Here is a 56,019-nt window from a genome sequence, read left to right on the forward strand (position 1 = left end):
TTCTGGGTGTACAGCATGTTCCAGCTTTCCAGCTCACGGTTGCCGCTCTCAAAGGAGATGAATTCCTTCAGGGGGGTAGCGCCGGTGGAGTTGGGGGCAGCAGCGCCGCTGGCGGCAGCACCATTGCCGGTGTTGTTGGACTTTTCGCCGCAGGCTGCCAGCAGGCTGGCGGCACCCACAGCACCTGCACCCTTCAGGAAGGTGCGGCGATCAAAATTGAAGCTCATTGGATGATCCTCCCAGATCTTGCGCGGACAGAGCCGCGCGTTTTTCCTTTTCCTAAACGCAGTGAGGCTGTCTGCCTTTCCAAAAAGTGCACAGGAAAGACAAAAGCCGCACCACGGTATATATTAGCACTTTACTGGAAAGAAGTCAATCCGCCACAGCATAGAATTGGAAACAAAACGGTGACAAACACTTTCATGGGAAAAGAATGTGGAAAAAATTACTATAAAATGGAAAGAACTGTATATCTGTGAAGAACAGGAGAAAGAAAGGAACTGTTCACGCTGTGCGCACAAAACAGCTATCTTTTTTCACAAAAACATGATACAATAAAATGTATCTGTATCAATAAGGAGCGCACCATGAAGAAACTGACCTCGATGTACAAACGCTACATGTTCCACCCCATTTTATATAAGACCGTGACCCGCACCTCCATTGTGGCCGTGCTGATGCTGCTGTGGCAGCGCTATGTCAGCGATGGCACGTTTACCATCTGGGAGGCCCCGGGCTTTCTGTGCGGCGTGGTGCTGCTCATCTGGGCCTGGGTGGACTATCTGCGGCTGGATGGCGTGACCATCCACCATCTGCTGGAGGAATTCAAGGGGATGGGCAAGCGGCAGAAAAAGATCCACTCCACCCGCTCCATCATCGACTATGCGGATGAGAAGATCGTCTCCTTTGAGGAGCTGGAACCCGAGGAGCGCACCTATTGCAGCCTGCTCTCCAATCTGGTGCTGGGCCTGCCGCTGGTCGCTGCTGCGCTGATCGCCAGCACACTGTAAGGGGGCCGCGGCATGGAACAAGAGCACAAGCAGCTGGTCATCGGCATTCTGGCCCATGTGGACAGCGGCAAGACCACCCTTTCCGAAGCCCTGCTCTACGGCACCGGCACCATCCGCAAGCTGGGCCGGGTGGACCATAAGGATGCCTTTCTGGACACCGACGCGCTGGAAAAGGCGCGCGGCATTACCATTTTCTCCAAGCAGGCCCTCTTCACGGCGGGCAATACCGATTTTACCCTGCTGGACACCCCGGGCCATGTGGATTTTTCCACGGAGACCGAGCGGACACTGCAGGTGCTGGATTATGCGGTGCTGGTCATCAGCGGCACCGACGGCGTGCAGAGCCATACCGAGACGCTCTGGCGGCTGCTGCGGCGGTACCGCATTCCCACCTTTGTGTTCGTGAACAAGATGGACCTGCCCGGCCCGGGCAGGGAAGCGCTCCTGACCCAGCTGAACCGTCAGTTGGGGGATGGCTTTGTGGATTTCGGGGCAGAGCAGGCCGACCGGGACGAGGCGCTGGCTCTCTGCGATGAGCGGCTGATGGAGACGATGCTGGACCGGGGAATCCTGACCGATACCGATCTCATCCCTGCCATTGCCCGGCGGCATGTGTTTCCCTGCTGGTTTGGCTCAGCCCTGAAGCTGCAGGGTGTGGATGCGCTGGTGGAGGGCCTGGACCGCTATACCCGCCCGGCCCCTGCGCTGGAAGCCTTCGGGGCCAAGGTGTTCAAGGTGAGCCAGGATGAGCAGGGAAACCGCCTGACCTGGCTGCGGGTGACCGGCGGCGCGCTCAAAGTGAAAGCCCAGCTCACCGGAGAGGTCGATGGGGAGCCATGGGCCGAAAAGGCCAACCAGCTGCGGCTCTACTCCGGCGCAAAGTTTACGCTGGCGGAGTGCATCGGCCCCGGCCAGGTGTGCGCCGTTACCGGCCTGACCAAAGCCCGCCCGGGCGAGGGTCTGGGGGCGGAACGGGACAGCGACCTGCCGGTGCTGGAGCCGGTGCTGAGCTATCAGGTGCTGCTGCCCGAGGGCGCAGACGTGCACGCCGCGCTGGGAAAGCTCCATCGGCTGGAAGAGGAGGAGCCCCAGCTCCATGTGGTCTGGAACGAGACCTTGGGCGAGATCCATGTCCAGCTGATGGGCGAGATCCAGCTGGAGGTGCTGAAAAGCCTGCTGGCCGAGCGGTACGGGCTGGAGGTCAGCTTCGGCCCCGGCGGCATCCTGCATAAGGAGACCATCACCGAAGCCATGGAGGGCGTGGGCCACTACGAGCCCCTGCGCCACTATGCGGAAGTCCACCTTAAGCTGGAGCCGCTGCCCCGGGGCAGCGGGATGCAGTTTGCCGCCGACTGCCGGGAAGAGGTGCTGGACAAGAACTGGCAGCGGCTGGTGCTGACGCATCTTGAGGAAAAGCAGCATCTGGGCGTGCTCATCGGGGCACCCCTGACCGATGTGAAGATCACCCTCATTGCGGGCCGCGCCCACCTCAAGCACACCGAGGGCGGCGACTTCCGGCAGGCGACCTACCGCGCCGTCCGGCAGGGCCTGATGATGGCAGACCAGATCCACAAGACCCAGCTGCTGGAGCCGTGGTATGCCTTCCGGCTGGAGCTGCCCTCTGACAACGTGGGCCGCGCCATGAACGATATCCAGAACATGGGCGGCAGCTTTGACCCGCCCGAGACCGGCGCTGACGGGGATACCACCCTGCTCACCGGCACTGCACCGGCCTCCACCATGCGCAGCTACCCCATGGAGGTGGTGGGCTACACCCGGGGCAGGGGACACCTGACCCTGACGCTGGACGGTTACCGCCCCTGCCACAATGCAGCAGAGGTCATCGAGGCCGCAGGCTATGAGCCGGAACACGACCTCGACAACCCGGCGGATTCGGTGTTCTGCGCCCACGGGGCCGGATTTGTGGTGCCCTGGGAGCAGGTGCGCAGCCACATGCATGTGGACAGCGGCTGGGGCAGGACTGCAAAGACCGAGGAAACGGTGCAGGCCCGTCCCCGCCGGATGGCCGCCTACCGCGCTACCCTGGAAGAGGATGCTGAGCTGCTGAAGATCTTTGAACAGACCTATGGGCCCATCAAGCGGGACCCGCTGGCGGCGTTCCGTCCCACCCAGAAGCGGGAACGCCCCGATTTCAACGCCGAGCAGTGGGAGATCCAGCCCGAATACCTGCTGGTGGACGGCTACAACATCATCTTTGCATGGGACGAGCTGAACGCACTCTCCAAAGAGAGCCTGGAAGCGGCCCGCCACAGGCTGATGGACATCCTCTGCAACTATCAGGGCTTTAAGAAGTGCGTGCTCATCCTTGTGTTTGATGCCTACCGTGTGCCGGGCAGCCCCGGCAGCATAGAGCAGTACCACAATATCCATGTGGTCTACACCCGGGAAGCCGAGACCGCCGATATGTTCATCGAGCGTGTCACCCATGAGATCGGCAAGGGCCGCCGCGTCCGCGTGGCCACCTCCGATGGCATGGAGCAGGTCATCATCCTGGGCCATGGTGCCCTCCGTGTCTCTGCCCGCATGTTCCATGAAGAGGTGCAGGAGGCGGAGAAGGAGATCCGGAGGTATTTGCAGGGGGAAGGGTAACATCCTCGCCCTCTCCGTCAGCGCTTACGCGCTGCCACCTCTCCCAAAGGGAGAGGCAATGCTGCCTTTATCCAAGACCCGCAATAGGCTCCCCCTTTGGGGGAGCTGGCAAAGCCGTAAGGCTTTGACTGAGAGGGCGAAATCTCACCCGAAAGGAGCCGCCTATGTTTGAAACAACTTCTGATTTTGTCTGGCAGGCCATCCAGCCCCGCCCCCGGGACGCGCATAAAGGAACCTTTGGCTCCGTGCTGGCGGTGGCGGGCAGTGCGTCCTATCGGGGCGCGGCGGCGCTGGCCGTGGAAGGTGCCCTGCGCACCGGAGCCGGCATCGTTACGCTGGCAAGTGTGGAGCCGGTGCTGGCGGCGGTGGCCGCACGCCTGCCTGAGTGCTGCCTCTGCCCCTGCGAGGCGGGGGCAGGGGGCGGCATCTCGCCCCAAAATATTGAGCATATCCGGCGGCAGAAGGCTTCGGTCCTGCTGGTTGGCCCCGGGCTGGGTTATACGGCCCAGAGCGCGGCCCGTGCCGCCGAGACCCGGGCGCTGGTGAAAACGCTCCTGCCCGGCTTTTCCGGCAGTGCGGTGCTGGATGCGGACGGCCTGAACGCGGCCGCTGACCTGCTCCAAACGGAAAAAATGCCTCACCCTCAAGGAGAACTGATTTTAACGCCCCACCCCGGCGAGATGGCCCGGCTGACCGGACACTCTGCGGCAGAGATCAATGCGGACCGGGAAAGCACGGCGCTGCGCTATGCGAAAGCATGGAATGCTGTGGTGGTGCTGAAGGGGGCGCACACCGTCATTGCAGGGCCGGATGGCCGCTGCGCGGTCAATCCCACCGGCAACCCGGGGCTTTCCCGGGGCGGCAGCGGGGATGTGCTGGCGGGCATGACCAGTGCCCTGCTGGCCTGCGGCCTGCCTGCCTTTGAGGCCGCTGCCTGTGCCGTTTATCTCCACGGTGCAGCTGCCGACCGTGCCGCTGCCCTGCACGGGGAAACCGGGATGCTCCCGCATGATCTGCTGGATGCGCTGGGGACCCTGTTTGCCGAAAACGGGCGCTGAGCAAGGGGACGATCCCATCAAAAAAAGAAACGCTTCCCTTCCGCTGGATTTGTGTTATACTGGAGCTATCCAAAACACAACGATCTGCCGGAAAGGAAGCGTTTCTTTTATGGTTCCTGCACTGGAAAAAATCATTGCCGGGAGCGACCGCATCGTCTTTTTTGGCGGCGCGGGGGTCTCCACCGAAAGCGGCATCCCCGATTTCCGCAGCGTGGACGGCCTGTACCACCAGAAGTACGATTACCCGCCCGAGACCATCCTGAGCCACACCTTCTGGGAGGAGAACCCCGAGGAATTCTACCGGTTCTACCGGGATAAGCTCATTGTGAAGGGGGCAAAGCCCAACGCTGCCCACCTGCGGCTGGCAAAGCTGGAGCGGGAGGGCAGGCTGAAAGCCATCGTCACCCAGAACATCGACGGCCTGCATCAGGCTGCGGGGTCTAAGACCGTTTACGAGCTCCACGGCAGCACCCTGCGCAACTACTGCGTGAAGTGCGGCGCGTTCTACGATGTGGACTTCATTGCCAACAGTACCGGCGTGCCCCGCTGCCCCAAGTGCGGCGGCATCGTCAAGCCGGATGTCGTCCTGTACGAGGAAGGGCTGGACGAGGAGGTGCTCTCCGGGGCCGTGTCCGCCATCCGCAAGGCGGATACCCTCATCATCGGCGGCACCAGTCTGGTGGTCTACCCGGCGGCGGGGCTCATCCGGTACTTCCGGGGCCGCCATCTGGTGGTCATCAATATGCAGCCCACCGGGGCCGATGCGCAGGCCGACCTGTGCATTGCAAAGCCCATCGGTCAGGTGCTGAGCGAGGACGTTTTGTTGGAGGACTGAGATGAAAGCTGTCATTCTGGAAAGCTATGTCATGGAGGAAGGCGACCTCGACTGGTCGGGGGTAAAGGCGCTGGTGCCCGATACCACCAGCTACGTCCGCACGGCCTACGAGGAGATCGCCCCCCGCATTGGAGATGCGGACATCGTTCTGCTGAACAAGTGCCGCATGGATGAGGAGATCTTACAGCAGTGCCCGAACCTGAAATGGGTGGGCATCATTGCCACGGGCACCGACAACCTGGATCTGGAAGCCTGCCGCCGCCACGGCGTTGCAGTGGCCAATGTGCCGGGCTATTCCACTTACAGCGTGGCCCAGATGACCTTCAGCCTGCTGCTGGCCATCTGCCAGTGCGCGGAGCGCTACAACCGTGCCGTCAAGCAGGGGTGCTGGCAGCTGGATATCCCGGAGAGCATCGGCCTGCTGCCCCAGATGGAGCTCTACGGCAAGACCTATGGCGTTTACGGCTATGGCAGCATCGGGCGGCAGTCGGCCCGCATTGCCAGAGCCTTTGGCATGGAGGTGCTGGTCTGTACCCGCACCGTCCGGCCCGAATACGCCGCCGACGGTGTGGAGTTCGTGGATTATGATACCCTGCTGAGGCGGTGCGATATCCTCAGCCTGCACTGCCCGGCCACGCCCCAGACCCGGGGCCTTGTCAACGCGGAGGCGCTGGCGAAGATGAAGCCCGGGGCCATTCTGCTCAACACGGCCCGGGGCGCGCTGGTGGATGAGGAGGCCGTGGCAGCGGCTCTCCACAGCGGTCAGCTGGGCTTTTACGGGGCTGATGCCTTTGTCACCGAGCCTCTGCCTCAGGAAAGCCCCCTGCGGGCAGAACCCCACGCCATCCTCACACCGCACATTGCGTGGACGACCCGGGAGGCTTTGCAGAACCTGATGGACATTACCACCCGGAACCTGCGCACCTGGCTGGAAGGAAACGGCGAGCACATCGTCAACAGATAAAAAGGAGAGATGAATCATGCAGGCAACCATTCACAACGAATTTCTGACCCTGACCGTGGATACCCATGGTGCCGAAGCAGTCAGCCTGAAAAATGCCGCCGGGCAGGAGATGCTCTGGCAGGCCGACCCGGCTGTCTGGAAGCGCCATGCCCCCATCCTTTTCCCCTGGACGGGCAAGCTGACCGGCGGGGCCTTTACCCATAAGGGCAAGACCTACCCCGGCGGTCAGCACGGCTTTGCCCGGGACGTGGAGCACACCCTGCTCTGCGCCGAGGGTGACACCATCCGGCTGGAGCTGCGCTCGGATGAAAAGAGCAAGGCAGAGCGCTTCCCGTTTGATTTTATTCTGACCAGCACCTTCCAGCTGGAGGGCAGGACGGTGCACCACACCCTGACCGTCACCAACCCTGCCGATGCCGCCGAGGAGCTGCAGTTCGGCATCGGCTACCACCCGGCGTTCCGCATCCCCTTTGATGACAAGCACACCACCACCGATTACGAGTTCCGCTTCGACCAGCCGGAGAGCCCGATGATCCTGGACGCTTACCCCAACGGTCTGCTGACCGGCAAGTGCGGTTACCGGTGGAAGAACGAGCAGAGCATCCCCCTGACAGACGATCTGTTTGAGAACGACAGCTTCTGCATGGCCGGTCTGCGCAGCCGCACGCTGGGCATCTACGAAAAGGACACCGGCAAGGGGATCGTCTGCAATGTGGAGGGCTACCCCTACACCCTCATCTGGTCGGCTCCGGCAAAGCCAGTGCGCTTTGTCTGCATTGAGCCGTGGCACTCCCTGCCCGGTGCCCAGACCGATACCCAGGAGTGGAGCCAGCGCGCCGCTGCCGCTTGCCTTGCCCCCGGCCAGACCTGGGAGACCACCCTCAGCACAACGTTTGAGCGCTGAAGCAAAGTTTGGCAAAGAAATGCAGGAACCCCTTGACAGGGGGGACTGCATTCTGATTTAATAAGAGACGATAAAAGGGAGTAAAGGGCATTCCGCAGGGCCTGCGGGGTGCTGCATGGCAGCGTCATCACGGCAGAAATGCCCGATGTCATGTGTTGGCTTGAGACTTTTGTCACAGACAGAGTGCTGTGGCAGGGGTCTCTTTTTTCTTGCCCGGCACAGGAACACAAGGAGGAAAAATAAATATGGATCTTCTGAACACATTCGCCAGTCTCTTTTCCAATTTTGGGAATCTGACCTGGCAGATGGTGGTGATGTGGGGCATCGGTGCGCTGCTCATCTACCTTGCCATTGCCAAAAAGATGGAGCCGAGCCTGCTGCTGCCCATGGGCTTTGGTGCCATTCTGGTCAACCTGCCCCTCTCGGGTGCCATCACGCAGGGGGATACGGTCGGCCCCATCTCTGCATTGTTTGAAGCGGGCATGTCCAACGAGCTGTTCCCGCTGTTGCTCTTCATCGGCATCGGTGCCATGATCGATTTTGGCCCGCTGCTGGAAAAGCCGTGGCTGATGCTCTTTGGCGCGGCGGCCCAGTTCGGCATCTTTTTCACCCTGTTTCTGGCGGGCTTCTTCTTTGACCTGAAGGATGCTGCCTCCATCGCTGTCATCGGTGCGGCAGACGGCCCCACCGCCATTTTCGTGGCCAACACGCTCAACTCCCAGTACCTCGGTGCCATCATGGTGGCAGCCTACAGCTACATGGCGCTGGTGCCCATCGTGCAGCCGCCCGTGATCCGGCTGCTGACCACGCAGAAGGAGCGCCGCATCCGGATGTCCTATGAAAAGGGCAGTGTTTCCCAGCTGACCAAAATCCTGTTTCCCATCGTGGTCACGATCATTGCAGGCATGGTGGCTCCGGCCAGTGTGGCGCTGGTGGGCTTTTTGATGTTCGGCAACCTGCTGCGGGAGTGCGGGGTGCTGAATGCGCTGAGCGAAACCGCCCAGAATGTGCTGGCAAACCTTATCACCATCGTGCTGGGCCTGACCGTTGCCGGGCAGATGACCGCCGACAAGTTCGTGCGGCCCGACACCCTGCTCATCCTTGCACTGGGCCTGGTGGCCTTCGTCTTTGATACGGCAGGCGGCGTGCTGTTTGCAAAGCTGCTGAACCTTTTCCGGCCGGAGGGCAAAAAGCTGAATCCCATGATCGGCGCGGCCGGTATCTCGGCCTTCCCCATGAGCGGCCGTGTGGTCAACAAGATGGGCCTGGAAGAGGACAACCAGAATTTCCTGCTGATGTATTCCATCAGCGTCAATGTTTCGGGACAGATCGCGTCCGTCATTGCAGGCGGCCTGATCCTGACCCTGATGGCTTAACGGAGGTGATCGCATGCTTCATCTTACTTCGTGGATGACCACGCTGCCGATGATGCTGATCGGGATGGTCGGCATCATCCTTGTCATCGGCATCATTGTTCTGGCAGTGATGCTGCTCAACCGGCTGACGGGCCGGAAATAAAAGAAAAAGGCGATGCAGCTGTTCAAAACTGCATCGCCTTTTTGCTTGTTGTGTAAGTTTACAGGGCCTGGATGGCGGCCTTGATGCGCTGGGCGGCGACCTTGGTCTTTTCGGCATCGCCGAAGGCGGTCAGGCGGAAGTAGCCCTCGCCGCACTCACCAAATCCGACACCCGGGGTGCCGACCACGCCGCAGTTCTCCAGCAGCCAGTCGAAGAATTCCCAACTCTTCATGCCGCCGGGGCAGCGCAGCCAGATGTAGGGGCTGTTCTTGCCGCCGCAGTACCATACGCCGCAGGCATCCAGCGCGTCGGCAATGACCTTGGCGTTCTGGCGGTAGTAATCGAGGTTGGCCTGGATCTCAGCCATGCCGCTCTCGGTGAACACGGCGGCAGCAGCGCGCTGAACGACGTAGGGTACGCCGTTGAACTTGGTGGTCTGGCGGCGCAGCCACAGCTTGTTCAGGTTCATGCCCTCGCGCTCCAGCTCGTGGGGCACGATGGTGTAGCCGCAGCGGGTGCCGGTGAAGCCTGCGATCTTGGAGAAGGAGCAGATCTCAATGGCGCACTCGCGGGCACCCTCCACCTCAAAGATGCTGCGTGCCAGAGCGGAATCGGTGATGAAGCACTCGTAGGCGGCATCGTACAGGATAACGGCGTTGTTCTTTTTGGCGTAGTCCACCCAGGCCTTGAGCTGCTCGCGGGTGTAGGCGGCACCGGTGGGGTTGTTGGGGCTGCAGATGTAGATGATGTCAGCCTTCACGCTGTCATCGGGCATCCCCAGGAAGCCGTTCTCCTGGCTGGTGCGGCCGTAAATGATCTTGCGGCCGTCGGTCACGTTGTCGTCCACATAGGTGGGGTAAACGGGGTCCGGGACCAGAACGGTGTTGTCCACATCAAACAGGCCCAGCACATTGGCCAGGTCGCTCTTGGCACCGTCGGAGATAAAGATCTCGTCCTCAGCCAGCTGGGTGCCGCGGCCTGCGTAGTAGCCCTGAATGGCCTGCTTCAGGAACGGATAGCCCTGCTCAGGGCCGTAGCCGTGGAAGCCCTCCTTGGTGCCCATCTCAGCGGCGGCATCCTGCATGGCGGTGACCACGCACTTTGCCAGAGGCTGGGTCACATCGCCGATGCCCAGGCGGATGATCTCCTTTTCGGGGTGTGCTTCCTGATAGGCGGCCACCTTGTGGGCAATGTCCACGAACAGGTAGCTTGCCTTCAGCTCGCCGTAATGGTGATTCATTTTCATAAGTTGTTCCCTCACTTTATAAGATTGCCCGCCCTCTCAGGCCGCTTCGCGTCCAGCTCTCCCAAAGGGAGAGCCGATGCAGCGTCTACGCCAGCAGAAGCTGACCGTTGAGCCGCAATTGCCTCTCCCTTTGGGAGAGGTGGCATTGCAAAGCAATGACGGAGAGGGCGAGGATGTTAAAATTCCGCAACTCCCTCGTACACCGTGACAGCGCTGCCGGTCATCAGCAGCTGCCTGCCCGGCAGCACCCGGATGACCAGCTCACCGCCGCGCAGCTGCACATGGATATCCTGCCCGGCGGGGCAGATGCCCAGCTCGGTCAGAGCCGCCACGGTGGCGCAGGTGCCGGTGCCGCAGGCCCAGGTCTCGCCGCTGCCGCGTTCCCACACCCGCATCTTCAGGTGGGCGGCATCCACCACCTGCACGAACTCGGTGTTGATGCGCTCCGGGAAGTTGGCGTGATGCTCGAACGCCGGGCCGATGGCTTCCAGCTTCAGGCTGTCCACATCCTCCACCACGGTCACGCAGTGGGGATTGCCCACGCTGATGCAGGTCACCTTCCACACTTTTCCCTCTACGGTGAGCGGCTGATCCACCAGCGGGCCTTCGCCCATGTGGATGGCAGGCAGGTCAGCCGGCAGGGTGCTGTAAGCGCCCATCTCCACCTGCCACAGCTGTGCGCCCTGCCGGGTGATGCGCTTGACACCGCTGTTGGTGTCGATGGTCAGGACAGGCTTTTCCACCCCGTGGGTGTAGAGCCACTCGGCCACACAGCGCACGCCGTTGCCGCACATCTGGGCCTCGCTGCCGTCCGCGTTGAAAATGCGCATCCGGCCATCGGCCCCGGGGGTCACAGGGGCGCAGATGCAGATGATGCCGTCCGCACCCACGGAAAAATGCCGGGCAGAGAGCCGCTGTGCAAGCGCGGCAATGTCTGCGGGCACACCGGATGCACGGCAGTCCAGATAGATGTAATCATTGGCACAGCCCTGCATCTTGGTAAATGACAATTTCATGGAGCATTCTCCTTTACAGGCGGGACCTCTGCGGCCATGCTGATGCAGCATGGCTGAGAGGTTTGGTTCGTCACATATAATCATAAGAATCAAACGGGCTTCTGTCAAGCAAAAAAGAGGGCTTTGTGCAATTTTCATCGGTTTTTTCTGCCCGTAAAGGGCCGGAATGCAAAACAGGGCTTGACAAGATACGGCCCATGGGATATAAAAAGAGAGAGTGCTTTTGCGCGCCGGAGAGGGCGTGCAGGCAGAGAAGAAAGAATCATTGACAAAAGGAGACCGCGACGATGGATACTTTTGAAAAGATCCGTGCACTGCTGGCAGAGCAGCTGGATATTGACCCTGCTAAGATCACGATGGAGAGCGACATTATGAGTGATTTCGAGGCCGACAGCCTGGATATCGTGGACATGGTGATGACGCTGGAGGATGAGTTTGGCATTGAGGTGCCGGACGATGCCATCGAGAATCTGCGCACCGTGGGCGACGTGGTGGAATTTGTGGACAGCCACAAGGGCTGATAACAGTTTTGCAAAAAGGCCCCGCACCCGCAGCGCTGCACACGGCGGCACTGCAGCGGGGCTTTTAATATGAGCTCGTGCGGAACGGCTGGAACACAGGCGTTTGGCGCACGGCTTAGGAGGATATAACAAAATGGCAAAAGACAACAAGAAGCTTGTGCAGGCGATCACCAGCCAGGAAGAGAACTTTGCACAGTGGTACACCGACATCTGCGTCAAGGCAGAGCTGGTGGAGTACTCCAGTGTCAAGGGCTTCATCATCCTGCGCCCCTATGGTCAGGCCATCTGGGAGCTGATCCAGAAGGACATGGATGCCCGGTTCAAGGCAACCGGCCACGAGAACGTGGCCATGCCCGTGCTGATCCCCGAGAGCCTGCTGCAGAAGGAAGGCGAGCTGGTCAATGGCTTCGCGCCGGAGGTGGCGTGGGTCACGATGGGCGGCTCCGACAAGCTGGAAGAGCGCCTGGCGGTGCGTCCCACCAGCGAGACCATGTTCTGCGACCACTGGTCCCGCGTGCTGCACAGCTACCGTGAGCTGCCCATGAAGTACAACCAGTGGTGCAGCGTGGTGCGCTGGGAAAAGACCACCCGTCCCTTCCTGCGCAGCCGTGAGTTCTGGTGGCAGGAAGGCCACACCATCCACGAGACTGCCGCCGAGGCCGAGGCTGAGACCCAGCAGCAGCTGAACTGCTACGCGGATGTCTGCGAGCAGGATCTGGCCATCCCTGTTGTCAAGGGCCGCAAGACCGATAAGGAGAAGTTTGCCGGTGCCGAGGCCACCTATACCATCGAAGCCATGATGAAGGACGGCAAGGCCCTGCAGAGCGGCACCAGCCATTACTTCGGCGATAAGTTCAGCAAGGCTTACGACGTGACCTTTACCGGCCGCGACAACCAGCTGCATCACCCGTTCCAGACCAGCTGGGGCGTTTCCACCCGTCTGGTGGGTGCCATCATTATGACCCACGGCGATGACGACGGCCTGATCCTGCCCCCGGCAGTGGCCCCCATCCAGGTCGTGGTCGTGCCCATCGCCGCCCACAAGCCCGGCGTTTCCGAGAAGGCCGCCGAGCTGGCTGAGAAGATCAGCAAGTATGCCCGCGTCAAGTTGGACGACAGCGACAACGCCCCCGGCTGGAAGTTCTCCCAGTGGGAGATGAAGGGCGTTCCCCTGCGCCTGGAGATCGGCCCCAAGGATCTGGAAAAGAACCAGTGCGTGCTGGTCCGCCGCGACACCCGTGAAAAGATCTTCGTGAGCCTGGATGAGCTGGAGACCGCGATCCCGGCTCAGCTGGAGGCCCTGCGCAAGGACCTGTACCAGCGTGCCCTCGCCAACCGCGAGAAGCGCACCTGGGCAGCCACCACCATGGAGGAAGTCAAGGAGCTGGCCAAGGCCAACACCGGTTACATCAAGACCATGTGGTGCGGCGACCTGGCCTGCGAGATGAAGATGAAGGAAGAGGCTGGCCTGTCCAGCCGCTGCATGCCCTTCGAGCAGGAGCACATCAGCGATGTCTGCCCCTGCTGCGGCAAGCCCGCCAGCAAGATGGTCTACTGGGGCGTGGCCTACTAAGCCGCTCCACAGTCAGAGCCTGATCCGATGAAAAAAGCAGCTTTCCCGTCCAACGGGAGAGCTGTTTTTTTTGTGTCTGCCTATTGACAACTGTGTATCTACTGTATATACTGTAAATATACAGATGCAACGGAGGCGGCAGACATGAATCTCTTCATCGATAACAAGAGCGGTGCACCCATCTACGAGCAGCTCTACACCCAGATCAAGAACCAGATTTTGAGCGGGGAACTGCAGCCGGAGGAAGCTATGCCGTCCATCCGGGGGCTGGCGCGGGACCTGCGCATCAGTGTTATTACTACAAAGCGGGCCTACGATGAGCTGGAACAGGAGGGCTTTTTGTACGCCGTGCCCGCCAAGGGCTTTTTCGTGGCGGCGAAGAACACCGAGCTGCTCCGGGAAGAGAACCTGAAAAAAATCGAAGCACACCTGACGGAAGCCGTCCGGCTGGCGGCTCCCTGCGGGCTGACCAAACAGGAACTGACCGAAATGTTGGAATTGCTGTGGGAGGAATGAACCATGAACGCATTAGAACTGCACGGCCTTGAAAAGCACTACCCGGATTTTACGCTGGGGCCCATTGATCTGGAACTGCCCGGCGGCACAGTCTGCGGGCTGATCGGTGAGAACGGCGCGGGCAAGAGCACGACCATTAAGCTGATCCTGGACATGATCGACGGGGACGCTGGCACTGTGAAGCTGTTCGGGCAGGAGGGGATCACCCCGCTTGCCAAAGCCGATATCGGCGTGGTGCTGGGCGGCGAGTGCATCCCCACCTGCCTGACCGCGCCGCAGGTGGGGAAAGTGATGGCCGGCATCTATCCCAATTGGGATGCCGCCGCCTACGCCGACTGGTGCCGCCGCTTTGACCTGCCGGAGAAAAAGCGCTACGCCGATTACTCCACCGGCATGAAGATGAAGCAGTGCCTTGCCGTGGCGCTTTCTCATCACCCCAAGCTGCTGCTGTTGGACGAAGCCACCAGTGGCCTGGACCCTGTGGTGCGGGATGAGCTCATCGATCTGCTGCTGGACTTTGTGCGGGATGAGAACCATGCAATTTTGATCTCGTCCCACATCGTCAGCGACCTGGAAAAGCTCTGCGATACCATTGCGTTCCTGCACAAGGGCAGGCTCCTGCTCTGTGAGGATAAGGACACGCTGCGGGAGGAGTACGCCCTCTGGCACGGCACTGCCGGGCAATTGGAGGAGCTGGATAAGAACGCCATCGTCAGCCGTCGGGTGACAGCCTACGGGGCCGAGGCACTGGTGAAGAGGGAACTTGTCCCGGCGGGCAGCACCCTGACACCGGTGAGCATCGAAGAACTGTTCGTTTTGATGGTGAAAGGGGAGAATGTGCGATGAAAGGTTTGCTGTTGAAGGATTGGTATCAAGTCAAAACAAATATGCGGATGATGTACCTCACGGTGCTGGCCGTGCTGGCGATCTGGATCCTGAGTACTTCCGGGGATTCGAGCTTTGCGGTGAATTATTCAGCTGTTTTTCTGGGGATCATGCCCGCCTACCTGCTTTCCTACGACCACGCCAGCGGGTGGACGGAGTACAGCTTTGCCCTGCCGCTGAGCAAGGAACTTCAGGTAGCAGAAAAATATCTCGTGGGTCTGCTTTGCACGGCGGTCTCTGCGGCGCTGAACGGAATTTTCTGCGGCATCCGGTTCTGGATGGGAAAACCGCTTCCTGCGATGCCGATCGGCCTTTTGCTGGGGGCGGGCGCAGCTTCCATCCTGCTGATAAACGGGATCATGCTGCCGCTGTACTACCGTTTTGGCGCAGAAAAGGCGCGGATGCTCTACATGCTGATGTTTGCCGGAATGGGCGCTGCCCTGGGCGGCGGGATGGTCCTGATGGATGCCGTGCCGGAATCGGGCGCGGCCATTGCCATCGTCGGTGTGCTGGCAGCAGTGCTGGCCCTGTATGCCGTGTCCTGGCGGGTGTCGGTGGCATGGTATGGAAAGTATAAGAAGTAAGCTCTTCTTTGTGCAATATAGCAATAATCCGGTAAAAAAACTGTAAAAGGGGTTGAAAAATCCGGCCCGGCGTAGTATGATAACGGGGCTGAAAGAAAAATCTTACACCAAGGAGGAGTTTGTTTCCATGTCCAGTGACCATACGGATCACCCCAAACAACGCTTCTCCTGCGATGCGGGCCGTGCAAACGTGTTAGCCGCATCCTGAACTGCATGCCCTTTGTACACCGCAGGAGTTGTAACCAGACCGATGCGGTGTATTTTTTATGCCCGGAAACGGGAAACGGAGGGACCAAACCATGCAGAAGAAAAATTATGTGCAGGAGATTCTGGACATCATCCACAGCGGTCTGCCCCAGGCAGAGCTGGCTGAAAAGCTGTCCGATTACCATGAAAATGACCTGGCCGATGCCCTGACGGCCCTGACACCGGAGGAGCGCCAGAAGGTGTACACCGTACTGGGCGTGGATACGGTGGCAGAGATCTTCTCCTATCTGGACGATGCAGAGCCTTACCTGAAGGAGCTGGACCCCGAGCGGGCCGCCCGGGTCATCTCCCACATGGATTCGGATGATGCCGTGGATGCTCTGGATGACCTGGAAGAGGACGATAAGGTAAAGATCGTCCACCAGCTGGACAAGGATGCCGCCGATGATGTGAAGCTGCTGCTCTCCTATAACGAGGACGAGATCGGCAGCTGCATGACCACCAACTACATCTGCATCCGCAGAGATATGACCATCCGGCAGGCCATGAGTGAGCTGGTGAAGCAGGCAGGCGAGAACGATAACATCTCCACCCTGTATGTAGTGGATGAGAACGAGCACTTTTATGGTGCCATTGACCTGAAAGACCTCATCGTGGCCCGTGCGGAGGAGCGCCTGGAAAAGCTGATCGCACGCTCCTACCCCTACGTCACCGACCACGAGAAGATCAGCGACTGCATCGACCGCATCGTGGACTACGCCGAGCGCTCGCTCCCTGTCCTGAACGACAGCGGGAAGCTGCTGGGCATCATCACCTCGGCGGATGTGGTCGAGCTGGTGGACGACGAGATGGGCGATGATTACGCAAAACTCGGCGGCTTGACCAGTGAAGAGGATCTGAACGAGGGTGTGTTCCAGAGTGTGAAAAAGCGTCTGCCTTGGCTGATTGCCCTGCTGTTCCTCGGGATGCTGGTGTCCTCGGTGGTGGGGGCGTTTGAATCGGTGGTGGCGGTGCTGCCCATCGTCATCTGCTTCCAGTCCATGGTGCTGGATATGGCCGGCAATGTGGGCACCCAGTCGCTGGCTGTGACCATCCGTGTGCTGGTGGACGAGAACCTGACCACTGCCAAAAAGCTCCAGCTGCTCTGGAAGGAAATGCGGGTGGGCCTGACCAACGGTGCATTGCTGGCCGTGCTGGCGCTGGGCTTCCTGGGCTGCTACATCCACTTCTTCAAGGCCTACGCCTGGGGTGAAGCCTTCCTGCTCTCGGGCTGTGTGGGCGTATCTCTGGTCGTGGCCATGGTGATCTCCAGCCTGGTGGGCACGGTCATCCCCATGCTGTTCCATAAGATCCACATCGACCCCGCCGTGGCTTCCGGCCCGCTCATCACCACCATCAATGATCTGGTGGCTGTGGTGGTCTACTATGGCCTGGCCGCCGTGGTGCTGATCGATATGTTCCATCTGGGCTGAAATAGAGAAAGGCTGCTGCCGACAACTCCCTCAGTCACGGTTTCGCCGCGCCAGCTCCCTCTTGGAGGGAGCCTTGACGTAATGGCAATCTGTGAAAGCCTCCCTCATTGAGGGAGGTGGCATCGCGTGAGCGATGACGGAAGGAGTTTGGCAACAGCCTCTTTTCACTTATTCTGTATCCAATACCGCTGTGTCAGCGTTCCATCGGAGGAATCGAACTGCTCATCCTCCAGCACGCCGCCGTTGGCGCGGATGGTCTTTGCTGAGGCGACGTTGTAATGGTCGCAGCAGATGCGCACCTTTTCGATGTCTCGTTCTTTTGCCTTTTCCAGCGTCAGGCGAAGCATCTGGGTGGCGTAGCCGTTCTGCCGCTCCGAGGGGCGGACGCTGTACCCGATGTGCCCGCCGTAGGTCAGCAGGTAATCATTGAGCCGGTGGCGCAGGTTGGTCATGCCCACCAGATGCTCATGCTCATCCAGAGCCAGATACTCCGTGGCGGGCACGAGACCGGCGGGGGTTGTGGCCGGGTCTTTCAGCTTGCGGAGTTGGGCCAGCCAGGCATCGAAGTCGGCATATTTGTCCAGAGCCGAGGTGCCGTCCATCCGGGAGCCGATGGCCAAAAATTCTTCCCGGTAGGCCATGACCTGTTTCCGGTCGCCCTCATCCGGCTCCCGCAGGTGGATCTTCTGGGGCGAGGTGCGCCGGGTGGCGGTGCGGAAATCCGGAGCCTTCATCAGGCCGTGGCAGTTGCAGTAGAAGTAAAGCACACCCGCGCCCCGCAGGGAGAAGCGGGCAGAGGCATCCCCCTCAGGGTAGAGCTTGACCAGCTGCAGCTTATCGCCGGTGAGGTAGGCCAGAAACGAGATGTAATGGTTTTTCTCCATGGGGTGGTGCAGGGTGACGAAGAGCTCGTCCTCCACCCGCTCCACGGTCAGCTGATGATGCTCGTCGGCATCTTCGGCTTCGGCGATGTCCAGCGCAGGCAGGGCGATGCCGCAACAGCTCACCACAGCCTGTCCGGTGGCGTGGAGCACATTGCCGCAGAGGGGACAGACGTAGAGCTTGCTCCGCAGCAGGTTGGCTGCCCGGTTCCGGTTGATGATGGGCTCTCCCTGCATCAGCTCCAGCACACTGACTCCCAGAGCTGCAGCCAGAGGCTCCAGCAGGGAGATATCAGGCAGGCCCTTGGCGGTCTCCCACTTGGAAATGGTCTTGGCGCTGACAGAGAGCGTTCCGGCAAGCTCTGCCTGGGTCAGGCCCTTGGCTTCCCGCAGCTGTCGGATGGTACTGCCGGTGACGTATGTGTTCATGTGTTGTCCTCCTGAAGTAACCCCCAGTCATTGCGGTGGGGTTGTTGTTACAAAGTATAACCCAACAAAAAACTCCACGCAACCTACGCTGCGTGGAGTTCGTGCTTTCAGGAATTATTCGGCCTCGGTCTCGTCTTCCTCGTCCGGGTCCAGCTCCATGGTGAACACGGCTTTTTTCAGCTTGCCGCAGCCCTGGGCCTTCAAGCCGGATTTGTACGGCTCCCCGGCCAGATAGAGGGCAAAGCGGCCCTCGCAGAGCATTCCGGCAATGCTGGTGCCGGCGGTGCCCACGGTGGTATCAGCGGCTTCGTCAGCGGGCCGGGTGGGGCTGAACTCGCCCAGGGACACTTCAAACAGCTCGCTGCCCTCAAGGTCGGTCTCAAGGGTCAGGTGGTTGTCGTGCCGGACAAAGGGGGCCTTGTCGCTGGCCTGCGGGGTCACGGTGCTCACCATGACCACAGCCTTGTCACCATCGATGCGGGTGCGCCCGGCGGGCAGGTTGTTGATATCCCGCGCCATGATGAACTCGATGACGCTGTCCAGACTGCTGCACAGGCCCAGATAGTTGGGGAGATTGTTCAGGGTATCGTAGATCATGGATCAGTCCTCTTTCGGGTCGGTCAGAAGCTCCTTGATGCTGGGCACAACGCCGCCCAGATTTTGCAGCTCCGACGGGATGATGATCTTGGTGGCCTTGCCGTTGGCGACCTTGGCCAGTGCTTCCAGGCTGCGCAGAGCCAGCACCTTGTCGTTGGGCATGGCCTCGTTCAGCAGGCGGATGGCATCGGCGTTGGCCTTCTGCACGGCGAGAATGGCCTGCGCCTCGCCCTCAGCCTCGAGAATGCGCTGCTGCTTGACGGCATCGGCACGGAGGATGGCGGCTTCCTTTTCGCCCTCGGCAGCGGTGATGGCAGCCTGCTTCTCACCGTCGGCCTTCAGGATGACGGCGCGCTTTTCGCGCTCTGCCTTCATCTGCTTCTCCATGGCTTCCTGGATCTCGCGCGGCGGGATGATATTCTTGACCTCCACGCGGTTGACCTTGATGCCCCACTTGTCGGTGGCTTCATCGAGGATGGCCGTGATCTTGCCGTTGATGACATCGCGGCTGGTCAGGGTGTGATCCAGCTCCATCTCACCGATGATGTTGCGCAGGGTGGTGGCGGAAAGGCTCTCGATGGCTGCGATGGGCTGGTTGACACCGTAGGTGTAGAGCTTGGCATCCATGACCTGGAAGAACACCACGGTGTCGATCTGCATGGTAACGTTATCGCGGGTGATCACAGGCTGGGGAGGAAAGTCCGCGACCTGCTCCTTCAGGCTGACCTTTTTGGCGATCCGCTCAATGAACGGGATCTTGACATGCAGGCCGGCCGACCAGGTGTCGGAGTAGCTGCCCAGACGCTCCACAACGTACACCATGGACTGAGGCACGATGACGATGTTGGTGACGACGATGAGCAGGATGACAAAGATGAGCGCGAGGATTACGAACAGCATGATAGGCATAGAGACGCTCCTTTTTTAGTGGGTGATGGATTCGGTCAGAATGGGTTCCACGATGAGCAGGGTGCTGTGGATCTCGGTGACCCGGCAGGCCTGCCCGGGGGTTAGGGTATCGCCGGGGGTGGCGCAGCGGGCGCTCCAGTCCACGCCGTCCAGCCGCACCCGGCCCGTCTGCTGGGCGGAAACGGGGGTCAGCACCCGGGCTTCCCGGCCAAGGGCGCGGTCACCGTTGGTGGGGGTGGGCTGCTTGTGCAGCCGTTTGGCCAGCGGCTTGAATGCCAGCAGGCAGACCGCGCTGACCGCAATGAACACCACTGCCTGTACCCGGAACGAGTGGGTGAACAGGCAGCAGAGCAGGGCTGCCGCGCTGCCTGCCGCAAACCAGACGGATACCATGCTGAAGGTCATGCCCTCCAGCGCCAGGAAACCGACGGCGGCAAGGAGCCAGAAAATGGGGTCAATGGACATCGAACATCCCTCCTTATGATCCTATTATAGAGCATCCGGTTGGGGGAAGGTCAAGAGATTTTTGCTGAATTGTTGCGCAGAAAACAAAATGCGGTCATACATAATCATAGTAGCTGTGGTTCGGGTTATGCCCCACCTCTTCCACCACGATGGTAAAGCCCATGGGGTTCACCTCGGTGCTCTTGCCGCTGGCAAGGGTCTCCACGATGATATGTTCGGTGCGGTTGATGATGATCTCCGCGGTCTCCACCTTGCCCACCCGCTGGTAGTGCAGGATGCCGTCCTCGGCACGCAGGACCCGCAGCTGGCCGGTGCGGAAGGCCTCGCAGGTGTGGCGGAGCTGTGCCAGCTGTGCCAGCACGGGGCGCAGGCGCTGTTCGTGGGCATCCCACCGGAAGAAAGCCCGGTTGAAGGGGTCCCGGTAGCCCTGCATGGCGATCTCGTCGCCGTAGTACAGGCAGGGCACACCCGGCAGGGTGTAGATGATGGCGTAGGCCATCCGCAGGCGGAGCAGGCCTTCCTCGTAGGCATCGCCGGTCACACAGCGGCCGCTCTGCCACGCGCGGCCCCGGCCATTGGCGGGCTCGTCAGCGATCACGGTCAGGGCACGCTCGGTGTCGTGGGTGGAGAGGAAGTTCAGGGCGGTGTCCATGGCCGGGGCAGGGTAATGCTCACAGATGGTCAGGATCTCCGTCATGGCCTGTTCGGCGGGCTTGCCCTTGACGAAATCCAGCACGGCGTTCTTGAAGGGGTAGTTCATCACGCTGTCCAGACCCTTGCCCAGCAGGTAGGTGCGGCGCTTGTTGAAGCCGAACTTGGTGGTGGCATCCTCCCACACCTCGCCCAGCAGGAACTTTTCGGGACTGACCCGCTTGACGGCGGCGCGCACCTTCTCAATGAATTCGTCGGGCAGCTCATCGGCTACATCCAGCCGGAAGCCTGCCGCGCCGCGCCGCAGCCAGGTGTCGATGACACCGCCCGGGCCGGTGATGAACTCCACATAGGAGGGGGTCTCCTCGTTGACCTCGGGCAGGGTCTCAAAGCCCCACCAGCTGCGGTAGCCGCCCTTGTACTGGGGGCCGAAATCGTACCAGCAGCGGTAAGGGGAGTTGGGGTCCCGGTACGCGCCGCCCTCGCCATAGCGGCCCTCACGGTTGAAGTAGCGGCTGTCGGAGCCGGTGTGGCTGAACACGCCGTCCAGCACGATGCCGATGCCGTACTTCTGGGCGGCGGTGCACAGTGCCTCAAAATCCTCATTGGTGCCCAGCAGGGGGTCCACGTTCAGGTAGTCGGCGGTGTTGTAGCGGTGGTTGGAGTGGGCCTCAAAGATGGGGTTGAGGTAGATAAAATCCACCCCCATCTCGTGCAGGTAAGGGAGCTTTTGCTGGATGCCCTTGAGGTCGCCGCCGAAATAATCCTCATTCAGGTGGCCGCCCACCTCGTTGGGCTGCCAGAAGGGCTCGGCGTGCTTGTCGGCCTGATAGATGCGGTCGGCAAAGGGCATGGGCTTGTTCTCCACCCCTTCGCAGAAGCGGTCCGGGAAGATCTGATAGAACACCTTGCCCTTGATGCTTTCAGGGGTCTCAAAGTCCTGCTCATAGACCGTGATCTGCCAGCTTTCGCCATCCTGCCAGCTGATCACACCGCAGTTGTCGGGGCCGCGCACGATGCGGCGGAAGTCGGTGTAGAGGTCGAAGTAGTAGAAGTAGAGGCCCGGGTCATTCAGAGGCACTTCCACGGAAAAGTGGTTCTGCCTGGGGGTCTGGCCATCGAAGTTCATCCGGTAGTAGACGGGAACATCGAACTTGCCCTCTTTTTTCAGGACAAGGTGCGGGTCTACATAGCCCAGCTCTTCGGGGATGCAGAGCGACAGCCGGACAGTCTGCCCGGCGCGCACCGCACCAAAGGGCTGCTTGAAATAGGGGTCAAAACTGTTGAACAGACAAGACAAGTGGGGTCGTTCCTTTCTCAAAAAAAGCCCCGGTTCCGTAATGGCTCCGGGGCAGAGATATATTTGTGCTAAACCCTTCCGTTTACTTCACAGCAGAAGCGTGCCAGATATCGCGGGCGTAATCCAGCACAGAGCGGTCTGCGCTGAAGATGCCGCTGTTGGCGGTGTTCTTCAGGCTCATCTGTGCCCACTTCTCGCGGTCAGCATACAGGCGCTGCAGGTCGGCCTGAGCACGGCGGTAATCCTTGAAGTCGGCCATGACCATATAAGGATCGCTGGTGCGCAGGTTCTCGGTGACCTCGTGGAAGTCCTCGCCGTTCCAGCCGCGCTCCAGGAAGTTCAGAGCGGCATTTGCCACGTCATCGCCCATGATGAAGGCGCTGGGGTGGTAGCCCACCTGCTTGAGGTTGTTGACCTCGGGGGTCAGCATACCGAAGATCAGCTCGTTCTCCTTGCCGGCAGCATCGGCGATCTCAACGTTTGCGCCGTCCAGCGTACCCAGCGTGATGGCACCGTTCAGCATGAACTTCATGTTGCCGGTACCGGAAGCCTCGGTGCCAGCCAGAGAGATCTGCTCAGAGACCTCGGCGGCGGGCATCAGGTGCTCGCTCAGGGAGACGCAGTACTCTTCCAGATAGACCACGCGCAGCTTGTCGCGGACGGCGGGGTCATTGTTGATCAGGTCGCCCAGCTTGCAGATCATCCGGATCATCTGCTTGGCCATGTAGTAGCCGGGGGCAGCCTTTGCGCCGAAGATATAGGTCTTGGGGATGAAGTCGGCGTTGGGGTTCTCCTTCAGGTACAGGTACTGAGCGGCGATGTTCAGGGCGTTCAGGTGCTGACGCTTGTACTCGTGCATCCGCTTGACCTGACAGTCGAAGATGGAGTTGGGGTCGATGACCTGGCCGGTGCTCTTCTCCAGATAGGCGGCAAAGTTCTTCTTATTGTCCAGCTTGATCTCGTTGATGCGCTTCAGCACGGTCTTGTCGTCCGCATACTTGTTCAGCTTGGAGAGGTTGGAAGCATCGTGTTTGTACTCCTCGCCGATGGTCTCGTCCAGCAGTTTGCACAGCTCAGGGTTGGAGGCCAGCAGCCAGCGGCGGTAAGCAATGCCGTTGGTCACGTTCTTGAAGGCCTGTGGCTTGAACAGGTAGTAATCGTGGAACACGCTTTCCTTGATGATCTCGCTGTGCAGCTTGGACACGCCGTTGATGCTGTTGGCGGTGTAGGCGCAGATGTTTGCCATGCGGACCTGGTTGTCGCCGATCAGAGCCATGTAGTTGATCTTGCCCTCGTCGCCGGGGAATGCCTTCTCCAGCTCCTCGCGGGCACGGCGGTTCATCTCGACCACGATCTGGTAGATGCGGGGCAGGGTCATCTTGAAGATGTCCACGTTCCACTTCTCCAGAGCCTCGGCCATAACGGTGTGGTTGGTGTAGGCAAAGACCTTCTGGCAGATCTCAAAGGCCTTATCCCAGTCAAAGCCGCACTCGTCCAGCAGGATGCGCATCATCTCGGGGATGGCCAGCGTGGGATGGGTGTCGTTCAGCTGGATGGCGACCTTGTCGGCCAGATTCTCCAGCGTGCCGTAGGTGGACAGGTGGTTCTGTACGATATCGCCGATGGATGCGGCAGAGAGGAAGTACTGCTGGCGCAGGCGCAGGATCTTACCCTCAATGTGGTTGTCGTTGGGGTACAGCACCTTGGAGATCAGCTCGGCGCTGGCGTTCTTGCTCATGGCAGTGTTGTAGTTGCCCAGAGAGAAGCTGGACATATCAAAGTCAGGAGCCTTGGCCTGCCACAGGCGCAGCTTGGCAACGCCCTTGCCGTCGTAGCCCTGCACATACATGTCGGAGGGCACAGCCATAACGCTGTTGTAGTTGGTGTGCTGGATATAGTGGAAGCCGTGATCCCAGTTCTCGCGGATCTCGCCGTCAAAGCGGACCTCGATGGCCTGATCGGGGTGGCTCTTCAGCCAGACCTGACCGCCGGGCAGCCAGTTGTCAGCGCGCTCCTGCTGCCAGCCGTCCACGATCTTCTGCTTGAAAATGCCGTACTCGTACAGGATGGAGTAGCCGGTGCCGCAGATGCCGGTGGTGGCCATGCCGTCCAGATAGCAGGCAGCCAGACGGCCCAGACCGCCGTTGCCCAGGCCTGCATCGGGCTCTTCCTCAAAGATGCCCTCGATGTTGATGTCGGCATCAGCCAGCACCTTCTGGGCAACATCTTCCAGACCCAGGTTGAACAGGCTCACCTTCAGGCTGCGGCCCATCAGGAACTCCATGCAGAGGTAGTATACCTGCTTGGTACCGGTGCCAATGGCCTTGGACTGGAACTTCTTGTGGTTCTCACTCATCATCTGACGGCAGATCAGGGCAAGAGAGCGGTAAATCTGCTGCTTGGAAGCAACGCTCAGATCCACGCCGTACTCGCTGGTCAGCTTGTCCTGAAGAATTTTTGCAAATTCTTTTGTAGTCATAAGGAACTCCTATCCGCACACACACTTGTGCTGTTTTGAAATATCGTAACAGAGAATTTCTCCTCGTTCCCTCTCCCTGTTACCACAACAAGAACATTATAATCAGTTCTATTCGTAAAAGCAAGGAAAAACGCCGATTTTTGCCGTAACTGACATTTTTGTCACAATCTTTCTGGTAAATATGCAAAAAATTCAAAAATAACACTTTCTCTTGGAACGCATTTATATTATAATAAGAAGTGAACGGCTGTCCCGGCGGGGGCAAAAGCGTGCGCCGGGGCAGGAAACTCGGCCACAAACTCCGCTCAGAGTAATTATTAGTGAGGATACGATGGTTAATAAAGTGAGAGTGACCATTGCGGGCGCGCCCTATGCGATCGCAACGACGGATTCCGAAAAGTATATCGCCTCTCTGGCCAAACGGCTGGATGAGGATATCACCAAGCTGCTGGACACCAACGAAAACCTTTCGGTGACCAAGGCGGCGGTGTTCTGCGCCATGGATTATCTGGACGAATACAAAAAGAGCACCGGCAGCGCCGAGAATATGCGCAGCCAGATCCAGGATTATATTGCCGATGCCGCCAGGGCAAAGCTGGCTGAGGATAAGGTGAGAACGGAAAATGAAACGCTGCGGCGTGAAAACGATGCCCTGCGGGAGCAGCTGGCACGCCTGCAGGCCAAGCAGAAAGCCGACCGGGAAGCAAAGACGGAAGCGTGAATGGGGGCGCGGTGAGCGCGCCGGAACAAAGGGAGTATTATGCCAAAGATCGAGATCCTTGCCCCGGTGGGCAGTGAAGAGATGCTCCGCGCTGCGGTGTTCAGCGGTGCGGACGCGGTATATCTGGGCTTTTCGGGCTTCAATGCCCGCACAGGAGCCGGAAATTTTGATGCGGACAGCCTGAAGGAGGCAGTCCGGTTCTGCCATGCGCGGGGGGTCAAGGTGCACGTGGCACTGAACACCACCGTTTACGGCGGGGAGCTGGCCGCGCTGGCCGCTGCCGTGAAGGCTGTGGCCGAGAGCGGCGCGGATGCGGTCATCTGCCAGGATCTGGCGGTGGCGCAGCTCATCGGCCGGATCGCCCCCGACCTGCCCCGCCACGGCTCCACCCAGATGAGCGTCCACACCCTGCAGGGCGCGCTGGAGCTGAAGGCGCTGGGCTTTACCCGGGTGGTGCTGGCCCGTGAGCTGAGCCTGCCCGAGGTAGAGCACATCACAAAGCACTGCGGCATCGAGACCGAGTGCTTTGTCCACGGCGCGCTCTGCATGTGTGTCAGCGGCCAATGCTATATGTCTGCCTTCCTGGGCGGCCGCAGCGGCAACCGGGGCTCCTGCGCCGGGCCCTGCCGCCTGCCCTTTGAGGCAAACCCGTTGCCCGAGGGCAAGCCGGGCCGTCTGCACCACCTTTCCCTGAAGGACAACTCTGTCATCGACAAGCTGGATCGGATGCAGGCCGTTGGCGTGACATCGGCCAAAATCGAGGGCCGTCTGCGCACGCCGGAGTATGTGGCGGCGGCGGTCAGTGCCTGTCTGGCAGGCCGCGAGGGCCGCGCCTACGACCGTGACCTGCTGAAAAATGCGTTCAGCCGCTCCGGCTTCACCTCCGGCTATCTGGATGGAAAGATCGACGGCACCATGTTCGGCGTACGCAGCGAAGCCGATGCGGAGCTGACCAAAAAGACCCTGCCTGCCCTGCGCGAGCTTTACCGCCGCGAGCGCAGCCGGGTGCCGGTGCAGTTCAGGCTGGAGATCGAAGAGGGCGGCGAGAAGCTGACCGTGACCGACGCGGACGGCAACAAGGCCTTTGCCTACGGCGATGCGGAACCGCAGCCTGCCCGCACCGACCCCACCGAGAGCCTGCAGCGCAGCCTTTCCAAGACGGGCGGCACCCCCTTTGCAGTGGAAAAAATCGATGTGGAGATGGACGGCGGTCCCTGGTTCGTGCCGGGCAGTGCCGTGAACGAGCTGCGCCGGGATGCGCTGGAGGCCCTGCTGAAAAAGCGGGAGGTCCTGCGCCCCTGGCCGGTACACGAGGCGGAGCCGGATGCTCTGCCCCTGCGCACTCTGCCGCCCCGCCGCACCCTGCGCGCCCGCTTTGAAGCTTGGGAGCAGGTGCCGGAGCAGGCCCTGAGCGGGGTGGAGTATCTCATCCTGCCCATTGCCCAGGTCGACCGGGTGCCCCGGGAGTGGCGGGAAAAGACCCTTCTGGAGCTGCCGCGCGTGATGTTCGGCGCGCTGGAGGAGGACACCGCCCGCCGCATTGCCGCCACCCAGGATGCGGGTTTTGCGGGCTATGAGGTAAGCAACATCGCCCACCTGCGGCTCTGCCGTGGGCTGCCGATGACCGGCGGTTTCGGCCTGAACGTCACCAACCAGATGGCAGCACAGTTCTACGCTGACCATGGCCTGAACAGTGTGCTCATCCTGCCCGAAGTCAAGGACAGCGATATCAGCACCATTGCCCCCACCCGTAACGGCAAGCCTGTGCCCACCGGTGTGCTGGTCTATGGCCATATGCCGCTGATGGTCACCCGTGCCTGCCCGCTGCAGAACATCCATGACTGCGCCCACTGCAATAAAGCAGGGGAACTGACCGACCGCAAGGCCAAAAAGTTCCCGGTGCGCTGCGGCATGGGCGTGCGGACGATCTATAACCCCGTACCTATTTATATGGGTGATAAACCCGGTGCTCTGACTGTGGACTACGGCGTGGCCTACTTCACACTGGAATCCCGGGAAGAAGCAGCCGCCATTCTGGACAACATCCGTGTCCACGCACCCTTTGAGGGAGAGTTTACAAGAGGACTTTATTTCAAGGGAACCAACTAAAGATGCAGTTTCCCCGGGCGGGAGCCGAGAGTTTCTCCGAGGACCGTCCGCTGGGGTGGGACCCTGCTGCCGCAGGCAGTAGGGCGGGCGATGGAATGGCCCGTTTCGTGTCCGAGGAGAAAGCTCCCGGAACACGCCCGAATATAACTTTAACAAGAGGTATACTATGGAACCGATCACCGTAAACTATAAAGTATTGGACCCCCGGGCCAAGGTGCCCGCCTATGCAACGCCGGGGGCAGCGGCTGCCGACCTGTGCGCCGTGCTGGATGAGCCCCTGACGCTGGCCCCCATGCAGCGGGCACTGGTGCCCACCGGCCTTGCCATCGAGCTGCCCGGCCCCCACGCTGTGGCGCTGGTCTATGCCCGCAGCGGCCTTTCCATCAAGCACGGCCTGTGTATGGCAAACGGCGTGGGCGTGGTGGACAGTGACTACCGCGGGGAACTGAAGGTGCCCATGATCAATCTGGGCACCGAGGCCTATACCATCCAGCCCGGTGAGCGTGTGGCACAGCTCTGCATTGCACCGGTGTATACCGCTGCCTTTGCTCAGGCGGCTGAACTGGGGGATACCCAGCGCGGCGCGGGCGGCTTTGGCTCAACGGGGAAGTGAAGCGTATGAAAGATCTGATCCTGGCTTCCCAGAGCCCCCGCCGGAAAGAACTGTTGAGCCTGTACACGACTGATTTTACCGTTTGTGTCAGCGATTTTGACGAGGATGCCGTGACGGCGGATACCCCCGCCCGGCTGGTGGAACAGCTTGCCCGGGGCAAGTGCCTTGCTGTGGCCAAGGAACACCCCGGTGCCGTGGTGCTGGGCTGCGATACCGTGGTGGATGTGAACGGCGAGGTGTTCGGCAAGCCCCACAGCCCGGACGATGCCAGAAGGATGCTCCGCGCGCTGTCCGGCGCGACCCACTATGTGCACACCGGTGTCTGCATTTCCGATGGCACCCGCACCGAGAGCTTTGTGGATACCTGCAAGGTCACCTTTTTCCCGCTGAGCGAGGAGGAGATCGAGCGGTACGCCGCCACAGAGGAGCCCTACGATAAGGCCGGTGCCTACGCCATCCAGGGCCGCGCGGCGGTCTGGCTGGATGCCATTGAGGGTGATTATTACACCATTATGGGCCTGCCCGTCAGCCGGACGGTCCGCCTGCTTGAACAGTTCTGACAGTTTGTGCGGCGGAACGCACAGAAAAATGAAAAATACGGAAAAACTTAACAAAACGCTTGAGAAAACGTTGACTTGCGGCTATAATAGAAACGTGTTATTCTGCGATAGGCGGTCAAACCCTGTGGAGTTTGGGCTGCTGTGCGTTTTGGAATAGACCGGAAATACGAAGGAGAGCTTCATTATGAGTTTTTTGTCAAAGGACGTTGGCGTTGATCTGGGTACTGCCAATACCCTGGTTTACATGAAGGGCAAGGGCATCATCATGCGGGAACCCTCGGTCGTGGCTGTGGATACCAAGACCGATGAGGTGCGCTGCGTGGGTGCTGAGGCAAAGGCTGTCATCGGCCGTACCCCCGGCAGCATCGTGGCAGTCCGCCCCCTGAAGGATGGTGTCATCGCCGATTTCGATATCACGGCAAATATGCTGGAGAACTTCCTGAAAAAGGCCTGCGGCAACAGCATGTTCTCCCGCCCCCGTGTGGTCATCTGCATCCCCTCGGGCGTGACCGAGGTGGAGCGCCGCGCTGTGCGTGAGGCGACCCTCAAGGCCGGTGCCCGTCAGGTCTCCGTCATCGAGGAGCCCATGGCCGCTGCCATCGGCGCGGGCCTGCCCATCAGTGAGCCCACCGGCAGCATGATCGTGGACATCGGCGGCGGCACCGCTGAGATCGCTGTCATCTCTCTGGGCGGCATCGTGGCCTCCCGCAGCGTCCGGATGGCCGGTGATATGTTCGATCAGGCCATCATCGCTTTCATCAAGCGCAAGTATAACCTGCTCATCGGTGAGCGTACCGCCGAGCAGATCAAGATCGAGATCGGCTCGGCCTACCCCATGGACCCTGAGATGACCATGGAGATCAAGGGCCGCAACCTGGTGGACGGCCTGCCCAAGAACATCGTCGTCCACTCTGAGGATGTGCGCGAGGCCCTGCTGGAGTGCCTGGTCAAGATCACCAGCGCCATCAAGGAGACCCTGGAGCGCACCCCGCCTGAGCTGAGTGCCGATATCATCGACCACGGCATCACCCTGACCGGCGGCGGTGCCCTGCTGCGGGGCCTGGATCAGCTGATCCAGAGCGAGACCGGTATTGATGTCCATGTTGCGGAGGACCCGCTGGATTGCGTGGCCAAGGGTGCCGGTGCGGTGCTGGATCATGTGGATGTTCTGCACGACGTGCTGGACACCGATGGAGCTCATATGTAACGATGTAACAGAGGGTGCGGACGGCTCTGGGCTGTCCGCGCCCTTTTGCAATCGGAGGAAAACCCCTTGAAAGACTTTTTCGATACCTGGAAATTCAAGATCCTGGTGGGCATCGCGGTGTTTCTGGTGGGCATCATGGCCTACGCCGGTGCCAACGGCCGCCTGACTGCCGCTCCGCAGGAGCTGCTGAGCGTGGCGGCTGCTCCATTCCAGAAAGTGGCTGCTGTGGTCAGCGGCGGCGTGGCTTCCCTGTGGGAAAAATACACCAGCATCGATGACGTGATGGCTGAGAACGAGACGCTCAAGGCCGAAAACGCCGAGCTGCGCCAGCAGATGGTGGATTACGACCGCGTCAAGGCCGAGAACCAGGCCTACAAGGCACTGGAAAGCATCCAGAGCCAGCGGCCAGAGATGAGCTATCTTTCCAGCTTTGTCATTGGCCGTGACCCGCTGGATTCCTTCTATGGCTTCACACTGGACCGCGGCACACTGGATGGCGTGGCCGTCAACGATGCCGTGGTCAGTGACCAGGGCTACCTGCTGGGCATGGTGGTGGAGGCTGAGCCCACCAGCTGCAAGGTGATGACCATTCTTCACCCCAACTTCAACGCGGCGGGCGTGGTATCCCGCACCCGTGACAACGGCATCGTCACCGGCAGCTCCGAATATGCCGCCGATGGCCTGTGCGTGCTGACCAACCTTGCGCGCAACACCCTGACGGAGAAAAGCGACCAGGTGGTCACCACCGGGCTGGGCGGGGTGTTCCCGGCTGACCTGCTGGTGGGCGTGGTACAGGAACTGGTGCCCGAGGTCAGCGGCAAATCGACCATTGCCGTCATCAAACCCGGTACCGACCCCCGCACGGTGCGCCATGCGTTCATCATTACCAGTTTCTGAGGAGGGACCCTGATGGAATCACGCCGGAAACGCAGCCGGGGCCAGATCGTCAAATGGATCTGCTATGCGCTGCTGGGCCTTCTTTGTGCTGTTTTGCAGACCACGCCCGGGCTGTTCCAGTTCGGGGCGGCAAAGCCGCTCTGGCTGCTGCCGCTGGCGCTGGCGGTCGCCGTGTTTGAGGGCGAGTTCGCCGGGGCTGTCTTTGGGGCGGTCTGCGGCCTGATGTGGGACTGGCTGGCCGGGCGCACCGTGGGCATGCTGGCGCTGGAGCTGCTGCTGCTCTGCTTTGCCGTTTCGGCGGTGATGCAGCTCTACTTCAAGAATTCGGCCGCCAACTTTGCACTCATTGCGTCTGCTGCCGCCCTGCTGGTGCTCACGCTGGACTGGCTGTTTTTCTACTACATGCCTGGTTACAGCGGCGCGGCCGGCCGCTGGCTGTGGTTTGTGCTGCCCACGGCGGCGCTCTCGGTGCCTGTCTGCTTCCCTCTGTTCGGGGTCGTGCGCCGCATCCACGAAGAATTTAAGATCGACAACGGCGTGGTGTAACGCACCCCGCGCCGGAAGGAGAATCCATGAACCAAGAAGAACGGAAAACCGCCATCCGGCGGATGCGTGTTCTCGTTGCCGCCGCCTGCATCCTGATGCTGCTGTACGGGCTGCGGCTCATCTTTTTGCAGCTGGTCAACGGGGACGATTTCAAATCCCAGGCCACCAACACCACCGACTACAAGTTTACGGTCACGGCGGCACGCGGTGACATTGTGGACAGCCGGGGGGAGCGCATTGCCACCAGCGTCACGAGCTACAATGTGGTGCTCAACAAGCTGCTGATGGGAGACGAAGATCTGGACGGGATGCTCCAGAAGATCGTCGAGCTGCTGCGTGCCAACGGTGAGAGCTGGAACGATACTCTGCTCATCAGCCAGCCGGATGCAGCGGGGAATTATACCTTTACCGCCGAAGAGGGCAGCACCAGGGATCAGAAAGCCCTTGCCGCCATGAAGGACAATCTTGGTTTACAGCAGTATGCAACGGCCAATGATGTGATGGAGAAGCTGGTGGAGGACTACGACCTTGCCAGCTATCCGCTGAGCTGGCAGCGCACGCTGGGCGGCATCCATTACGAGATGCAGCTGCAGGCTTTCTCCAATGTGAACAACTTTATCATGGCGGAAAACGTCAGCGAGGCCACCGTGGCGACCATCAAGGAGCACAGCCTCTCGCTGCCGGGCGTGGAGATCGTGGAAACGAGTACCCGCAGCTATGAGCAATCCACGGTGCTGCCCCATGTGCTGGGCCGGGTGGGTAAGATCACCGCTGAAAAGTGGAAGGTGACCGATGAAAACGGCCAGACCACCTACCCCCTGCGCGAAAAAGGCTACAACATGAACGACATCATCGGCATCTCGGGCCTGGAATCGGCCTATGAGGACGAACTGCGGGGCAAGGATGGCGTGGAGACCATCACCCGCAACTCCGATGGTGTCATTGTGGATACGGCCCTGACCACTGTGCCCGAGCCGGGCCACACCGTGCAGCTGACCATCGACAGCCGGTTCCAGAAGGCGGTGGACAAGGCATTGGCCGAGAACATCGACATGATCAACCGGGTCTACAACACCGGCAGCATGAAAGCTGCCGCCGGTGCCGCCGTGGTGCTGGATGTGAAGGACGGCAGTGTGCTGGCCGCATCGAATTACCCCAGCTTCGACCAGAATCTTTATGCCACACAGTACAGCGAGTACAGTGCCGACGAGAGCCTGCCACTGTTCAACCGGGCCTTACAGGGCCTGTATACTCCGGGTTCCACCTTCAAACCCGCTGTGGCGATCGCCGCGCTGGATACCGGGCTCATTAACCGCTATTCCACGGTCAACTGTACCAGGGTCTATACCTACTATAAGGATTACCGCCCCAAATGTACACAGCACGGCCATGGCAACGGCCCCATTGATGTGGTCAACGCAATCAAGTGGAGCTGCAATATCTTCTTCTATGATGTGGGCCGCCGCCTGACCAGTGATGTCTACGATGCCTACGCCTATAAGCTGGGCCTGGGCCAGCGCACCGGCGTGGAGGTCAGCGAGGCCACAGGCCACCTGACCACCAAGAACGACTCCAACTATATGGAATCCCTGGATATCCAGGCGGCCATTGGCCAGGGCAACACGGTGGTCACGCCAGTGCAGCTGGCGACCTATGCCGCCACCATTGCCAACCGGGGAACCCGTTATCGTACCCACTTTGTCAAGGCGATTTTGGATTCCAACACTGGTGAAGTGCTGCAGGAGACCCAGCCCGAGGTCATGGATGTGATTGAGGACAAGGGGGAGACCTTTGATCTGATACAGCAGGGAATGATCGGCGTGTCTCAGACGATCTCCGCATTGGCGAACTACCCGTATACCATCGCCTGCAAGACCGGTACCCCCCAGCGCAGTGAGGGTTACTATTCCGGCAGCAGCTATAGGCATTACACCAATACCATGATGATCGCGTACGGCCCGACAGAGGATGCCCAGATCGCAATTGGCATTGTTGTGGAATACGGCGGCGGCGGTGCCCGTGCTGGTAACCTGATGGCGGATATCTTCAACGCCTACTTCGCCATGCAGGACGGCACCCTGAATGAAGATGGCACCATCGGCAAGCAGGAGACCGCTGCAGACAGCACCCCCGCTGCCCAGACTGCCCCCGCTCAGACCGAAACCGGCACGGATACGGCCACAGATCCCGCCGCAGGCACCACGGAAGCTGCTCAGGAGACCGCACCTGCCGGGCAGGATGCTTTAGACAATTGAAGAAGGATAAAACGCTGAAACACTGCTTTTGGTGAATTCTGGCGCTTTTTTCCGAAAAAAGTATGAAGTTTGTCTAAAAAACGGTTGTAAAAGAACGGAAACTGTGATACTATGATATATGCAAGAAAATGCCCACTGGCAAAACAAAGGAGAGGTTGACCGATGACGATTGCACTGATTGCGCATGACTCCAAAAAAGAGCTGATGGTTCAGTTCTGTACGGCGTATTGCCGGATTTTGAGCCAGCATAAATTGGTGGCTACGGGCACCACCGGCAAGCTGATCTCTGAGGCAACGGGTCTGCAGATCCAGCGCTTTCTGGCAGGTGTTCAGGGCGGTGATCAGCAGATCGCATCCCGCATTGCCTGCAATGAGGTCGATCTGCTCCTGTTCTTCCGCGATCCGATCAACGCAAAGCCCAGCGAGCCCAACGAGATGACCCTGCTGCGCCTGTGTGATGTGCATAACATCCCGCTGGCCACCAACATCGCCACCGCGGAGGTGCTCATCCACGGTCTGGAGCGTGGAGATCTGGATTGGCGGGATATCGTCCACCCGCAGAACTGAAAACTGGAATAAAACACAAGCCCCCGCATGTTGGCCGGAAAACCAACGTGCGGGGGCTTTTTTGCATCCCTGTGATGTTATAGGAAAGTAACCGTTTCAGACAGAGGCTTGCGGGAGCTGTGGTTGGGCAGGGGGCCTGCACCCTCGGCAGCATGGCCAAGATCAAGGAGCATCACGATCTCCTCGTTTTCGGGCAGACCCAGCGCTTTTGCCAGCTTGTCCGGGTCAAAAAAGTTGACCCAGCAGCTGTCTACGTCGGCATTGGCAGCGCCTAGCAGCAGGTGGGTGGCTACGATGGCGGCATCCTCCATGCCGGAGTTCAGCCGACCGCCGGGGTAAGTAAAGGTGTGGTTCTTGTCATAGGCGACCACCAGACAGACGGGGGCACCGTAGCGGCAGGGAGTGGCAGCATCGATCTTTGCCAGCCCTTCTTCGGACTGAACGACGTAGATGCGCTGTTCCTGGGTGTTCTTGGCGGTGGGGGCCAGCCGACCGGCTTCCAGAATGGTGTGGAGTGCTGCAGCGTCTACCTTGCCTGTACCAAAATTTTTGCAGGAATACCGCTGTGCAATAAGCTGAGTGAATTCCATAACGATCTCCTCCTGACTTGGATTGGACGGAACAGAGCGCCGCATGCGGGTGCTCTGTTATGCTGATTATACCACACTGCGCCGGTGGTGCAACCCTTAAAAGAGGTCCAGCATGTTGTCCAGATAGATCGCCTCCCGGACGTGGATCTGATACTCCGGCCGGGTCAGATAATAGAGCAGAAACTCCAGCACCAGCGCGCTGCCCAGCCCGCGCCCTTCCAGCTTGAAATTGGAAAAGCCCAACGGCAGATAGCGCTCCCGGATGTCCGCAGTGCCGATGAACCCGGGGTTTTCCATCGCCTTGGAAAAGCGGTAGCCCTCCTGCGCGCCGGGGGCGGTGCACCGGTGTTCGCAGACCTCCCCCAGATTTTTGCGGCTGACGGCTTCGTAGCAGCGCCTGCGCTCGGTGCAGCCGAACCAGCAGCACTCGTTGCAGAGAAATTCTACCTTGTCCTTTTCGGGCTGGGAGAGCGTATCCAGGGCATCGAAGGCCTTGTTCAGCCGGAAGTCCGGTACGACATACCGGAACTCCGGCCGCCGGACCTCTGCCTGAAACGCCTGAAGATCCGTCAGGACCTTGGTGGTGGAGGATACGAGATAAAGCTCTGGGTAATGCTGCTGCAGGTAGTTCAAAAGCAGCTCGGAGTGGACGATGACCCCATTCTGCACAGTGCCCCGCTGGGCAAACTGCTGACACACTGCGTTGCATTTCCGGTCTGAGAGGTGCTCCGGGCGGAGCAGGGAATTGCTGAATGTGAGCCGGGCAGAGATGCCGTATTCCTGGGTCAGGGCCAGAACTTCGGCGGGGGAGTGCTCCCCGGCCTCCACGCGGCCCCCGCCCCAGATGCAGTCCGGCGGCGCGCCGTAGATGGAGCCGATCTCGCACCAGTCATAAAAATATTCCCGGTGCTCCCGGAACAGGGGCAGGAACAGGCGGTAGAGCTCGTAGAACTCGAACAGTCCGGGCAGGTGATAGCAGGCGGTATGTTTCATTCTCAGATTTCCTCGGTGTCAGAAGGTGCGGCGGTGATATCCCGGTAAAAGATCGCCCAGGCCGCTTCCTCGTAGGGGTGCAGAAAGAAAAAGCCGGCGCTCAGCGGGATGGACAGCAGGATCAGCGGAACAAGGACCGTATCCGCCGAGCGGGTGAAGGCAAAGACGAGAGAGAAACCAATCAGCATGGGCAGGGTGCAGAGCAGCTCCCAGCCCAGAAAGCTGAGATCGAGGCAGAACAGCCGCCACTTGTTGCCGTCCATGATGCGCCGGGATTCAGTGATGGCTTCGTTGGCCGTCAGGCCGGGGTGCTCGGCCATGATATAGGGGGTCATGGCATAGCTGTAGGCTTTTACCACGCCGGGGATGAACAGCAGCAGCGACCAGAGCGCCACATAAAGCCCCTGCAGGAAATTCATGCAGAAGCCGTCCCACAGGCGGTGCTTCTGGGAAGCGAGGTCGGAGAGGGCAGCGTCCCTGCCGTCTGCAAGGTTCAGGTTGAACCGGGCGTAGCCCAGCCGCACCGCACCGCCCACGATGAGGGTGAACACTGCCCAGGCAAGGATGCAGACCACGAGAACCGCCAGCACGCCGCCGCTGCCGGTGGAAAACAGCCCGGCAAACCCCGGGGTGTCGCCGTTGGCGTTCTGGCTCATGTTGGAGATGACCCTGTCTGAGCTGCTCACAATGTTGGCTCCCAGCAAACTGGCGATCAGTCCGGCCAGAACAGCTGTCTTCCATCTGCCGCGTAGGGCATCCAGCGCAAGGGCACGATAATCAGCAGAAAATTTCATAGAGCTTTCCTCCTGTCTGTAATGGAGATCGTTCGTTGAAAAACGGCAGCTGCCGTTTTATACAGGATACGTTTCAGCCTGCACAAAAATTGCAGCCGGGACTTCTTTTGCAAAGGCTCATCCCCGGGCATCCTGCCGGGTGGTGCTGAAATATTCCTTGGGGGTCATACCGTACTCCTTTTTAAAGGCGCGGAAAAAGTGGTTGTAGCCCCCGAAGCCGCTGGTCTTGTACACCTCGGTGATGGGCAGGCCCTGCTCAATGAGGGTGCAGCAGCGGTCCAGCCGGGCCTTTACGATGTAGCGGTGCACGGTCTGACCGGTCTGGCGTTTGAATTCCCGGGCAATATGCTCCCGGGAGACGAAAAACTCCTTTTCCAGACGCTCCAGCGTCAATTCCTCGGTGAGGTGCGCCTGAATAAACAGGAATACCTCATCCAGCATCAGGTGGTGGCGGCTGACCGAAGCGGTGTGGAATTCGGCATGGATGCAGGCACGCAGCGCCAGCACCACGAACATCTGCAGGATGCCGTGCTCGAACGCCGCCGCGCCGAACTGGCTGCTCTCCTGGGGGAGCACCAGCAGCTTCCGGGCAAGATTCTTCAGCAGCATATAGATCTGGCTGTCCGGCCGGACAGCCACCTGCCGGAAGGGCACCACGTTGAAGCTTTTTTCAAAGTTGGTGTCCTCATCCGACAACTGCGCCAGCATCTGGGGAGACAACTGCACCCGGATGATCTCCAGCGGGCCGTAGGCTCCGGCATATTCCAGTCTGCCGCCCTGCCCGGGCTTGAGGATGATCAGGTTCTGCTGCTGGGCGGGCAGCACCACCTCGTTGCACCGGAACACACCGCTGCCCCGCATGACCAGAAACAGGTCATAATACGCGCCGGAAAAGAATTCCCGAACAGTGCTTTGTTCAAAAAGATAACGTTTGGCTGTATAATTCACCAAAATTCCCTCCGTGGAACTGTCAGATGCGACAGTTTGTTGTACACAACTGAAAAGTACAACTGTCATAATTGCATAATACATCAATTTGCGATAGTTTTCAATCATTTTTTGGATATGCTTTGACGCAAAATTAACGTATAATGCAATTGAAGAGAAGAGGCTTGTGTGAAAAGCCTCGTGGTTTCATCTGTTTTTTAAGGAGGATAAAACGCAATGGACCAGAAAAAGACCGTTCGGCCCTTCTCCATGAAGGACAAGATCGGCTATACACTGGGCGATCTGGGCTGCTGCTTCACGGAGCAGTACCGCGCCATGTATCTGTCGATCTTCTACACCCTGATCCTGCAGGTCAACCCCTTCCATGTGGGTATCCTGCTGCTGATCACCAAGATCTGGGATGCCGTCAACGACCCCATCATCGGCGCGATCGTGGACTCCCGCAAGGCCACCAAGGGCGGCAAGTTCATCCCGTGGATTCGCGCTTTCTCGTTCCCCATGGCAGTGCTGTGTGTGCTGGCCTTTGTCAATGTGGGCAACATCAGCTACGGTCTGCGTCTGGCTTACATGTTCATCACCTATGTGCTGTATGAGGCACTGTACACCTGCGTCAACGTGCCCTTCGGCACCCTGTCCAGCGTGATGACCGATGATGTGAGCCAGCGCACCGCCCTGTCCCGTTACCGCAGCCTGGGCGGCACCATCTTTATGACCGTCATGGTCATGGTCGGCCCCCTGTTCCTGTATGTGGACAACCAGCCTGTGGCTGGCCGCTTCCTGATGCTGGCCTGCATCTGCGCCATGCTGGGCCTGCTGTGCCTGCAGATCACCTGCGTGTGGTGCAAGGAGCGTGTGGAAGTGCCTGAGCGTCCGCAGGGCGAAAAGCTGAACTACCTGCACGTTCTCAAGGAGATCTCCCACAACAAAGCCCTGCTGGGCGTGATGTTCTTCAGCCTGACCGGCATGATCGGTGCATCCGTGGTCAACGGCCTGAACACCTACCTGTACAAGGACTTCTTCGGCAACGTTAAAATTCAGGCTGTCTCCGGTATGCTGAGCGTTCTGTACGCTGTGCTGTCCTTTGCCATCACCCAGCCTCTGGCCAACAAGCTCGGCAAGAAGGAGTGGTGCTGCATGGGCGCAGGCTTTGCCGCCGTCGTGTTCGGCATCCTGTTCTTCTTCCCCATCCATAACCCCGTGGCTTTCATCGTTATCAACGGTATCTGCTACCTGGGCGCTTCCGGTATGCAGGTGCTGATCTGGGCCATGGTCAACGATGCCATCGACTACCATGAGCTGCAGACCGGCGAGCGCAACGAGGGCATCGTTTACTCCACCTATTCCTTCTTCCGCAAGCTTGCAAGCGCCATTTCCGGCAGCCTGTCCAGCTTTGTGCTGGGTGCCATCGGTTACAACGTTACCGCAGGCGCTGTGCAGACCGCAGGTGTTGTGAATGCTATCTGGAAGAGCTACACCGGCGTCTACTTCCTGGGCTACGGCATTGCAGTGGCCATCCTGTTCTTCGTCTATCCCCTGACCAAGCAGAAGACTGCCGAGATGCTGGCAGAGCTGAAGGCTCGCCGTGCCGCAAAGGAGAGCAAGTAAATGAAAATCTTACAGGTCCAGTTTCAAAACCGCAATGGTCACACCCTGCGCGGCATCGTGACCCTGCCTGATACGGAGGGCAAGGTGCCCTTTGTGGTGCATCTGCACGGCTTTGCCGGCAGCTGCAGCGGCTACAAATCCATGTACACCCACCTGTCCCGCGCTCTGGCAGCGCAGGGCATCGGCAGCGCCCGGTTTGATTTCTACGGCAACGGTGAGAGCGACGGCGAGTTCGAGGATATGAGCTTTGACGGCCTGCACACCGATGCACAGGATATCTTTGCATGGGCAGCCCAGCAGCCCTATGTGGACAGCGAAAAGATGTTCCTCTCCGGCCAGAGCATGGGCGGCTACATTGCTGCCTCCTGCGCTCCGGTGATCCAGCCCCACGGCCTGATCCTGCTGTGCCCGGGCGCAGGGATGTGGTTCGGCTGCGCCCAGCGCGCCGACGGTGTGACCCAGACCGGCAAGGACTACGCCGACATGGAGGGTCTGTGCTACAAGATGGCCTTCAACTATGAGATGGCCAAGCACCCCGATCCCTTTACCGAGGCTAAGGGCTACAACGGCCCGGTGCTTCTGCTGCGGGCCGATGATGACCGTCTGGTGGACGAGGGCACTTGCAGCCGCTATGCCGAGGGGTACACCGCACCAGAGGTGGATACCATTGCAGGCGGCGGACACAACTTTGCCACGCTGACCGCCCGTGCCGCCGTGGAGGAAAAGACCGCCGCATTCATCAAAGCACATCTGTAAGGAGGCATTTGTATGGAAAACATGATCCTGCAGCCCATTGTAGTGGGCGGACAGACCTTTAAGAACCGCATCATGTTCCCCCCGCTGACCACCGGCTACGAGAAGAACGGCATGATCAGCGAGCAGGACATGGGTTTTTACACCCGCCTGGCCAAGGGCGGCGTGGGTTACATCGTTCTGGGCGATGTGGCACCCATCAACAGCTTTTCTCCCACCCCCAAGCTGTTTGACGACAGCCAGATCCCGGCCTTCAAGGAGCTGGCCGACAGCGTTCACGCCTACGGCACCAAGCTGGGTGTCCAGCTCTTCCACCCGGAATACGATGTGGATGCCATCAACAGCCTGTTCATGCAGAAAAAGTTTGACGAGATGCGTCAGCGCCTGCATCACGATATGATGTTCTTTACCGATGAGGTCAGCGAGGAAATGCTGATGGCCATCATCGATAAGATGTGCGCCTGCGCGGTGCGTGCCCAGAAGGCCGGTGTGGATGTGATCCAGATCCACGGCGACCGCCTGAACGGCTGCCTGTGCTCCACCCGCATGAACCACCGCACCGATAAGTTCGGCGGCAGTCTGGAAAACCGGGTCCGCTTTGCCCGGATGCTGACCCGCGCCATCCGCAAGGCTGTGCCGGATATGATCATCGACTACAAGCTGTCCATCGTTACCCCGCAGCGCGGCAAGGGCGGCATCGACGAGGCCGACGCCGTGCAGTTTGCTCAGTGGCTGGTGGAGGACGGCGTGGATATGTTCCATGTTGCCCAGGCCAACCACACCGGCAACATGGCCGATACCATTCCTCCCATGGGTGTGCAGCCCTACGGCTTCTTTGTCAGGATCGCCGGGGACATCAAAAAGGCTGTCAACGTGCCGGTCAGCGCCGTGGGCCGTATCGTGGATGCCGAGATGGCAGAGCGCGTCATCGAGAGCGGCATGGCTGATATCGTTGCCATGGGCCGCCCGCTGCTGGCAGACCCCGACTGGGGCACCAAGATCGCTGCCGGTAAAGCCTGCGATATCCGCCGCTGCATCAGCTGCAACAAGGGCTGCACCGATGCTATCCAGAACCGCCAGTTCCTCTCCTGCGTGCTGAACGCAGAGAACGGCTACGAGAACAGCCGCAGCATCCAGCCTGCAGAGCAGAAAAAGAAGATCGCCGTCCTGGGCGGCGGCCCTGCCGGTCTGGAAGCTGCCCGTGTGGCAGCTCTGCGCGGTCACGATGTGACCCTGTTTGAGAAGACCACCTCTCTGGGCGGTCAGCTGAACATCGCCTGCGTGCCTCCCCGCAAGGAGGAGATGCGCCGCGCCACGCAGGATCTGATCCATGCAGTCTGCAATGCCGGGGTGCACCTGTGCATGGGCCAGACCCGCACCGCCGAGCAGCTGAAGGATGCCGGTTTTGAGGCAGTCATCAACGCTGTGGGCGCACACAGCGCCGCACCCCGCATCCCCGGTATTGACGGCGTGAACGTGGCCGATGCCTGGAAGGTGCTGGCCGGTGAGCAGCAGGTCTACGGCACCGTGGCTGTCATCGGCGGCGGCATGGTGGGCTGCGAGACCGCAGAATATCTGGCTGCCCGGGGCTGCAAGGTGTCTGTCATTGAGATGATGGACAAGATCGCGGCAGGCGAGAGCACCACCATTCTGCCCACCCTGCTGGAAAACTACAAGACCTACGGCGTGGAGCAGTACCCCAGCCACAAGGTCAAGGAGTTCCGCATGGATGCCGTCGTCTGCGAGAACAAGGACGGCGCAGAGGTGACCATCCCCTGCGATCACATCGTGCTGGCCATGGGCGCGCGCTCCAATGAGTTTGACGCTGCTGCGCTGGAAGCTGCCAACATCCCGGTGTACTCCATCGGCGATGCCGCAGGCAAGGCTGCAGATATCTCCAACGCCATCCGTACCGGCTACGATACCGCCTGCCAGCTGTAAAGTAGTCTGAGATGCGCACAGCGCATCGCCAAAAGTGCAAGCCCGGAAGGTCTGTGTGCCTTCCGGGCTTGCTTTTTTTCGGGAAAAGACGTGATCATTGGCCACCCTCTGCGATATTTTTCCGCCGGTTAAGCCTGGATATAGAAATCCGACAAGAGTTGTGTTAGAATAAGGCATCCGGGAGCGCCATGCGGCGGGTGCTCCGCTTCAACATGAAAAATGGAGGCTTTTTATGAAAAAGACCTATCGCTCGTTCTTTTGTCTGCTTGCAGTGCTGCTGCTCAGTATCAGTGCACTGCCCGCTGCCTCGGCACTGTTTTCGGAGCGGCTCTACTACTATGGTACGGTAGAAGAGATCAGCCGAGCTGCGGACGGTACAGTGGAGTCTGTACTGGTGACCGCAGAGGGGCAGGAGACCTATGAAATGGTGATCACTGAGCGCACCCAGTGGCAGGACCATGACGAAAAGACCACCTCCGATCCCGCTACCCTTGCAGTAGGGGAGCAGATCTGTGTGGTGCACGACCCTGCCGTGATGATGTCGCTGCCGCCGCAGTCGGTGGCTTATACCGTCATCCGCAATTTCCCCGAAGGTACGGATCTGGAGCAGGAAGCCCGCGACGCTGCCTGCCCGGTGAAGCAGTTCTTCGCCCGGACCCGCAAGGCCATTGAGGACTGGTTCTACCAGACCATGCCCATTGCAGAGTGAATCTGACTGCATCGTAAAAAAGGAAAACATCTGCTGTCCCGCGCCGGAGGCTGTTACGTCCGGCAAAGGGGCAGCAGATGTTTTTTTATAATGGTTCCTCCGTTTTACCAACAAAATTCGGTCCCTTATCCTTAATACGAACGAACCCGCAGGAAAATTGCAGAATGCCATCCCTGCGCTCCGGATTCGGAGGAATACTTTGTGATCTTCCAACAGCATACAGTAGCACCAGGGGGTGCTGTGTATGCTATTAACGTTGCTGCAATTTTTCGCTACAAAATTTCTGGTGCTGGCGCTGCATCTGGAAGCGGGAAGTTTCCCAAAGCCGCTCAGCGCGCGGGAGGAGATCGAAACCTTTGCGGCTCTGCGGGCGGGGGACAGGAGTGCGCGGGAAAAGATCATCCGGCACAACCTGCGGCTGGTGGCCCATGTGGCAAAGAAATACTACGCCCAGCCCGGCGACCAGGAGGACCTGATCTCAATTGGAACCATTGGGCTGATGAAGGCCGTGGATACCTTTGACACCACCCGCAAGGCGCGGTTTGCGACCTATGCCAGCAGATGCATTGAGAATGAGCTGCGGATGCATTTTCGCAGGGAGCGCAGAAATGGTGTGGTCGTTTCCCTGCAGGAAACACTGGAAGCGGGAAAGGAGGACAGCGCACTGACCCTTTCCGATGTACTGCAGGACGGTTTCTGTATGGAGGATGCCTGTGAGCGGCAGGACGAGGCCCGGCGGCTGCGCAGGCTGATCGAGGGCCTGCCCGCCCGGGAGCGCAAGCTGATTCTGCTGCGGTACGGGCTGGCGGGTCAGCCGCCCCTGACCCAACTGGAAACGGCACAGCTGCTCCAGATCAGCAGAAGTTATGTCTCAAGGCTCGAGACCCACGCACTGGAACAGCTGCGCAAAGGTTGGCTTCAAGAATCACCGGGAGAATAAAGGGGGCCGCCTGCGGGCGGCGTACATATCCTCTTTTACAATGGGATTGGGTGTGGTATACTGAATTCGTAAAATTGAAAACCGGGAAGGTGCAAAATGAAATGAAGATCCGTAAGGCAAACGCGAAAAAATAGATTCCATAAGCGAGTGACCTGAAAAGGACACCACCGAGAAAAGGAAGCCTCTATGAAAAAAGCATTGGCAGTACGGGAGCAGCAATGGTATCAGACGATCACGGCATGCTGCCTTCTGTGAGTGCTAAATTGATTCGAAGGAAAGTATGTGAGAAGAATTCTGTGTTCTGTTGTGTTCTTGCGGTCGAAATGTTGCAGGATGGCAAGCCTACACTGATTTACGCAATAGTTTGCAAGAAACCTGAAGAAAATTTTGCAAAAGAGAACTTTATGGGACATTACTTCTGCTAAAATGACCTTAGAAGAAACAAAAAGAAACTTCTGAGGAGCACAGAACAATGTCAAACGGTGATTATGGTTACTTCGGCAAAGGCGATACGGGCTATGCCCAGTACATGACGGCGTTCAACCGCAACTTCGGCGGCTCGTCCGGCGGCGGTGGTGGTGGCGGAAACCACAACAACAATGGCGGTGGCGGCGGGGACGGCAGCGGGTGCGGCTGCCTGATCGCTATTGCAGTGGTCGTGGTGCTGATCCTGATCGTCTTGGGTGGCTGAATCAATCCCTGCAGGTGAAACACAGGTTTTCCCTGTGGGGATTTTTTGAATCCGCTTGTAGAAAGAAACGGTCTATGGTAGAATGAAACCAAAAAAAAACAGGAGGGCTTACACATGGTTTTACTGGTTGTGGATACACAGAAAGGTATCGTGGATGAACGCCTGTATGCGTTTGAAAAGTTTGTCAGCAACATCAGGGAATTGATCCGGACTGCCCGCGAACAGGGAATCGAGGTCGTCTATGTCCAGCATGACGATGGGCCCGGCACCGGTTTCTCCATCGGGGATGATGAGTTTGATATCTATTCTGAGTTTGCACCACTGCAGACCGAAAAACGGTTCGTCAAGACTGTATGCAACGCTTTCAAGAAAGAGAGCGGTCTGCTGGAATATCTGACGGAAAAGGGCGAAAAAGATGTGATGGTCTGCGGTATCATGACGGACTTCTGCATCAATGCAACGGTGGAGGCGGGCTTTGAGCATGGCCTGCACATGATCGTTCCTGCCTATGCAAATTCCACGCGGGACAACGAGTATATGACAGGGGAGCAGAGCTACCGCTATTACAATGAATTCCTCTGGCCAGATTGTTATGCCGATTGCGTGCCTATGGAGAAAGCGTTGGAACTGCTCAAAAAGTGATGTGTTTACAATGATTTCTGAAAAAGTAAAAAATCAGATTCAAGTGGTGCAGGGTGATATTACCAAACTGGACTGTGACGGCATCGTGAATGCGGCCAATCGCAGTCTGTTGGGCGGCGGTGGCGTGGATGGAGCCATTCACCGGGCAGCAGGGCCGGAGCTGTTGGCGGAGTGTCGTACGCTGCACGGCTGCCGCACCGGCGAAGCAAAAATCACAAAGGGCTACCGGTTGAGAGCAAAGTATATCATTCATACGGTAGGCCCGATATATTCCGGCACAGCAGAGGATGCCGCGCAGCTGGCGGACTGCTACCGCAACTCGCTGAACCTTGCCAAAGAGCATGAACTCCACAGCATTGCCTTCCCGGCAATTTCGACCGGCGTGTATGGCTACCCGCTGGAAGATGCCACGGAGATTGCAGTCAAAACAGTGGCGCAGTGGCTGGAAGCACATGCGGATTACGCCATGCAGGTGATTTTCTGCTGCTTCGATGCCCGGACGGAGCGGGTGTATCAGGCAAGGCTGTAACCGGAAGAGGTGTGAGAGATGGGCTTTTTCAAAAAGCTGTTTACAGGGATCGGGTTTGCGGCAGGATTTCTGTTCTTCGGATGCTTGTCAGTGATTGTGTATTCATGCAGACGTGAAACTCCCGACGGACGGTCAGAATGACAGTGAAGCGGCGGAGCAGAAACTGCATATCCTGCTGTATAAATCCACACTGCCTGAGAATGACCTGAATCAAGCGCTGGATGAGCTTCGGACGGAGCGCAGACGGCAAAAGGCAGAGTATCAGGGGGCACCGTTTGCGGATGTGTTTCTGGTGAACCTGATTTTATCCGATGAGGACAGTGAACGGGCCTGCATCGTGGATGTGGGGGATACGGGCATAAGCTATGTCATTCCGTGGGGCAGCATCCCGAAAGACCTGCAGGAACCGCTGCACCGCTATGTATCGGAAGCGGAAGGAAAACTCTGCGGCTACTGCAAGGAAGAACTCTGCAACAGTGAAAGCGGCAGGATGGTCGTGGAACTGTATCTTGGTAAACAGGATGGGCATGGCTCCAGAATCCTGTACTGAAAATGGAGTAAAGATTGAAATACAGAGAAATCGCAGACGGCATTTTTGTTGACCGTCCCAACCGCTTTATTGCCCATGTGGAAGTGAATGGAGCAGTGGAAACCGTCCATGTCAAGAACACCGGGCGGTGCAAAGAGCTATTGCTGCCCGGCACGGCGGTTCGGCTGGAAGTGTCGGATAACCCGAAACGCAAAACGAAATACGACCTTGTGGCGGTACACAAGCAAGGTCTTGGCTGGGTCAATATGGACAGTCAGGCACCCAATAAGGTGGTAGGGGAGTGGCTTGCAAAACAGGGCTACGACTATATCAGGCCGGAATTCACCTATGGCAAGTCCCGCATTGATTTTTATATGGAAAAGGGTGAGCAAAAGTATCTGATGGAGGTCAAGGGCTGCACGCTGGAAGTGGACAGTATCGGCTATTTCCCGGATGCACCCACCGAACGGGGCGTGAAGCACTTGCACGAGTTAGCGCAGGCACAGCGGGCAGGGTATCGGTGCGCAGTAGCCTTTGTGATCCAGATGGAAGGCATCACCGAGGTGCGGCCAAATGTCAGCACACAGCCGGAGTTTGGCACGGCACTGGCCGAAGCAAAGGTTGCAGGTGTGCAAGTGCTGTTTTTGCTCTGCCATGTAGGGCGGGATAGTCTGGAAATCGTGGAGCAGAGGGAAGGGTGAAGACGGCAGAAAAACGCTTTGCGTGATTCAGTTACAGAAATCATAAATAGGAAATGTTATCATATGGATACAAGAAACACACCGATAACATTCCAGCGGATGTTCACTATATTCAGTGGATTTTTGTGGAGACTGAGAACGGCGGGCAGATCCGCTATCTGAATCCGGGGCAGGCTCCCAACGCGGTGTTTGAACTGGGAAGTGAAAAGCCGGTGGCTGTTTACGCATACTGCAACCTGCATGGCCTTTGGATGACGAAACTCTGATACAATCAATGCAAACAGGGAGTGAGTTGATGTCACTCCCTGTTTTTTGATGAGAACTTTATGCGGTTCTTTTGGTTCGGAACTGTGTATAAATGGGATGGATAAAATGAGCAGGCACACTATATGCGTTTGTTAAACGCTGATAGCGTTCGATTTTTTGCGTGGAATCGTGAAAATGAGACCTGTGAAAAACGTAGAAAATTTGATATGGTTGCGCTGCAAACTAAGACATATTGATGTTTTTGAAACGGGAAGCCGCTGCTGCTCGATTGAGTTGCTGCAGGATCTTTCGTCCTGCCTGAATGTCAGAACGGACTATCTGCTGAACGGAGATGCACCGCATAACAACCATCTGAGGGAAAGACTGACGTTTCTTGCACAGGAATTAGAAAAGATTACGGCGGACCTCCCGGTATGGGGATAGGAAAAAGCAGAATCCTCTTTTTCAATGCCCAAAAGCGTGGTAGAATAGGTAAAAGATTCAGTATCTGAAAAACGGAGCGCGCAACAATGAAGATTCTGGTCAGCGCCTGTCTGCTGGGCGAAAACTGCAAATACAGCGGCGGAAACAATTACAATCAGGCGGTCTGTGATTTTGCGCGGGGGCATCAGGTGGTTCCGGTCTGCCCGGAGGTTTTGGGCGGCCTGCCCACACCGCGGTGCCCGGCGGAAATCGTGCAGGGCGTTGTCACGAACAAAGAGGGCATCAATGTGGACCGGGAGTTCCGAGCGGGCGCAGCCAAGGCCCTTGCCATCGCAAAAGAAAATGGGGTGGAGCTTGCCATCCTGCAATCCCGCAGCCCCAGCTGCGGCGTGAAGGAAATCTACGACGGAACGTTTTCTGGGACAAAGATTCCCGGACAGGGTGTTTTTGCCAAGATGCTGATGGACGAAGGCATCCGTGTTCTGGATGCCGGGGAATTGCCTAAAATTATCTTGAAAAATGAGGACGGAAAATGTCAATCAGACTGATTTGCAGCGACATTGACGGTACGCTGCTGCAATACGGCAGGAAAGAGCTGGAAGGCGAGATCTTTGAACAGATACGGGAGCTGCATCGGCGCGGTATTTTGTTCTGCCCGGCATCCGGCCGGCAGTATACCAGCCTGCGCAAGCTCTTTGCACCGGTGGCAGACTGCTGTGTGTTTCTTTGTGAGAACGGCGGCGTGATCTATAAAGACGAACAGTGCATCGCCAAGAACCCGATGCCCCGTGCACTGGCCGAAGAAATTGCCAACGACCTGTGGAACCGCAGCGACGGGCAGGGCGAAGTGATGCTCTCCGGTCAGAATACCGCCTACCTGATGGAGCGGGGTCTGGGAATGCTCCAGCGCATCCAGTTCATCGGGAACAACTATCAGATCATTCATGCCCCGTCTGAGGTGCCGGAGGAGATCACAAAAGTATCGGTGTATCTGCACGAAGGCGTAGAATCTTACACGGAACGGTTTGTCCCACGATGGAAAGAGGCGAACTGCGCTGACAGGAGAATTTTATGACAGAGCGTTATTGTGAGGGTGAACGGTTTGCTGACCTGTCGTTCACCGAGGAGGCTTTTGAGGATTGCGACTTTACCGATTGCGTATTTGTGGATTGCTCCTTTACCAAATGCGAACTGGATCATACCACGCTGAACGAGTGCAAATTCGTGCGGTGTGAGATCACAGGTCTGCGCAGCACTCATTCTTCGGTGCAGTCGCTGGATTTTGAGGACTGCCGCCTGAATGAAATTGAGTGGGCACCGCTGATGTCCAACGGTGCCTTCCCGGACCCTATCCACACGCTGAAAGAGTGCAGTCTGAAATATAACACCTTCACCGAAATGAACTTTAACCGCTTCGACTTTTCGGACGGCAACGAAATTGTCGGCTCCATGTTTGCCAAATGCGAGATGCAGCTGGCGAATTTCAAGGGTGTAGAACTTCACGAAACGGAATTCTACCAGTGTGATCTGCGCAAGGCGGATTTCCGGGATGCTACAGGCTATAAGGTGGACATTCTGGGCAGCCGCCTGAAGGATGCGAAATTTTCCCTGCCGGAAGCGGTGAATCTGCTGGCAGATTTGAAGATCAAGCTGTCATAAGAAGGAGAGAAAATGCGTCAACTCATCATTGCACGAAAAGATCTGCAGATGTCGCCTGGCAAGCTGGCGGCGCAGTGCTGCCACGCTTCGCTGGCGTTCCTCACCGACCCCATCGGCATGGGACAGGGCGTGGAACCCATCGAGAAAGACGGAGAAATTACCGGCTATCGGGCAGAAATCATGTTGGAGAAAGCAACCTATGAAGAATGGTTCGATGGCTCTTTTACCAAAACTATCTGCGGGGCAAAGAACCGCAATCAACTGCTGAAAGCAAAGACAATTGCCGAGGAATTGGGACTGGTGGAAAACAAAGACTTCTTCCTTATCCGGGATGCCTGCCACACCGAGCTGGAGCCGGAAGAATTTGATGAAAACGGAGAAGGCATGACCCTGACCTGCATCGGCTTCCGCCCGCTGCCGGATGAAATTGCACACCAGATCAGCCATAAGTTCCATTTGTATTGATAGAATTCCTTTATTTTATAAGCATTTTCCACAGTCACTGCAGCCGTTGCAGATCAACTTGCTGCCGCAGGTCTCGCAGTTTGCGCGGAAATGGGGCACATAGAGATCTTCCTGCGGGATGGGGTAGCCCCAGTCGTCCACGAGGTCAAAATGAATGGGCCTGCCCTGATAGTTCATGCCGGATTTATAAGCCATCCGGCTTTGCAGCTGCTTGCTGGGCAGGTGGTAGCGTTTACCGTCTTTGATGAACACAGTGCCAGTCTCGATAAAGCAGAATGTTACGTTGGCATCCACGCATTCTTGCCGGAGAGACTTGACCCAATCGAAATTGCAGGGGCGGGCACCATCGTAGTTTTCGCCGCCGCAGATGACCTGCTCGATCTGCCCGGCGGAAAGGTACTGCCGGATGCTTACCGGCCCGATGAAGGGCGCGCACATGATGCCCTTGTGCTTGAAGGGCAGGTCAAACAGAATGGGAATGCGCTCATCGGCGCGGCGCTGATTTTCACAGGTGACGTTGAAAAAGATGTTGTCCCAACCGCTGCCCCAGTCCGGCGGCAGGCACTCCCGCACCCGCTGCGGCCGTTTGGTGAGAAGGAAAAACACCACATCGCTGCGCTGGCGCATGATGTCCCACGCCTCAGCCCGCCACGGGTCAGCTTCTTCCAAGAAGAAATCCGAGGTCATGCAGACCCGGATCTGCTCACCACTCTGGATTTTGTAGTGTCCGGTGCGGTCTTTCTGGAGCGGATAGGAAAAGCCGCTTTTCGTTTTGTAGATCTCGGCTCCGTTCTGGTCCCGCATCCGGTCGAGAAAATACATGTAGCAGTTCTGGCAGCCCTCGCTGCACTTGACGCAGCCGTGCCATGGATTCCAGATGTCGTGCAGGAAGCTCACCTTCTTTCGGTACCTATTATTATAATAGCTGCGCGGACAGGAAACAAGAGCACCCCTTGCACCGCCCCGCCGGATGTGATAGGATGAAGAAAACCATGTGAGGGAGGAACCACCATGCCGTTTCTGATGATCCGCAACGACATCACAAAAGTGGCGGCGGATGCCATTGTCAACCCGGCCAACCGGAACCTTTTGCAGGGCAGCGGCACTAGCCGTGCCATCTATCAGGCGGCAGGGGAGCAGGAGCTGACCGCTTCCTGCGAAGCCATCGGCCGCTGCGATTGGGGCAGAGCCGTGTGTACTCCGGCGTTCGGGCTGCCTGCAACGTATATTTTCCATGCAGTCTGCCCAGCGTGGCAGGGCGGCGGGTTCGGCGAAGCTGAACAATTAGCCGGTGCATACCACTCCGCATTGGAATTAGCCGCAGAGTACCACTGCGAGAGCGTGGCCTTTCCGCTGCTGTCCAGCGGGAACTATGGCTACCCCAAAGAACAGGCCTTCCGCATTGCGGTGGACACCATCACGCAGTACGTCATGGAGCACGACCTGACCGTGTATCTGGTGCTTTACGATCGGGGTTCGCTGGCCGTGAGCCGGAAGCTGTTCGCCTCGGTGGAGGAGTACATTGACGACCACTATGTAGCACAGAACGATGAAAGCTACGGATTTGGCCGTCGGCGCAGAGAATTGTCAGAGCGGCGGAGGCTTCTGGAAGAAGATGCCGCCGTGCCGATGCTAGGTGCAGTTCCGGCACCTGCCGCGGCACCCAGGACAGCCCGCAGTCTGGAAAGCCTGATGGACAACCTTGGCGAGAGCTTCACCACCCGGCTGCTGCGGCTCATTGACGAGCGGGGGCTGAAAGACTCCACCGTGTACAAGCAGTCCAACATCTCCCGGCAGCATTTCTCCAAAATTCAGTGCAATCGCGACTACAACCCCAAAAAGAAAACGGTGCTGGCCTTTGCGGTGGGGCTGCACCTGTCCGAAGATGAAACCATCGACCTGCTCAAGAGCGCGGGCTATGCCTTTTCGGATGGCTCCAAGCGGGACTGGATCGTGCGGTACTGTCTGGAACACAAAATCTATAACATCAATCAGGTCAATACGCTATTGTTTGAATACGATCAGGAACAGCTGGGTGCGTAATTTGTCGCCTGCCCGTTGACCTTTTGCCCTCCGGTTTGTGGTATCCTCTTGTCAGAAAGACGGAACACCACAAGAACGGAGGGCGTTTTATGTTGGGAGCGATTTTGGGCGATATCGTGGGCAGTCCCTATGAATTTGACCACAACAATTACAAGCACAAGGATTTTCCGCTGCTGAGCGAGAAATCGCACTTCACCGATGATACCGTCATGACCGCTGCGGTGGCAGTTGGTCTGATTGACGGAAAGGGTCTGCCGGAGAGAACATTTTGTGCAGTGCAGCATGAAATGCGGTTCTGGGGCCGTGAATATCCCCATGCCGGTTACGGCGGGATGTTCCGCCGGTGGCTGCACGCAGAAAATCCGAATCCCTATGGCAGTTTCGGTAACGGTTCGGCTATGCGGGTGTCGGCAGCGGGCTGGCTGTTCGATACGCTGGACAAAACGCTGGAAATGGCAAAAGTGACCGCTGAAGTCACCCACAACCACCCGGAGGGCATCAAAGGCGCGCAGGCCACGGCGGCAGTGATTTTTCTGGCCCGTACCGGCCACAGCAAGCCGGAAATCAAACAATATGTGGAGCAGACCTTCGGCTATGACCTGAACCGTACCTGCGATGAAATTCGGCCGACCTATCATCATGTGGAGACCTGTCAGGAAACTGTGCCGGAAGCAATCATTGCTTTTCTGGAAAGCGTCAGTTTTGAGGATGCACTTCGCAATGCAGTTTCTCTGGGCGGCGACAGCGACACCCTTGCCTGCATCACCGGCGGCATTGCCGAAGCTTTTTACGGGATGCCGCAGGAACTGCGGGACGAGACTTTGAAACGTCTGCCGGAGGATATCCGGGAAGGATATGAGCTGTTTCGGTGGAACATCGGCCAGAGATAAGACATTCGGAGAACCAAGGAGCAGATACAACACACTCGTGATGTGAAGTATCTGCTCCTTGGTTTTTAATAAGACTCGATGGAGGGCGTCTTGCATCGGCCTGAAAAATCCGATATACTGAACCCAGAGAGTATATCGAATTTTTTGGGAAAAGGAGAGAATGGTATTACCGACTTCATCAATATGATGGGCACGAACCCCCTCATTGGTCCCAACGATGAGCGCTTCGGCCCCCGCTTCCCGGACATGACCGAACCTTACAGTCTGGAACTGCGGAACCTTGCCAAGCAGACCGCCGATGAACTGGGCATTGCCTACAAGGAGGGCGTTTACATGGGCTTTATGGGCCCTTGCTATGAAACGGCGGCTGAAATTCGCGCCTTTGCAGGGATGGGAGCCGATGCCGTGGGCATGAGCACCGTGCCGGAAACCATGGTCTGCAACTACATGGGCATGAAGGTACTGGCCGTCAGCTGCATCACTAACATGGCCACCGGCATCCAGACGGTCAAGCATAGCCACGCCCGCGTGCTGGAAATCGCAAATCAGGCCGGGGAGACCCTGTGCCGCTGGCTGGGTGCGGTGATCCAGAAGATGGAAGGATAGGGTAATTCGGATGAGAGAAAACATCGTTTTTGATTATTTGCTGGCAAATGCCTGGGGGCTGCCGCTTTGCCGTGTGTCCGTGTCAGAAGATGGCTTCGTTCAATGTCAGGAGAACAGAGAAAATACACAAGGACTGCAACTGGAAAAGGCAGAAGTGGATAAAATCAAATCAATCGTTTCAGAACATACGCATATATTGGATTATGACAGTAAAGAACTTGAGTCGCCAGATGTGTTTGATGGAGTTATGAATTTTTTTGATTTTGAGGCATCTGATGGACGAAAAGTGAACTTGATGGCTTTTAATATTGGCGAAGTGAAAACCCCTGGCATGAGCTTTTCAAAAGGTCTCCTAGAGGAAGGAGAGCTGGACGAAATCGTCGTTCCGGTAAAAGCAATGGAGGTAGTAAAGACATTCGAGGAAATCGCTGCTACGCTGGTGGCGAATGGAGTGGATGCCAAATACTTAAGGCTGACATATGCCTGAAAAAACGCCTATGATTGCATGAAAATTTATCAAAAAATTATCTTTCTGTGAATTTTAGCACTCTACACTTGATACTGCTAACAAACGGTGCTATAACAGTGGCGTGCTCAGGAGGAAGGGCAAAAGGAGAGCCGCTAGGCTCCCCGGAAAGCCTTTCCGAATAAACAACATAAAGATTTTTTACCCGACCTGAACGCCGGGATTGGAGGAATGATTTATGTTTATGCCTGCTGTTTTCCATGAGAATCTGTTCGATGATCTCTTTGATCCGTTCTGGAACGAGGGTGCGCTGGAGCGTGCGATGAACCGTGAAGAGCGCGAGACCTTCGGTAAGCGCGGTGCAAACATGATGAAGACCGATGTGAAGCAGACCGAGAACGGCTACGATGTGGCCGTGGACCTGCCGGGCTGCAAGAAGGAAGACGTTCAGATGGAACTGAACGACGGTTACCTGACTATTCAGGCCGTCCGTAATCACAGCAATGATGAGAAGGATGAGAAGGGTCATTACATCCGCCGCGAGACCTTCTCCGGCACCTGCGCGCGCAGCTTCTATGTGGGCGATGCCGTAAAGAAAGAGGATATCCACGCAAAGTTCGAGGATGGCATCCTGCACATCCAGCTGCCTGCACCCCAGCAGCAGAAGGCTCTGCCTGAGAACCCGAACCTGATCGAGATCGAGTAAAACGCCGGTCGTGTGCGCCAAAGCACAACGCACATAAGATGCCCCCGGAGAGCCGCAACAAGCCCTCCGGGGGCATTTTTGTTTCGCTATCTTTTCCGTAAGGGAAAACCATGGTATACTGAGAACGGCAACTCGGAATTTATGGAGGTACTTCACTATGGAATACAAACGCTTTGGCGGTAAGCTCCTTGTCCGCATCGACAAAGATGAGGAAATCGGTGAAACAAATTTGATTTTAGGGGGGACAAAGATGAGTGATGTAAAAGGAAAGACCGGCGCAGTCCTGAGGGAGACGGCAGTCCTGACCGGGGCGGTGGCGATCATTGCGGCGGGCGTTTTCTTTTTTCTGGTGCCGAGCCATACATCCGTCAGCAGCATTTCCGGCCTTGGCATCGTGCTGTCCAATTTTGTGCCGCTGCCCTTGTCGGTCATTACGATGATCCTGAACGTCGTGCTTCTCATCATCGGGTTCTTTACCTGCGGCAGAGAATTTGGCGCAAAGACCGTATACACCAGTGTGCTGCTGCCGGTGTTTCTGGGGCTGTTTGAAAAGCTGTTCCCGGAGTTCGGCTCGATGACCGGCAGTCAGGAGCTGGACGTGCTGTGCTATATTCTGGTGGTCAGCATCGGGCTGAGTATTTTGTTCAACCGCAATGCATCCTCCGGCGGGCTGGATATCGTGGCAAAGATCATGAACAAGTACCTGCACATGGAATTGGGAAAAGCTATGTCTCTGTCGGGAATGTGTGTGGCGCTTTCCGCGGCCCTGGTCTACGATAAAAAGACCGTGGTGCTGAGTATCCTCGGTACTTACTTCAACGGCATCGTGCTGGACCATTTCATCTTTGATAACAGCATCAAACGCCGCGTCTGCATCATCACCGAAAAAGAGGAGGCGCTGCGTCAGTTCATCCTCCATGACCTGCACAGCGGTGCGACCATGTACGAGGCCATCGGTGCATACAATCTGGAAAAGCACAACGAGATCATTACCATCGTGGACAAGAGCGAATATCAGAAGCTGATGAACTTTATCAACCGGGAAGACCCCAAGGCTTTTGTTACCGTTTACAATGTGTCCAGCATGCAGTATCAGCCCAAGATCTGATCGGCGGAGAGCTGCGTGGTATACTCAAGTCCGGAAATATCAAAGCGCATGGAGGTAAAAAGCATGCTGACCTATACCTATGTTTCAGAGGGGGCGTTTGCCCTGCTGGAAAAACCAAAGCCGGTGCTGCAGCACGAGCGGGACGCCATTGTAAAGGTGACCCTTGCCAGCATCTGCTCCAGCGACCTGCACATTAAGCATGGCAGCGTGCCCCGGGCGGTGCCCGGCATCACGGTAGGGCACGAGATGGTGGGCATCGTAGAAGAAGTGGGCAGTGCGGTGACCAATGTGAAACCCGGCGACCGGGTGACGGTGAACGTGGAGACCTTCTGCGGAGAGTGCTTCTTCTGCAAAAAGGGCTTCGTGAACAACTGCACCGATCAAAACGGCGGCTGGGCGCTGGGCTGCCGCATCGACGGCGGGCAGGCCGAGTATGTCCGGGTGCCCTTTGCGGATCAGGGACTGAACAAGATCCCGGACGGCATCACCGATCGGCAGGCGCTGCTGGTGGGCGATGTGCTGGCCACTGGCTTTTGGGCGGCACGCATCTCGGAGATCACCCCCGAGGATACCGTGCTGATCCTCGGTGCAGGGCCGACTGGCATCTGCACGCTGCTGTGCGTCATGCTGCACAGCCCCAAGCGCATCATCGTCTGTGAAAAGGACGCAAGCCGCCTGCAGTTCATCCGTCGGCACTACCCGCAGGTGCTCACCGTGCAGCCGGAGGACTGCGCCGCCTTTGTGCGTGCCCACAGCGACCACGGCGGGGCCGATGTGGTACTGGAGGTGGCAGGGGCAGACTCCACCTTCCGGCTGGCATGGGAGTGTGCACGGCCCAACGCCATTGTGACAGTGGTGGCACTGTACGATAAGGCACAGACCCTGCCGCTGCCGGAAATGTACGGCAAAAACCTCA

At 58.3% G+C, this 56,019-nt stretch carries 57 protein-coding genes and 2 pseudogenes (2 of these 59 running past the window's edge); 45 read left to right on the forward strand and 14 right to left on the reverse strand.

Annotated elements, in window-relative coordinates; all coding sequences use genetic code 11:
- Positions 1-227, reverse strand: partial view of a peptide ABC transporter substrate-binding protein gene (locus tag ACKXGA_RS00280; protein ID WP_423729810.1) — the 5' end (the start) only. It extends 1,789 nt beyond the left edge of the window; the window shows 227 of its 2,016 coding nt (coding positions 1-227); the start codon lies at positions 225-227; the stop codon falls past the left edge of the window.
- A gap of 360 nt (positions 228-587) precedes the next feature.
- Here ACKXGA_RS00280 and ACKXGA_RS00285 point away from each other — a divergent pair, with 360 nt between their 5' ends.
- From ACKXGA_RS00285 to ACKXGA_RS00320, 8 genes are all read left to right on the forward strand, one after another.
- Positions 588-1,010 (forward strand): hypothetical protein, encoded by a 423-nt coding sequence (locus ACKXGA_RS00285; RefSeq protein ID WP_423729811.1) that lies wholly within the window; start codon positions 588-590, stop codon positions 1,008-1,010.
- Positions 1,011-1,022: 12 nt separating this feature from the next.
- Entirely contained in the window at positions 1,023-3,620 is a 2,598-nt protein-coding gene (locus ACKXGA_RS00290; protein WP_423729812.1) for an NYN domain-containing protein, read from the forward strand.
- Positions 3,621-3,784: 164 nt separating this feature from the next.
- Entirely contained in the window at positions 3,785-4,678 is an 894-nt protein-coding gene (locus tag ACKXGA_RS00295) for an NAD(P)H-hydrate dehydratase (RefSeq protein WP_423729813.1), read from the forward strand.
- Positions 4,679-4,787: 109 nt separating this feature from the next.
- Entirely contained in the window at positions 4,788-5,513 is a 726-nt protein-coding gene (locus ACKXGA_RS00300) for an NAD-dependent protein deacylase (RefSeq protein ID WP_423729814.1), read from the forward strand.
- Between the two features lies 1 nt (position 5,514).
- The gene (locus ACKXGA_RS00305; protein WP_349175476.1) at positions 5,515-6,477 is read left to right on the forward strand and encodes a D-2-hydroxyacid dehydrogenase; all 963 of its coding nucleotides are present in this window, start codon (positions 5,515-5,517) and stop codon (positions 6,475-6,477) included.
- Between the two features lie 16 nt (positions 6,478-6,493).
- On the forward strand, positions 6,494-7,381 hold the full coding sequence (locus tag ACKXGA_RS00310; RefSeq protein WP_423729815.1) for an aldose 1-epimerase family protein: 888 nt from the start codon (positions 6,494-6,496) through the stop codon (positions 7,379-7,381).
- Between the two features lie 245 nt (positions 7,382-7,626).
- The gene (locus tag ACKXGA_RS00315) at positions 7,627-8,757 is read left to right on the forward strand and encodes a sodium ion-translocating decarboxylase subunit beta (protein WP_097770615.1); all 1,131 of its coding nucleotides are present in this window, start codon (positions 7,627-7,629) and stop codon (positions 8,755-8,757) included.
- Between the two features lie 13 nt (positions 8,758-8,770).
- Entirely contained in the window at positions 8,771-8,899 is a 129-nt protein-coding gene (locus tag ACKXGA_RS00320) for an oxaloacetate decarboxylase (protein WP_097770616.1), read from the forward strand.
- 58 nt (positions 8,900-8,957) lie between these two features.
- Here ACKXGA_RS00320 and ACKXGA_RS00325 read toward each other — a convergent pair whose 3' ends face one another.
- Positions 8,958-10,145 (reverse strand): LL-diaminopimelate aminotransferase, encoded by a 1,188-nt coding sequence (locus tag ACKXGA_RS00325; protein WP_423729816.1) that lies wholly within the window; start codon positions 10,143-10,145, stop codon positions 8,958-8,960.
- Positions 10,146-10,321: 176 nt separating this feature from the next.
- Positions 10,322-11,161 (reverse strand): diaminopimelate epimerase, encoded by an 840-nt coding sequence (dapF, locus tag ACKXGA_RS00330; RefSeq protein WP_423729817.1) that lies wholly within the window; start codon positions 11,159-11,161, stop codon positions 10,322-10,324.
- 287 nt (positions 11,162-11,448) lie between these two features.
- On the opposite strand from dapF, the gene acpP reads away from it, so the two are divergent.
- The 6 genes from acpP (at position 11,449) to mgtE (ending at position 16,919) form a co-directional block, all read left to right on the forward strand.
- On the forward strand, positions 11,449-11,682 hold the full coding sequence (gene acpP / locus ACKXGA_RS00335) for an acyl carrier protein (protein ID WP_005932296.1): 234 nt from the start codon (positions 11,449-11,451) through the stop codon (positions 11,680-11,682).
- 133 nt (positions 11,683-11,815) lie between these two features.
- Positions 11,816-13,255 (forward strand): proline--tRNA ligase, encoded by a 1,440-nt coding sequence (proS, locus tag ACKXGA_RS00340; protein ID WP_156061526.1) that lies wholly within the window; start codon positions 11,816-11,818, stop codon positions 13,253-13,255.
- A gap of 144 nt (positions 13,256-13,399) precedes the next feature.
- Positions 13,400-13,771, forward strand: coding sequence for a GntR family transcriptional regulator (locus ACKXGA_RS00345; RefSeq protein ID WP_005932304.1), 372 nt, complete (start codon positions 13,400-13,402; stop codon positions 13,769-13,771).
- A gap of 3 nt (positions 13,772-13,774) precedes the next feature.
- Positions 13,775-14,617, forward strand: a complete 843-nt coding sequence (locus ACKXGA_RS00350) for an ABC transporter ATP-binding protein (RefSeq protein WP_423729818.1) — start codon at positions 13,775-13,777, stop codon at positions 14,615-14,617.
- Complete coding sequence (locus ACKXGA_RS00355) at positions 14,614-15,240, forward strand: ABC-2 transporter permease (RefSeq protein ID WP_423729819.1); 627 nt, start codon at positions 14,614-14,616, stop codon at positions 15,238-15,240. The genes ACKXGA_RS00350 and ACKXGA_RS00355 overlap by 4 nt, the downstream gene beginning before the upstream one ends.
- 299 nt (positions 15,241-15,539) lie before the next feature.
- On the forward strand, positions 15,540-16,919 hold the full coding sequence (gene mgtE, locus ACKXGA_RS00360) for a magnesium transporter (protein ID WP_423729820.1): 1,380 nt from the start codon (positions 15,540-15,542) through the stop codon (positions 16,917-16,919).
- 164 nt (positions 16,920-17,083) lie between these two features.
- On the opposite strand, the gene ACKXGA_RS00365 is transcribed toward mgtE, so the two are convergent.
- From ACKXGA_RS00365 to ACKXGA_RS00390, 6 genes are all read right to left on the reverse strand, one after another.
- Positions 17,084-18,229 (reverse strand): GNAT family N-acetyltransferase, encoded by a 1,146-nt coding sequence (locus ACKXGA_RS00365; RefSeq protein WP_423729821.1) that lies wholly within the window; start codon positions 18,227-18,229, stop codon positions 17,084-17,086.
- A gap of 114 nt (positions 18,230-18,343) precedes the next feature.
- Entirely contained in the window at positions 18,344-18,826 is a 483-nt protein-coding gene (locus ACKXGA_RS00370; RefSeq protein ID WP_097770624.1) for a YhcH/YjgK/YiaL family protein, read from the reverse strand.
- 3 nt (positions 18,827-18,829) lie between these two features.
- Positions 18,830-19,735, reverse strand: a complete 906-nt coding sequence (locus ACKXGA_RS00375) for an SPFH domain-containing protein (protein ID WP_005932322.1) — start codon at positions 19,733-19,735, stop codon at positions 18,830-18,832.
- 15 nt (positions 19,736-19,750) lie between these two features.
- Entirely contained in the window at positions 19,751-20,200 is a 450-nt protein-coding gene (locus ACKXGA_RS00380; protein ID WP_097770625.1) for an NfeD family protein, read from the reverse strand.
- Positions 20,201-20,294: 94 nt separating this feature from the next.
- Positions 20,295-22,151, reverse strand: coding sequence for a glycoside hydrolase family 13 protein (locus tag ACKXGA_RS00385; protein WP_423729822.1), 1,857 nt, complete (start codon positions 22,149-22,151; stop codon positions 20,295-20,297).
- An 82-nt stretch (positions 22,152-22,233) separates the two neighbouring features.
- Complete coding sequence (locus ACKXGA_RS00390) at positions 22,234-24,630, reverse strand: glycogen/starch/alpha-glucan phosphorylase (protein ID WP_097770628.1); 2,397 nt, start codon at positions 24,628-24,630, stop codon at positions 22,234-22,236.
- Between the two features lie 331 nt (positions 24,631-24,961).
- Between ACKXGA_RS00390 and zapA the strand changes: the two genes are divergently transcribed.
- The 9 genes from zapA (at position 24,962) to mgsA (ending at position 34,105) form a co-directional block, all read left to right on the forward strand.
- Positions 24,962-25,351: a cell division protein ZapA gene (gene zapA, locus ACKXGA_RS00395; RefSeq protein ID WP_005932333.1), complete on the forward strand. Its 390-nt coding sequence runs from the start codon at positions 24,962-24,964 to the stop codon at positions 25,349-25,351.
- Positions 25,352-25,390: 39 nt separating this feature from the next.
- Positions 25,391-27,460 carry a DUF3656 domain-containing U32 family peptidase gene (locus tag ACKXGA_RS00400; protein ID WP_423729823.1) on the forward strand — a complete coding sequence of 690 codons (2,070 nt, stop codon included), beginning with the start codon at positions 25,391-25,393 and terminating at the stop codon, positions 27,458-27,460.
- Positions 27,461-27,626: 166 nt separating this feature from the next.
- Positions 27,627-28,073 carry a dUTP diphosphatase gene (gene dut, locus ACKXGA_RS00405; protein ID WP_035394001.1) on the forward strand — a complete coding sequence of 149 codons (447 nt, stop codon included), beginning with the start codon at positions 27,627-27,629 and terminating at the stop codon, positions 28,071-28,073.
- Positions 28,074-28,078: 5 nt separating this feature from the next.
- Positions 28,079-28,633: a Maf family protein gene (locus ACKXGA_RS00410; RefSeq protein WP_423729824.1), complete on the forward strand. Its 555-nt coding sequence runs from the start codon at positions 28,079-28,081 to the stop codon at positions 28,631-28,633.
- A gap of 184 nt (positions 28,634-28,817) precedes the next feature.
- Positions 28,818-29,840 carry a rod shape-determining protein gene (locus ACKXGA_RS00415; protein WP_005932353.1) on the forward strand — a complete coding sequence of 341 codons (1,023 nt, stop codon included), beginning with the start codon at positions 28,818-28,820 and terminating at the stop codon, positions 29,838-29,840.
- Between the two features lie 66 nt (positions 29,841-29,906).
- Positions 29,907-30,737, forward strand: coding sequence for a rod shape-determining protein MreC (gene mreC, locus ACKXGA_RS00420; RefSeq protein ID WP_099357213.1), 831 nt, complete (start codon positions 29,907-29,909; stop codon positions 30,735-30,737).
- Between the two features lie 12 nt (positions 30,738-30,749).
- Complete coding sequence (mreD, locus tag ACKXGA_RS00425) at positions 30,750-31,283, forward strand: rod shape-determining protein MreD (protein WP_423729825.1); 534 nt, start codon at positions 30,750-30,752, stop codon at positions 31,281-31,283.
- A gap of 26 nt (positions 31,284-31,309) precedes the next feature.
- Positions 31,310-33,538, forward strand: a complete 2,229-nt coding sequence (locus ACKXGA_RS00430; RefSeq protein ID WP_423729826.1) for a peptidoglycan D,D-transpeptidase FtsI family protein — start codon at positions 31,310-31,312, stop codon at positions 33,536-33,538.
- A gap of 162 nt (positions 33,539-33,700) precedes the next feature.
- Positions 33,701-34,105 carry a methylglyoxal synthase gene (gene mgsA, locus ACKXGA_RS00435; protein ID WP_097770635.1) on the forward strand — a complete coding sequence of 135 codons (405 nt, stop codon included), beginning with the start codon at positions 33,701-33,703 and terminating at the stop codon, positions 34,103-34,105.
- Between the two features lie 77 nt (positions 34,106-34,182).
- Here mgsA and ACKXGA_RS00440 read toward each other — a convergent pair whose 3' ends face one another.
- The 4 genes from ACKXGA_RS00440 to ACKXGA_RS00455 all read right to left on the reverse strand — a co-directional run bounded on the left by ACKXGA_RS00440 (position 34,183) and on the right by ACKXGA_RS00455 (position 37,430).
- Entirely contained in the window at positions 34,183-34,695 is a 513-nt protein-coding gene (locus ACKXGA_RS00440) for a nitroreductase family protein (protein ID WP_423729827.1), read from the reverse strand.
- Positions 34,696-34,791: 96 nt separating this feature from the next.
- Positions 34,792-35,688 carry a hypothetical protein gene (locus ACKXGA_RS00445; protein ID WP_156070673.1) on the reverse strand — a complete coding sequence of 299 codons (897 nt, stop codon included), beginning with the start codon at positions 35,686-35,688 and terminating at the stop codon, positions 34,792-34,794.
- A gap of 2 nt (positions 35,689-35,690) precedes the next feature.
- Positions 35,691-36,482, reverse strand: a complete 792-nt coding sequence (locus ACKXGA_RS00450) for a DUF975 family protein (protein ID WP_423729828.1) — start codon at positions 36,480-36,482, stop codon at positions 35,691-35,693.
- Between the two features lie 117 nt (positions 36,483-36,599).
- Positions 36,600-37,430, reverse strand: a complete 831-nt coding sequence (locus ACKXGA_RS00455) for a helix-turn-helix domain-containing protein (protein WP_423729829.1) — start codon at positions 37,428-37,430, stop codon at positions 36,600-36,602.
- A 216-nt stretch (positions 37,431-37,646) separates the two neighbouring features.
- Here ACKXGA_RS00455 and ACKXGA_RS00460 point away from each other — a divergent pair, with 216 nt between their 5' ends.
- The 15 genes and pseudogenes from ACKXGA_RS00460 (at position 37,647) to ACKXGA_RS00530 (ending at position 49,284) form a co-directional block, all read left to right on the forward strand.
- Positions 37,647-39,035, forward strand: coding sequence for an MFS transporter (locus ACKXGA_RS00460; protein WP_423729830.1), 1,389 nt, complete (start codon positions 37,647-37,649; stop codon positions 39,033-39,035).
- A complete protein-coding gene (locus ACKXGA_RS00465; protein WP_097770641.1) occupies positions 39,036-39,791 on the forward strand; it encodes an alpha/beta hydrolase family protein in 756 nt (251 codons plus the stop codon). It begins immediately after the preceding gene.
- A 12-nt stretch (positions 39,792-39,803) separates the two neighbouring features.
- Entirely contained in the window at positions 39,804-41,729 is a 1,926-nt protein-coding gene (gene bilR, locus ACKXGA_RS00470) for a bilirubin reductase, long form (protein WP_423729831.1), read from the forward strand.
- A 232-nt stretch (positions 41,730-41,961) separates the two neighbouring features.
- Positions 41,962-42,438 carry a hypothetical protein gene (locus ACKXGA_RS00475; protein WP_156066232.1) on the forward strand — a complete coding sequence of 159 codons (477 nt, stop codon included), beginning with the start codon at positions 41,962-41,964 and terminating at the stop codon, positions 42,436-42,438.
- Positions 42,439-42,682: 244 nt separating this feature from the next.
- The gene (locus ACKXGA_RS00480; protein WP_223453893.1) at positions 42,683-43,378 is read left to right on the forward strand and encodes a sigma-70 family RNA polymerase sigma factor; all 696 of its coding nucleotides are present in this window, start codon (positions 42,683-42,685) and stop codon (positions 43,376-43,378) included.
- Positions 43,379-43,850: 472 nt separating this feature from the next.
- Entirely contained in the window at positions 43,851-44,069 is a 219-nt protein-coding gene (locus ACKXGA_RS00485; protein ID WP_097793250.1) for an HFLK protein, read from the forward strand.
- Positions 44,070-44,183: 114 nt separating this feature from the next.
- Complete coding sequence (locus tag ACKXGA_RS00490) at positions 44,184-44,711, forward strand: cysteine hydrolase family protein (protein WP_423729832.1); 528 nt, start codon at positions 44,184-44,186, stop codon at positions 44,709-44,711.
- Between the two features lie 10 nt (positions 44,712-44,721).
- A complete protein-coding gene (locus ACKXGA_RS00495) occupies positions 44,722-45,240 on the forward strand; it encodes an O-acetyl-ADP-ribose deacetylase (protein WP_423729833.1) in 519 nt (172 codons plus the stop codon).
- A 112-nt stretch (positions 45,241-45,352) separates the two neighbouring features.
- Complete coding sequence (locus tag ACKXGA_RS00500; protein WP_423729834.1) at positions 45,353-45,790, forward strand: hypothetical protein; 438 nt, start codon at positions 45,353-45,355, stop codon at positions 45,788-45,790.
- Between the two features lie 14 nt (positions 45,791-45,804).
- Positions 45,805-46,470 (forward strand): DNA/RNA nuclease SfsA, encoded by a 666-nt coding sequence (gene sfsA, locus ACKXGA_RS00505; protein ID WP_423729835.1) that lies wholly within the window; start codon positions 45,805-45,807, stop codon positions 46,468-46,470.
- 98 nt (positions 46,471-46,568) lie between these two features.
- A pseudogene (locus ACKXGA_RS00510) lies at positions 46,569-46,736 on the forward strand (desulfoferrodoxin family protein); the annotation flags it as partial.
- A gap of 510 nt (positions 46,737-47,246) precedes the next feature.
- The gene (locus ACKXGA_RS00515; RefSeq protein ID WP_005921352.1) at positions 47,247-47,708 is read left to right on the forward strand and encodes a DUF523 domain-containing protein; all 462 of its coding nucleotides are present in this window, start codon (positions 47,247-47,249) and stop codon (positions 47,706-47,708) included.
- The gene (locus ACKXGA_RS00520; protein WP_423729836.1) at positions 47,693-48,235 is read left to right on the forward strand and encodes an HAD family hydrolase; all 543 of its coding nucleotides are present in this window, start codon (positions 47,693-47,695) and stop codon (positions 48,233-48,235) included. Before ACKXGA_RS00515 ends, ACKXGA_RS00520 begins: the two co-directional genes overlap by 16 nt.
- Entirely contained in the window at positions 48,232-48,819 is a 588-nt protein-coding gene (locus tag ACKXGA_RS00525) for a pentapeptide repeat-containing protein (protein WP_097779531.1), read from the forward strand. Before ACKXGA_RS00520 ends, ACKXGA_RS00525 begins: the two co-directional genes overlap by 4 nt.
- A gap of 12 nt (positions 48,820-48,831) precedes the next feature.
- Entirely contained in the window at positions 48,832-49,284 is a 453-nt protein-coding gene (locus ACKXGA_RS00530; protein ID WP_005946299.1) for an aminoacyl-tRNA hydrolase, read from the forward strand.
- A 15-nt stretch (positions 49,285-49,299) separates the two neighbouring features.
- On the opposite strand, the gene ACKXGA_RS00535 is transcribed toward ACKXGA_RS00530, so the two are convergent.
- The gene (locus ACKXGA_RS00535) at positions 49,300-50,181 is read right to left on the reverse strand and encodes a DUF5131 family protein (protein ID WP_423729837.1); all 882 of its coding nucleotides are present in this window, start codon (positions 50,179-50,181) and stop codon (positions 49,300-49,302) included.
- Between the two features lie 114 nt (positions 50,182-50,295).
- Between ACKXGA_RS00535 and ACKXGA_RS00540 the strand changes: the two genes are divergently transcribed.
- From ACKXGA_RS00540 to ACKXGA_RS00570, 7 genes and pseudogenes are all read left to right on the forward strand, one after another.
- Positions 50,296-51,327, forward strand: a complete 1,032-nt coding sequence (locus tag ACKXGA_RS00540) for a macro domain-containing protein (RefSeq protein ID WP_423729838.1) — start codon at positions 50,296-50,298, stop codon at positions 51,325-51,327.
- Positions 51,328-51,416: 89 nt separating this feature from the next.
- On the forward strand, positions 51,417-52,217 hold the full coding sequence (locus tag ACKXGA_RS00545; RefSeq protein WP_412375348.1) for an ADP-ribosylglycohydrolase family protein: 801 nt from the start codon (positions 51,417-51,419) through the stop codon (positions 52,215-52,217).
- Between the two features lie 165 nt (positions 52,218-52,382).
- Positions 52,383-52,823, forward strand: a pseudogene (locus tag ACKXGA_RS00550) (purine-nucleoside phosphorylase); the annotation flags it as partial.
- Positions 52,824-52,833: 10 nt separating this feature from the next.
- Positions 52,834-53,310, forward strand: coding sequence for a hypothetical protein (locus ACKXGA_RS00555; RefSeq protein WP_097770669.1), 477 nt, complete (start codon positions 52,834-52,836; stop codon positions 53,308-53,310).
- A 217-nt stretch (positions 53,311-53,527) separates the two neighbouring features.
- A complete protein-coding gene (locus ACKXGA_RS00560) occupies positions 53,528-53,995 on the forward strand; it encodes an Hsp20/alpha crystallin family protein (protein WP_223385155.1) in 468 nt (155 codons plus the stop codon).
- A 250-nt stretch (positions 53,996-54,245) separates the two neighbouring features.
- Positions 54,246-55,103 carry a YitT family protein gene (locus tag ACKXGA_RS00565; RefSeq protein WP_156057600.1) on the forward strand — a complete coding sequence of 286 codons (858 nt, stop codon included), beginning with the start codon at positions 54,246-54,248 and terminating at the stop codon, positions 55,101-55,103.
- 63 nt (positions 55,104-55,166) lie between these two features.
- A protein-coding gene (locus ACKXGA_RS00570) for an alcohol dehydrogenase (RefSeq protein WP_423729839.1) crosses the window boundary here: on the forward strand, positions 55,167-56,019 show its 5' portion. It continues 182 nt past the right edge of the window; the window shows 853 of its 1,035 coding nt (coding positions 1-853); its start codon is at positions 55,167-55,169; its stop codon lies beyond the right edge, outside the window.

Origin of the sequence: Faecalibacterium hominis (ex Afrizal et al. 2022), from assembly GCF_049545105.1 — a bacterium.
Lineage (GTDB): Bacteria > Bacillota > Clostridia > Oscillospirales > Ruminococcaceae > Faecalibacterium > Faecalibacterium duncaniae.

Coding starts and splice junctions, on each gene's coding strand:
- zapA (WP_005932333.1), top strand. CDS start 24,962: ATGGTTAATAAAGTGAGAGTGACCATTGCGGGCGCGCCCTATGCGATC.
- ACKXGA_RS00370 (WP_097770624.1), bottom strand. CDS start 18,826: ATGATCTACGATACCCTGAACAATCTCCCCAACTATCTGGGCCTGTGC.
- ACKXGA_RS00355 (WP_423729819.1), top strand. CDS start 14,614: ATGAAAGGTTTGCTGTTGAAGGATTGGTATCAAGTCAAAACAAATATG.
- mgtE (WP_423729820.1), top strand. CDS start 15,540: ATGCAGAAGAAAAATTATGTGCAGGAGATTCTGGACATCATCCACAGC.
- ACKXGA_RS00540 (WP_423729838.1), top strand. CDS start 50,296: ATGCCGTTTCTGATGATCCGCAACGACATCACAAAAGTGGCGGCGGAT.
- ACKXGA_RS00400 (WP_423729823.1), top strand. CDS start 25,391: ATGCCAAAGATCGAGATCCTTGCCCCGGTGGGCAGTGAAGAGATGCTC.
- ACKXGA_RS00410 (WP_423729824.1), top strand. CDS start 28,079: ATGAAAGATCTGATCCTGGCTTCCCAGAGCCCCCGCCGGAAAGAACTG.
- ACKXGA_RS00315 (WP_097770615.1), top strand. CDS start 7,627: ATGGATCTTCTGAACACATTCGCCAGTCTCTTTTCCAATTTTGGGAAT.
- ACKXGA_RS00485 (WP_097793250.1), top strand. CDS start 43,851: ATGTCAAACGGTGATTATGGTTACTTCGGCAAAGGCGATACGGGCTAT.
- ACKXGA_RS00390 (WP_097770628.1), bottom strand. CDS start 24,630: ATGACTACAAAAGAATTTGCAAAAATTCTTCAGGACAAGCTGACCAGC.
- ACKXGA_RS00325 (WP_423729816.1), bottom strand. CDS start 10,145: ATGAAAATGAATCACCATTACGGCGAGCTGAAGGCAAGCTACCTGTTC.
- mgsA (WP_097770635.1), top strand. CDS start 33,701: ATGACGATTGCACTGATTGCGCATGACTCCAAAAAAGAGCTGATGGTT.
- ACKXGA_RS00530 (WP_005946299.1), top strand. CDS start 48,832: ATGCGTCAACTCATCATTGCACGAAAAGATCTGCAGATGTCGCCTGGC.
- acpP (WP_005932296.1), top strand. CDS start 11,449: ATGGATACTTTTGAAAAGATCCGTGCACTGCTGGCAGAGCAGCTGGAT.
- ACKXGA_RS00440 (WP_423729827.1), bottom strand. CDS start 34,695: ATGGAATTCACTCAGCTTATTGCACAGCGGTATTCCTGCAAAAATTTT.
- ACKXGA_RS00285 (WP_423729811.1), top strand. CDS start 588: ATGAAGAAACTGACCTCGATGTACAAACGCTACATGTTCCACCCCATT.
- ACKXGA_RS00450 (WP_423729828.1), bottom strand. CDS start 36,482: ATGAAATTTTCTGCTGATTATCGTGCCCTTGCGCTGGATGCCCTACGC.
- ACKXGA_RS00490 (WP_423729832.1), top strand. CDS start 44,184: ATGGTTTTACTGGTTGTGGATACACAGAAAGGTATCGTGGATGAACGC.
- ACKXGA_RS00415 (WP_005932353.1), top strand. CDS start 28,818: ATGAGTTTTTTGTCAAAGGACGTTGGCGTTGATCTGGGTACTGCCAAT.
- ACKXGA_RS00345 (WP_005932304.1), top strand. CDS start 13,400: ATGAATCTCTTCATCGATAACAAGAGCGGTGCACCCATCTACGAGCAG.
- ACKXGA_RS00480 (WP_223453893.1), top strand. CDS start 42,683: ATGCTATTAACGTTGCTGCAATTTTTCGCTACAAAATTTCTGGTGCTG.
- ACKXGA_RS00475 (WP_156066232.1), top strand. CDS start 41,962: ATGAAAAAGACCTATCGCTCGTTCTTTTGTCTGCTTGCAGTGCTGCTG.
- ACKXGA_RS00320 (WP_097770616.1), top strand. CDS start 8,771: ATGCTTCATCTTACTTCGTGGATGACCACGCTGCCGATGATGCTGATC.
- ACKXGA_RS00350 (WP_423729818.1), top strand. CDS start 13,775: ATGAACGCATTAGAACTGCACGGCCTTGAAAAGCACTACCCGGATTTT.
- ACKXGA_RS00365 (WP_423729821.1), bottom strand. CDS start 18,229: ATGAACACATACGTCACCGGCAGTACCATCCGACAGCTGCGGGAAGCC.
- ACKXGA_RS00375 (WP_005932322.1), bottom strand. CDS start 19,735: ATGCCTATCATGCTGTTCGTAATCCTCGCGCTCATCTTTGTCATCCTG.
- bilR (WP_423729831.1), top strand. CDS start 39,804: ATGGAAAACATGATCCTGCAGCCCATTGTAGTGGGCGGACAGACCTTT.
- ACKXGA_RS00445 (WP_156070673.1), bottom strand. CDS start 35,688: ATGAAACATACCGCCTGCTATCACCTGCCCGGACTGTTCGAGTTCTAC.
- dapF (WP_423729817.1), bottom strand. CDS start 11,161: ATGAAATTGTCATTTACCAAGATGCAGGGCTGTGCCAATGATTACATC.
- ACKXGA_RS00290 (WP_423729812.1), top strand. CDS start 1,023: ATGGAACAAGAGCACAAGCAGCTGGTCATCGGCATTCTGGCCCATGTG.
- ACKXGA_RS00380 (WP_097770625.1), bottom strand. CDS start 20,200: ATGTCCATTGACCCCATTTTCTGGCTCCTTGCCGCCGTCGGTTTCCTG.
- ACKXGA_RS00430 (WP_423729826.1), top strand. CDS start 31,310: ATGAACCAAGAAGAACGGAAAACCGCCATCCGGCGGATGCGTGTTCTC.
- ACKXGA_RS00310 (WP_423729815.1), top strand. CDS start 6,494: ATGCAGGCAACCATTCACAACGAATTTCTGACCCTGACCGTGGATACC.
- ACKXGA_RS00465 (WP_097770641.1), top strand. CDS start 39,036: ATGAAAATCTTACAGGTCCAGTTTCAAAACCGCAATGGTCACACCCTG.
- ACKXGA_RS00565 (WP_156057600.1), top strand. CDS start 54,246: ATGAGTGATGTAAAAGGAAAGACCGGCGCAGTCCTGAGGGAGACGGCA.
- ACKXGA_RS00295 (WP_423729813.1), top strand. CDS start 3,785: ATGTTTGAAACAACTTCTGATTTTGTCTGGCAGGCCATCCAGCCCCGC.
- ACKXGA_RS00525 (WP_097779531.1), top strand. CDS start 48,232: ATGACAGAGCGTTATTGTGAGGGTGAACGGTTTGCTGACCTGTCGTTC.
- ACKXGA_RS00515 (WP_005921352.1), top strand. CDS start 47,247: ATGAAGATTCTGGTCAGCGCCTGTCTGCTGGGCGAAAACTGCAAATAC.
- dut (WP_035394001.1), top strand. CDS start 27,627: ATGGAACCGATCACCGTAAACTATAAAGTATTGGACCCCCGGGCCAAG.
- ACKXGA_RS00495 (WP_423729833.1), top strand. CDS start 44,722: ATGATTTCTGAAAAAGTAAAAAATCAGATTCAAGTGGTGCAGGGTGAT.
- ACKXGA_RS00300 (WP_423729814.1), top strand. CDS start 4,788: ATGGTTCCTGCACTGGAAAAAATCATTGCCGGGAGCGACCGCATCGTC.
- ACKXGA_RS00520 (WP_423729836.1), top strand. CDS start 47,693: ATGTCAATCAGACTGATTTGCAGCGACATTGACGGTACGCTGCTGCAA.
- ACKXGA_RS00555 (WP_097770669.1), top strand. CDS start 52,834: ATGAGAGAAAACATCGTTTTTGATTATTTGCTGGCAAATGCCTGGGGG.
- mreD (WP_423729825.1), top strand. CDS start 30,750: ATGGAATCACGCCGGAAACGCAGCCGGGGCCAGATCGTCAAATGGATC.
- ACKXGA_RS00460 (WP_423729830.1), top strand. CDS start 37,647: ATGGACCAGAAAAAGACCGTTCGGCCCTTCTCCATGAAGGACAAGATC.
- ACKXGA_RS00305 (WP_349175476.1), top strand. CDS start 5,515: ATGAAAGCTGTCATTCTGGAAAGCTATGTCATGGAGGAAGGCGACCTC.
- ACKXGA_RS00560 (WP_223385155.1), top strand. CDS start 53,528: ATGTTTATGCCTGCTGTTTTCCATGAGAATCTGTTCGATGATCTCTTT.
- ACKXGA_RS00545 (WP_412375348.1), top strand. CDS start 51,417: ATGTTGGGAGCGATTTTGGGCGATATCGTGGGCAGTCCCTATGAATTT.
- proS (WP_156061526.1), top strand. CDS start 11,816: ATGGCAAAAGACAACAAGAAGCTTGTGCAGGCGATCACCAGCCAGGAA.